Source organism: Micromonospora sp. NPDC049274, from assembly GCF_040678875.1.
In the GTDB taxonomy this organism is placed as follows: domain Bacteria; phylum Actinomycetota; class Actinomycetes; order Mycobacteriales; family Micromonosporaceae; genus Micromonospora.
Map to the genome: position 1 here is coordinate 1 of NZ_JBFAQS010000016.1, position 54,884 is coordinate 54,884.

Sequence of the window (54,884 nt, forward strand, 5' to 3'; positions counted from 1 at the left end):
GGCGGGGGGGGGGGGCCGCCCCCCCGGGGGGGCCTCCCGCCCCCGGGGGCCCGCCGGGGGGGGGTCCCCCCCCCCCCGCGGGGGGGGGGGGGGCCCCCCCCCCGGGGGGGCCCCCCCCCCACTTCCTGGATCGAGCACGATCAGGCACGGCGCCCGACAGTTCCTACTCCGCAGCGGCCGACGGGCCGATGTTCGTGCGGGAGGTCACCACGTCGAGGACGTGGGTGACCGCCTCGGCGATCGGCACCCCGTTGCGCTGGGAGCCGTCGCGGTAGCGGAAGGAGACGGTGCCGGCGGCCACGTCGTCGTCGCCGGCGATCACCATGAACGGGATCTTCTGCTGCTGGGCGGTACGGATCTTCTTCTGCATCCGGTCGTCACCCGCGTCCACCTGCGCCCGGATGCCCTCGGCGCGCAGCGCCGCGACGAAGCCGTGCAGGTAGTCGGTGTGGTCCTCGCGGATCGGGATGCCGACCACCTGCACCGGCGCCAGCCAGGCCGGGAACGCCCCCGCGTAGTGCTCGGTGAGCACCCCGAAGAACCGCTCGATCGACCCGAACAGCGCCCGGTGGATCATCACGGGCCGCTGCCGGCTGCCGTCGGCTGCCTGGTACTCCAGACCGAACCGCTCCGGCTGGTTGAAGTCGACCTGAAGGGTGGACAACTGCCACGTCCGGCCGATCGCGTCCCGCGCCTGCACGGAGATCTTCGGCCCGTAGAACGCCGCGCCGCCCGGGTCGGGCACCAGGTCCAGGCCGGAGGTCTCGGCGGCGGTCCGCAGCGCCTCGGTCGCCTCCTCCCAGTCCTCGTCCGCGCCGATGAACTTGGGCGAGTCGTCGCGGGTCGACAGCTCCAGGTAGAAGTCGTCCAGGCCGTAGTCGCGCAGCAGGTCGAGCACGAAGCTCAGCAGCGTGGTCAGCTCGCCGGCCATCTGCTCGCGGGTGCAGTAGATGTGCGAGTCGTCCTGGGTCAGGCCGCGCACCCGGGTCAGGCCGTGCACGACGCCGGACTTCTCGTACCGGTAGACGGTGCCGAACTCGAACATCCGCAGCGGCAGCTCCCGGTACGACCGCCCGCGCGCCCTGAAGATCAGGTTGTGCATCGGGCAGTTCATCGCCTTGAGGTAGTAGTCCGCGCCCTCCAGCTGCATGGGCGGGAACATGGTGTCCGCGTAGTACGGCAGGTGACCGGAGGTCTGGAACAGCTGCGCCTTGGTGATGTGCGGGGTGTTGACGAACTCGTACCCCGCCTCCTCGTGCCGACGCCGCGAGTAGTGCTCCATCTCCCGGCGGATGATGCCGCCCTTGGGGTGGAAGACCGCGAGGCCCGAGCCGATCTCGTCGGGGAAGCTGAACAGGTCCAGGTCCGCGCCGAGCTTGCGGTGGTCGCGCCGGGCGGCCTCCTCCAACAGCTTCAGGTACGCCTTGAGCTCGTCGCGGGTCGGCCACGCGGTGCCGTACACCCGCTGCAGTTGGGGGTTCTTCTCCGACCCGCGCCAGTACGCGGCGGCCGAGCGCATCAGCTTGAACGCGCCGATCAGTCGGGTGGTCGGCAGGTGCGGACCCCGACACAGGTCCGACCAGCAGACCTTGTCCTCCTTGGCGTCGAGGTTGTCGTAGATCGTGAGCTCGCCGCCGCCGACCTCCATCACCTCGTCGGTGTCCAGGCCCTCGCCCTTGACTTCGATCAGCTCCAGCTTGAACGGCTCGTCGGCCAGCTCGGCGCGCGCCTCGTCCAGGCTGCCGAAGCGGCGACGACGGAACCGCTGCCCGCTCTTGACGATCTCCTGCATGCGCTTCTCGATCTTGCTGAGGTCATCGGGCTGGAACGGCTTGGCGACGTCGAAGTCGTAGTAGAAGCCGTTCTCGATGGGCGGGCCGATGCCCAGCTTGGCCTCGGGGAAGACGTCCTGCACGGCCTGGGCGAGCACGTGCGCGGTGGAGTGGCGCAGCACGTTGAGCCCGTCCGGCGAGTCCAGGCTGACCGGCTCGACGACTGTCTCCTCGGCCGGCGCCCAGTCCAGGTCGCGCAGCTGGCCCTGCGGGTCGCGGACCACGACGATCGCCTTGGGGCCGTTCGCGGGCAGTCCGGCCGCGGCCACCGCGTCGGCCGCCGTCGTCCCGGCGGCGACGACGACGGGGTCGGCCACGGCGGGGGTACGGGGTGCGGACACGGTGACTCCTCCAAGCGGTACGAAACGGTGCCGATCCTCGGCTCTTGGCCGATGCTATCGGTCGCACCGTCGGCGCCTTCCAGACGGCTCGCGTTGAACCTTTCGCGCCTCGTTTCCGAACTACGTGGTGTGGCCGGAAACCGGTACCGGTCGCGTCGAGACGGATGGGGGCACGAGATGGCGAGCACGCACGGCGGAGGCCGCCCGCGGCGGATCGCGGCGGTGACCGCGCTGACCGCCGCGGGGCTGCTGCTCTGGCCCGGTACGGCGGCGCACGCCGCGGACGTGACGACCACCCCGACCGAGGCACGGCAGGGCGACGCCGTACGGCTGGAGTTCAGCGTGCCCGAGGAGCGGGCCGGCACGACCACCACCCGGATCGAGGTCCGGTTGCCTGCCGACGCCCCGGTGGCCGAGGTCTACCCGATGTCGGTCGACGGTTGGGCACCCACGATCAGCTCTCGCACGCTGGACACGCCGGTGGCCGGCATCCACTCCTCCGGGGTGAGTACCGTGACCACGGCGGTGACCTGGGTTCGGGTCGGCGCGGGCGCGTCCGGCCCGGCCCGCCTGGCCCTGTCCATGGGCCCGCTGCCGCAGGCGGAGCGGCTCACCTTCGAGGTCGTCCAGACGTACGCCGACGGCACTGTCGTCCGGTGGGCGGACGCCAGCGGCGCGCACCGTGCCCCGGTGCTGACGCTGCTGCCCGCTGCCGCGGGTGCGGCCGGCCCGGTCGGACACGGCGGGCACGGCGCTCCGGCGGCCGGCGCGGCGAACGATCCCGCGGCCGGCGCGCGGGACGCCGACGGCGGCGACGCATCGGTGAACGGGTCGGGTGGCTCCGGCGAGGAGTCCGGCAACGCCGACGCGATGCTCGCCGGCGGGCTGCTGGCCGGCCTGGGCGGCGGCGCCGCGATCGGCTGGCTGGTCAGCCGGTGGCGGCGACGCGACCCGGCCGAGGACGCGGCCCTGGCCGAGATCACCGGCGACCCAGCCGAGGCCACGGCGCCTGCCGAGGTGACCGGCGACCCGGCCGAGGACGCGAACCTCGCCGAGATCACCGGCCGCGCGGGCGACACCGCCGCGCCCGCCGACCGCCAGCACGCTGCTCCCGCAGCATCGCGGTGATCCACTCGGGTTCCCGGAAACCGCGGCATCCTGGCCGCCCGGACAGCCCGATTTAGCGGTGATCCACTCGGGTTCCTGCAAACCGCGGCATCGCAGCCGCCTGGACACCCCGATTTGCAGGATGCCGAGTTGATCATGACCAGGGCGGTCAGGGCGGCCAGGGGCCCGGATGGTCAGGGGAGCCAGGTGGGTAGCGGCTCGCGGGCGGTCAGCCACGCCTCGGGCACCCCGCCCGGAGTGCCGACACCCGTGTACGCGGCCACGATCGCCCCGACGATGGCGGCCGTGGTGTCCATGTCACCGCCCGCCCGGACACACCTCAGGATCGCCGTCGGATAGTCGTCGAGGTGGGTCGCGGCCACCCAGAGGGTGAATCCGACGGTGTCCTGCGCGGTCACCCGGGAGCCGTTGCCGAGTTCCGCCACCACCCGGTCCACCGGTCGGCCGAGCAGCCCCGCCGCCCGGCTCACGCTCCGGTGCACCTCGCTGCCCGGGTCCAGCGCGGCGGCGACCCCGGCGAGCAGGCGGCCCGGATCTGGCCGGTGCCCGTCGAGGCGGGCCCGGGCGGCGAGCGCGGCGGCGACGGCGACCGCCACCGCACCGGCGATCCCCTCGGGATGCGCGTGGGTCACCTCGGCCGAGGCGCGGGCCTGCGCGACGGCGCGGGCGGTGGAGTCGGCGAAGTACGCGCCCAGCGGACCCACCCGCATCGCCGCGCCGTTGCCGCAGGAGCCCTGGCCGTCGAAGGCGGACGCGGCGGCCACCGGCCACGGGGTGCCGGTGCGGATCAGCCGCAGGATCGCCATCGCGCCGGCCCCGTAGCCCCGGCGTGGAGCACACCGCTCGGCGAAGGCCAGGGCCAGCCGGTCGCGGTCGACGTCACCGGAGTGGGCCAGCTCGGCGAGGACCGAGCAGGCCATCTCGGTGTCGTCGGTCCACTCCCAGGGCGCGGGCGGCAGCGTCGCGTCGGTGAGCTCCTCCGGCGGGCCCGGCAGGAAGTACCGTGCGCCGAGCGCGTCGCCTGTGGAGAGGCCGGCGAGGCTGTCCCGGGCGAGCGCCAGTCGGGCGTCGGCGAACAGGGTGAAGGACATCGTCGTACCAGCTTGCCCGGTTCACACGTACGTCGCAACGCGATCAACTTGCCAGGCCAAGTACGGTCTTGTCGTGGCCTCCGTGCTCCTGGTCGAAGACGATCACGTCGTACGCGGCGCGATGCTGCGGTCCCTCGCTGACCGGGGGCATGCCGTGCACGCCGTGGGCACCGCCCTGGACGCGCTGCGCCGGGTCGCCGCGGAGACACCCGACCTGGTGGTGCTGGACCTCGGCCTGCCCGATCTGGACGGTTCCGACGCGCTGCGGATGCTGCGCGGCATCACCGACGTGCCGATCATCATCGCCACCGCCCGCGACGACGAGCAGTCGGTGGTCAAGCTGCTGCGCGCCGGGGCCGACGACTACATGGTCAAGCCGTTCACGGGCGCGCACCTGGACGCCCGCATCACCACTGTGCTGCGGCGGGCCGGGCGGGCCAGCCGGACGGTGCAGCCCGCGGTGCACACGGTCGGCGGATTGCGGGTGGACGTCGGTGAGCGCAGCGCCCAACTCGACGGGGAGCCGCTCGCGCTGACCCGTAAGGAATTCGACCTGCTGGCGTATCTCGCCGCACGACCCGGGCGGGTAGTGTCCCGCCGGGAACTCTTGGAGGAGGTATGGCGGCAGCCATCGGTCGGCGAGGATCAGACCATCGACGTACACCTGTACTGGCTCCGCCGAAAGATGGGCGAGTCCGCGGCGAAGCCGCGCTACCTGCGCACCGTGCGGGGGGTCGGGTTCCGGCTGGTGGCACCGGACTGAGGACGGCGCTGGCCCTGCTCACGGCCGGCATGTGCAGTCTCGTCGCGCTCGCGTTCCTGATCCCGCTCGGGTTGAGCCTGCGGGGGCAGACGCGGGAGGAGGCGATCGCCGACGCGGCCCGACGCAGTGCCCTGGTGACCGGTGCGCTGGCGGTGAGCACCGACCCGACGGTGGTGGAACGCGCCGTCGTGGCCAGTGGTGACGGCACGTCGTCCCGGCCGGTGGTGCACGGCCTGGGGTTGGACGAGTCCGCCGGCCGCGCCAGCGGCAGCGACCTGGACCGGGCCCGCGCCGAGCGGCGCTCCCTGGTCACCGACGTCGACGGCGGGGTGGTCCGGCTCGACCCGGTGGTCCTCGGCGACAAGACGGCAGTGGTCGAGGTGTTCGTGGCGGACTCGACGTTGGGCGAGGGCGCCGGCGGCACCTGGCTGCTGCTGTTCGGGGTGGGTGCGGCGATGGCCGGCGCGGCGGTGCTGGTGGTCGACCGGGTGGCCGCACGCGCGGTGGAGGCCACCCGCGGTCTGGTCCAGGCGGCCCTGTCGATCGGCGACGGCGACCTGGGCGTACGCGTGGAGCCGACGGGCCCTCGTGAGCTGACGGAGGCCGGGTACGCCTTCAACCGGATGGCCGACCGGCTGGACGCGGCGCGCACCGACGAGCGGGAGCTGGTGGCCGACCTGTCACACCGGCTGCGGACGCCGTTGACAGTGCTCCGGCTGGACGCGGAGGCGCTGGAGTCCGACGACACCAGCGTGGGCTCGTTCAGCCCGGCGGAGCTGGACCGGCTGCGGGGCATCCGGCGGATCCGGCAGGCGATCGTCACCCTCGAAGGTGAGATCGACGTGCTGATCAAGACCACCCGCAAGGCGGTGGCCCACGAGGCCGGCCCGGCGATGTGCGACGTCAGCGAGGTCGTCCGGGACCGGATGGTGTTCTGGGCGGCGCTCGCCGGCGACCAGAACCGGCCGCACCGGGTCAACGGCGCGCAGCTGCGCATCCCCGCGCCGGTGCCGCGCGCCGAGCTGGCCGCCGCGCTGGACGCGGTGATCGGCAACGTCTTCCGCTACACCCCGCAGGGCACGGCGTTCGAGGTGGCCGTGTCCCGCCGCGACGGGTACGTGGCGATCCGGATCGACGACGCGGGCCCGGGCATCGCCAACCCGGACCGGGCGCTGCGGCGGGGCACCAGCGACCAGGGCTCGACAGGCCTCGGTCTGGACATCGCCAAGCGGGTGGCGTTGCAGGCCAACGGCTCGGTCAGCATCGACCGGGCCCGGTTGGGCGGCGCCAGCGTGGTGATGCTGCTCGCCGACCCGGAGGCGACGCCCCGGCAGGTCAGCCGGTTCGGCCTCGTGGGTCGGATGGCACGCGACGCCCGGGACCAGAAGACGAGCGGCCGTCGCTGGCCCCGCCAGCGCCCCACCGACGACTGAGCCCTCCCCCACCGATCGGCTGACGGGGCGCTCCGATCGGCTGAGCGGGCCGGGGCTGTGCGGCGGCGCAAGTCTTCCTTAGATCGCGGTTAACGACGGCGGTCAGGCGCTCGCGGGCTGACAGGATCAGAGCACGAACCCACCAGTTCCACCGGCCAGCGCACCGCGCACCCACCGGCCGGTGGAGCCACGCGCGCGGCGGGAGTCTCAGGTCCCCCCACACCAACGCTCCCGCCGCGCGCCCCTTCACCCGACCCGCCCGACCGGCGTCAGCCGGCGGTGGCGAGGTACGCGTCGATCTCGGCGGCGATCCGCTGCTTGCCGGCCGGGTCGAGGAAGGACGCGGTGACCGCGTTGCGGGCCAGCGCGGCCAGCTCCTGCGGGCCCGCCCCGAGCAGCCGGGCCGCCACCGCGTACTCGTCGTTGAGGGTGGTGCCGAACATCGGCGGATCGTCGGAGTTGATGGTGACGAGCAGCCCGGCCTCCACCAGCCGGGGCAGCGGGTGCTCGTCGAGGCTGGCCACGGCCCGGGTGCGGACGTTCGACGTCGGGCAGATCTCCATCCCGATCTGCCGCTCGGCGAGGTACGTGAGCAGCTCCGGGTCCTGTGCGGCGGAGATGCCGTGGCCGATCCGCTCGGCGCTCAGCTCGTTGAGCGCGTCCCAGATCGTCTGCGGGCCGGTGGTCTCCCCGGCGTGCGGCACCGAGCGCAGCCCGGCCGCGCGGGCCCGGTCGAAGAAGGGCTTGAACTGCGGCCGGGGTACGCCGATCTCCGGGCCGCCGAGACCGAAGCTGATCAGGCCGTCGGGGCGCTCGTCGAGCGCGATGCGCAGCGTCTCCTCGGCCGCCGGCAGGCCGGCCTCGCCGGGGATGTCGAAGCACCAGCGCAGGTCGAGGCCGAAGTCGGCGGCGGCGCGCTTGCGGGCGTCCTCGATCGCCTCACAGAACGCCGGTGCGGGGATGCCCCGCCGCACGTGCGAGTACGGGGTGATGGTCAGCTCCGCGTACCGGACCTGTTGGCGGGCCAGTTCCCGGGCCACCTCGTGGGTGAGGAGCCAGACGTCCTCCGGGTCGCGGATGAGGTCGACGACGCTCAGGTAGACCTCGATGAAGTGCGCGAAGTCGCGGAACTCGAAGTAGTCGGCGAGGGCCGCCGGGTCGGCAGGCACCGGCGAGCGACCCTCGTGCCGGGCGGCCAGCTCGGCGACGATCCGGGGCGAGGCGGAGCCGACGTGGTGCACGTGCAGCTCCACCTTGGGCAGGTCGGCGATGAAGGTGGAAAGATCGGTCACGGGTTCTCCTGGGCATGGGCGCCGGTGCGGGCGACGACGAAGACGCGGCGGAACGGGAAGGGCACCTGACCGTGCCGCACCGGGTACGCGGCGGTGAGCCGTACGCCCAGCTCGGCCCGGAAGGCCGACCAGCCGGCGGCGTCCAGGGCGGCCCGGACGGGGCGCAGCGCGGTGCCCTCCATCCAGGCCAGCACCGGGTGGTCGGCGGCGGGTTCGGCCGGCAGCAGGTGCACGTAGGTAGTCTCCCAGGCGTCCACCGCGCAGCCGGCGGCGGTCAGCAGCTCCGCGTAGTCGGCCGGGTCGTCGACCGGGTCGGCGCGCAGCAGCGGAGCGAGCCGAGCACGCCAGGCCGGGCGGCCGGCGACCTCGCGCAGCGCCCGGTGCGACGGGGCGTCGAAGTTGCCGGGGACCTGCATGGCGAGCCAGGCGCCGGCGGGCAGCTCGGCGGCCCAGCGGCGCAGCAGCTCCTGGTGGCCGGGCACCCACTGCAGCGCCGCGTTGGTGACCACCACGTCCTCGTCGCCGGTCGGCCGCCACTCGCGCAGGTCGGCGACGGCGAACTCGACGGGGGTCGGCAGGTCGCGCGCCCGGTGGATCATCTCCGGCGCGGAGTCGAGGCCGAGGACCCGGGCGGCCGGCCAGCGCTCGGCGAGGGTGGCGGTGAGCTGGCCGGGGCCGCAGCCGAGGTCCACCACCGTGCGGGGCCGGTCGGCGGGGACCCGGGCCACCAGGTCGTGAAACGGTCGGGAGCGCTCGTCGCCGTAGCGCAGGTACGTCGTCGGATCCCACATCGTCGCCTCCAAACCGTACGTCCGTCTTGTTTACCGTACGGCTCGCGTGGCAGGCCGGCAACCCGATCACTAGGCTCGGGGCATGGAACAGCGCAGCTTCAACCGGCTCGGCCGGACCGTCGGAGTGGTCGGCCTGGGCGCCTGGCAGCTCGGCGCCGACTGGGGCACGGTCAGCGAGGCCGACGCCATGGCGGTGCTCACCGCCGCGGTGGACGCCGGAGTCACCTTTCTGGACACCGCCGACGTGTACGGCGACGGCCGCAGCGAGCAACTGATCGGCCGCTTCCTGCGCTCCCGGCCGGACGCCGGCCTGACCGTCGCCACCAAGATGGGCCGGCGCGTCGAGCAGCGCCCGGAGGCGTACACCCTGGCCCACTTCCGCGAGTGGACCGACCGGTCCCGGGCCAACCTCGGGATGGACACCCTGGACCTGGTCCAGCTGCACTGCCCGCCGAGCGCCGTCTTCGCCGACGACGCGGTGTTCGACGCCCTGGACACCCTCGTCGCCGAGAAGGCCATCGCGGGGTACGGGGTCAGCGTGGAGACCTGCGACCAGGCACTCACCGCCATCGCCCGGCCCGGTGTGGCAAGTGTCCAGATCATCCTCAACGCCGTCCGGCACAAGCCGCTGGAGCAGGTGCTGCCGGCGGCCGCGCAGGCCGGCGTCGGCATCATCGCCCGGGTGCCCCTGGCCAGCGGCCTGCTCTCCGGCCGCTACGACGAGCACACCGAGTTCCCCGCCGACGACCACCGCAACTACAACCGGCACGGCGAGGCGTTCGACGTGGGCGAGACGTTCTCCGGCGTCGACTACACGCAGGGCCTCGCGGCCGTCCGCCGCCTCGCCCCCCTTGTCGACTCCGACCGTACGATGGCGCAGTTCGCGCTGCGGTGGGTGCTGGACCAGGCCGGTGTCACGGTCGTCATCCCCGGCGCCCGCGACGCCGAGCAGGCCCGGCGCAACGCCGCCGCGGCCGACCTGCCGCCGCTCACGGCCGCGCAACAGACGGGTGTACGCGAGGTCTACGACGAGCTGATCCGTCCGCAGGTGCACGACCGGTGGTGAACCGCCCACCCCGGGTGCTCGCGTCAAGCCGTCACAACGGCGATGCTGGCACCCGGGGGCGGTGTGCCGCCGGATCCGGGAAGGAGGGCGCGCGGTGAGGGGTTGGCTGACGCTCACCCTCGGCCTGCTGGCCGTGGTGATCGGTGCGGTGTGGACGGTGCAGGGGCTCGGCTACGTCAGCGGCAGCGCGATGACCGACGAGCGGATCTGGGCGGTGATCGGCCCGATCGTGGCCCTGGTCGGCGTGGTCGTGCTCTGGCTGGGCCTGCGCTCGCGCCGCCGACTCTGACGGGTGACAGTGGGAAGCCCCGCATCCCGGAAGGGATACGGGGCTTTACTACAACGACCCCTGGCCGGGTCGTCCTCTGACCGACGAGGGCCAGCCACTCTGATCAGAGCGGACGGACCTGCTCGGCCTGCGGGCCCTTCTGACCCTGAGCGATCTCGAACTCCACCCGCTGGTTCTCCTCCAGCGAGCGGTAGCCGCTCGTCTGGATGGCCGAGAAGTGGACGAACACGTCAGCACCCCCGCCGTCGACGGTGATGAAGCCGAAGCCCTTGTCAGCGTTGAACCACTTCACGGTTCCCTGCGCCATGTGTATCTCCTTCTAAAACTGGTGGCCGTGCACGCCGTGCGGCCGATTGGCCGTTTCGAGCAGCGGCGCCTGAGGCGGCCCCCACGAAGGGAACTTCTCTCAACCCACGCCATCTCGCAGCAGCGTGGAACAGCAAATCACGGACCCGAAAACTCTGTCACGACCTCTCCCACGAATTTCTCCGACATGTGACCTGACGGATGTCTGAGATCGTCGGGCGGCGTGCCGAGCCGTGCGAAAGGCCCCCTCCCCGTCGATGCGGGAAGGGGGCCTGAGTCGATGCGTCGGTCAGTCCGGCCAGTGGCCGGTCATCCGGCGGACACCCACCGCTCCACCCCGGTCGACGGCGGCGCGGACCACCGCGAAGATGGCCCCCTGCAACGCCGCGGCGGCCAGGATCTCGCCCCAGCCGCGGTCCTCGTCGGTGGCGTTGGGCGCCTCGCCGTCGCCCGCCGTGACCTTCCAGACCTGCCGGAAGATCGCGCCGGCCACCGTGCCCGCGGCGATACCCAACAACACGCCGACCGGCCGGTACGCCACCTTGCCGATGCTCCTGCTCACCTACGCCTCCCCCGCACGATCATCAGCACGACCACGGTGGCCACCGCGCCGGCGGCGATCGCCGCCCACGGCACCGGGTTGCGTCGAACCAGCTCGCTCTTCTCGCGGACCAGGCCGCCCTTGTCGTTGGCCTGCGCGCGGGCCATTTCGGCGCCGCGCGCGGCCTGCCCGCGGACCCGGGCCACGGTCTGCGCCGCCTGCTCGCGCACCCGCTCCCGCGCCTGCTCGGCGGACTCCTTCAGGCGGGCCTTGACGTCCGCCTTGGCGGCCAGCGCCTCCATCGTCTCGCCCAGCTCGACCCGCGTGCGGCGGATCTCCTCCCGGAGCGCCTCGGTGTCGCCCGTCCCGTTGCCCGTCATGCCCGACCCCTGTCCTTCACCGCGGCGGCGACGGTGTCCACGTCAGCCCGGAGGCTGCGGACCGCTGCCGCCGGCATCGGCGGGACGGCACGGCTGACCTGCTTCTTGCCCACCAGCGCGAGAATGCCGGCCACCAGGAAGAGCGCCACCGCGACGATCAACGCGGCGGCCCAGGCGGGCAGCACCAGGTCGAGCAGCAGGATCGCCGTGACGACAAGCGCGCCAAGACCGTAGAACGCCAGCGCGCCGCCGCCGCCGAACAGGCCGATCCCGATTCCGGCGTGCTTGCCCTTCTGGGTCAACTCCGCCCGGGCCAGCGTCAGTTCGTCTCGTATCAGACGGGAGACCTGTTCGGTGGCCCGCTGCACCAGCTCGGCGGTGGAGGGCTCGCTCCCATTGCGGGATGTGCGGGCATTTGCCACGTCAGCCATGCTGTCCTCCTTTCCTCATCACCGCGCTGTATGCCCGGAGTTGCCGCCCGTCAATCCTAGAGCGCCACTGGTCGGTGACCGTTCCTGTTGTCCGATCGCCGCGCCGCGCACCCGGCGGCCGAACCCCGCAATCGCCGAAGAGACGCCCGGCAGCAGATCCCCCACCCAAGGCCGCCCAAACCTCTCACCCACCCCGCCGCTCACGAGCCCGCGCCCGACAGGGCACAGAGATCACCCCGAACACGGATCGAGTGGCCTCCCCGGCGGGCGGAGGCCACTCGATCCTGGAACACGCGTGGGATCACGCTCGGGTGACCGCGGTGGTGGCGTCAGGCGCGGGAGGGGGCGGTCTCCTCGGGGCCGACGAAGGCTTCGCTGCGCGCGTCGCCGTCGTCGCTGCCGCCGAAGACGCGCGCGTCGTCAGGGGCCTCGGTGGCGGCCGCACGGCGGGTCGGCCGCCGGGGCTGCACCCACTGCCAGGGCAGGTTGCTGTTGGCGTCGCCCAGCTCGGTACGAATCCGGGGCATCGCGGTGGGCCGGTTGTCCCGGATCCAGGCCACCAGGTGCTCGCGGACGAGGCAGCGCAGGTCCCACAGGCTGCCCGCGTCGGCGGCGCTGACCAGCGCGCGCACCCGTACCGTCCCGCCGGTGGCGTCGGTGATCTGCAGGACGCAGACGCGGCCGTCCCACAGCTCGGTGCCCTCGACGAGCCGGCGCAGTTCCTCCCGCATGGTCTGCACCGGTACGGCCCAGTCGACGTCGAACTCGGCGGTGCCGAGCACCGCCGCCTCGGTCCGCGTCCAGTTCTGGAAGGGCTTGCTGGTGAAGTACGAGGTGGGCAGGATCAGCCGCCGGTCGTCCCAGATCTGAACCACCACGTAGCTGAGGGTCAGCTCCTCGATCCGACCCCACTCCCCCTCGACGACCACCACGTCGTCGAGGCGGACGGCGTCGCTGAAGGCGAGTTGCAGCCCGGCGAAGACGTTGCCGAGCAGACTCTGGGCGGCCAGCGCGGCGACCACACCGACCACACCGGCGGAGGTCAGGACGCCGGCGCCGATTCCGCGCACGCTCGGAAACGTCATCAGCATCACGCCGACGGTCAGGATGACGATCACCGCGACGGTCAGCCGCCGCAGCATCACCACCTGGGTACGCACCCGCCGGGCGTGCCGGTTGTTGGGCACGTCGACGCGGAACCGGGCGAGCGCGGTGTCCTCCACGACGATCAGCAGCGCCGCCACCAGCCAGGCCGTGCTGGCGATCACGCAGAGCACCAGCAGGTGCAGCAGCAGCCGCCGCCAGCTCACACCGACGGCGTACCCGGTGCTGAAGCGGACGGCGAACTGCACCGCGAGGACCGTGGCGGCGACCTGGAACGGGCGGTGCGCGTGATCGGTCAACTCGGTCAGCAGCAGCGACCGGCGGCCGAACCGTCGGGTGAGCCGGTGCACGATTTCGACAAGGAAAAGGGCGACCGCCGCCGCGGCGAGCGCGGCGACGGCCGTTTCCAGATAGCTCTGCACGGGTGGGTCGCTTCCCTTCGACCGGGGGTCGGTACTTCGGGCAAAAGCCCAATAGTGCCCGACGTTCCCCGATATCGACCAGCGTCAGACCTTGCGGTACCGGGACTGGAGGAAGCAGTAGACGCCGAAGCAGGCGATGCCCAGGGCGACAAGGGTCAGCAGGAACGTGCCGTACGACTGCTCGCGCAGGGTGTGCAGCGCGGCGTCCAGACCACGGGCCTTCTTCGGGTCGTAGTTCACCGCCGCGATGATCACCAGCAGGCCGGCGATGCCGTACGCGACGCCCTTGGCGACGTACCCGGCGATGCCGAGCCGGCGGGCGAGCGTGCGGGTCTTCGGGCTCATCTCGCCGGTCTTGAGGTGCTTCTCGAACGTCTTCTTCAGCCCGTAGATCACCAGGCCGACACCGATCGCGGCGACCACCAGCCCGGCCAGACCGACCAGCCAGCGACCGCCGGTGGAGGTCATCAGCTTGCCGCTCAGCGCCTCCTGGTTGTCGGCGCTGTTGGAGCCGGCGTCGGAGAAGACCTTGAACGCGGTCCACGCGAAGTAGAGGTAGACGATGGTCCGGCCGGCCGAGGCCAGCCGCTCGGTGACGCGCTCCTTGCCGCGCTCGGCGCGGTGCCCGGCGGCCGCCTCCAGCCCCTGCCAGATCGCCATCGCGAGCAGACCGACAGCGACGGCGATGACCAGGAACTTACCGAGGGGCTGCGCGGAGAGCGTCCGCAGCGCGCCGGACTGGTCGCCGTCGTCGGACGACGTGCCGAACGCGATCTGCAGGGCCAGCCAGGCGAAGAGCAGGTGGACGATGCCGTAGCCGATGAAGCCGGCCCGGGCGAGGAGTTCCAGCCACCGGCTGTCCGCCGCTCGGGAGGCGGTGGCTTCGGCGCTACGGGTGAGTGACATGCCGTCACAATCTCCGATTTCGGAGATCCCCAAACGTCGGCCACCGCCGCCCGCCAGGTCAGTTGCCCGGGTTGCGGGAAACGCGGATCTTGACCTGCTGGTCGGTGACGCTGTCCAGCGTGACCGCGAAACCGCCGGCCTCGGTGGCCTGCTGGCCGGTGGTGAGGGTGAGCTGCTCGCCGGCGACCTCGACGGTCACCTGGTCGCCCTCGGCGCCGACCAGCTTGGCCTCGACGCCCAGGATGGTGGCGCTCGCGTCGACACCCCGCTCGAAGGTGACCGTGCAGGCGTCCAGCCCGCAGTCGGTGGAGGCGCCCTGGGAGCTGCAACCGGCGAGCACGGCGAGGCCGAGCGCCAGACCGGCGAACAGCCCGGCGGCGCGGCGAACGGGGGACAGGGGGATGGTGGCGGGTCGGTTCGTCACCTTTCCAAGGGTACGAGACGTCCGCGACGCCCAGGCGAGAGCGAGCGCCGAAGGCACCCCGGCTAGGGTCCCGGCATGGCCTTCGACATCGCCCGTACCCGGGCCGCCTATCCCGCCCTGACCGAGGGCTTCGTCCACCTCGACGGTGCCGGAGGGACCCAGACCGCGGCCGGTGTGATCGACGCGGTCACCGACGTGCTGCGCGCGGCCGTCGGCAACCGTAGCGCCGCGTTCACGCCGGGCCGCCGCTCGCTGGAGGTGGTGGCGGCAGCCCGCCAGGCGGTCGCCGACCTGCTCGGCGCCGAGCCGGACGGCGTGGTGCTCGGCCCGAGCGCCACCGCGCTGACGTACACCCTGGCCCGTACGCTCGGCGCGGGCTGGCGGCCGGGCGACGAGGTGGTGGTGTCCCGGCTCGACCACGACGCCAACGTGCGCCCGTGGGTGCAGGCCGCCGAGGTGGCCGGCGCGACGGTGCGCTGGGCCGAGTTCGACAGGCACACCGGTGAGCTGCCCACCGGCCAGTACGCCGACCTGATCGGTGAGCGGACCCGGCTGGTCGCGGTGACCGCCGGCAGCAACGCCATCGGCACCGTGCCGGACGTGCCGGCGATCGCCAAGGCCGCGCACGCCGTCGGCGCGCTGGTCTGCGTCGACGGGGTGCACTCGGTGCCGCACGGCCCGACCGACCTGGCCTCGCTCGGTGCCGACGTGCTGGTCACCAGCGCGTACAAGTGGTCCGGGCCGCACCTGGCCGCGATGGTGGCCGACCCGGCCCGGTGGGCGGAGCTGCGCCCGACGAAGCTGGTGCCGTCCTCCGACGCGGTCCCGGACCGCTTCGAGTACGGCACCCCGAGCTTCGCGCTGCTGGCCGGTGTGACCGCCGCGGTGGACCACCTGGCCGGGCTGGACCCGGATGCGGTAGGTGACCGTCGGGCGCGACTGCGGGCCGGCCTGGCCGCCGCGCAGGCGCACGAGGAGGCGCTGCTGGATCGGCTGCTCGCCGGGCTCGCCGCGCGGCCCGCCATCACCGTCTACGGCTCGCCGGCCCGGCGCTGCCCGACGGTCTCCTTCCGGGTCGCCGGGATGTCGCCGGCGGCGACCCAGCAGGCGCTGGGCGACGCCGGGTTCTGCCTGTCGTCCGGCGACTACTACGCCTACGAGTACTTCCAGACGATGGGGTTGCGCGACAGCGGCGGGGCGGTGCGGGCCAGCATCTACCACTACAACACGGCGGACGAGGTGGACCGGTTGCTGGCCGAACTCGACGCGGTGGCCGACCGGACGGGGACAATGGTCCGGTGAGCACCCTCGTCGAGGACAACCCCGCCAAGAACCGCTTCGAGATCCTGGTCGACGACGCGCTGGCCGGCTTCACCGCGTACGTGCCCCGGGGGGAGGTGCTGGTCTTCACCCACACCGAGGTGGACCGCGGCTTCCAGGGCAAGGGGGTCGGCAGCGTGTTGATCCGGGGCACCCTGGATCAGGTGCGCGCTCGCGGCGGCCGGGTGGTGCCGCAGTGCCCGTTCGTGGCCGCGTTCATCGACAAGCACCCCGAGTACGCCGACCTGGTCGCCGAACAGCCGTAGGGCCGGCCCGGCCAGGGGTCAGCCGGCCCGACCGGTGAGCACCTCGGCGGCGGCCTGCCCACTGGCCCGGGTGGCGCCGTGCGTGGCCAGGTGCACCGACCCGGTGACCAGCTCGGGCACGCCCAGCTCGACCACGACGGCGTCGGGCCGAGCGCTGAGCGCCGAGCGGACCGCCGCCCGCATCCACTCGTGCCGGTGCAGGTCACGGACCACCAGGACGAGGGGGCGGTCCCCGGCCCCGGCACCCGGATCGGCGGGCACGTCGGGCTCGCCGTGGCGGACCGTCGTGGTGCCGGGCAGCAGCTCGCCCAGCGGCTCGCCGAGACCCCACGGGGTTTCCGCGCCGATGGCGATGTTGCGCGGCGGCTCGAACTCGACCACGTACGCGGCGCGGGTCAGCGGCAGCGTGCGGGGCGCGGCCGGGCCGGTGGTGACCCGTACGGCACGGCGGGCGGCGACCAGCCCGACGTCGGCGGGCCCGGGCGCGGCGCCCGAGCGGCCGGCGCGGGCGGCCACCGTCCAGGCGGCGAGCTGGCCGACCCGCTTGGCGGCCTCGGCGAGGCGTTCCTCGGGCAGCTCACCGGCGATGACGGCCGCCACGATGGCGTCGCGCAGCTCCCGGGCCGCCCCCTCGTCGGCCCGTTCACCACCGACACAGATCGCGTCGGCCCCGGCGGCGAGCGCCCGCACCGCGGCGCCGGCGAAGCCGTACCGGTCGGCGACCGCGCGCATCTCCACCGCGTCGGTCACCACCACGCCGGAGAAACCCATCTCGTCGCGGAGCAGCCCGCCCAGGATGCGTTGACTCAGCGTGGCCGGCAGCCGCTCGTCGAGCGCGGGCACCAGGAGGTGGCCGGTCATCACCGCCTGCACGCCGGCCGCCACGGCGGAGCGGAACGGCGCCAGCTCGCAGGCGTCCAGGCGGGCCCGGTCGGCGGTGATCAGGGGCAGGTCGTGGTGGGAGTCGACGCGGGTGTCACCGTGCCCGGGGAAGTGCTTGGCGCAGGCGGCCACGCCGCCGCGCTGCAACCCGCGGATCCAGGCGGCGGTGTGCCGCGCGACGAGCGCCGGCTCGGCCCCGAACGATCGGACGCCGATCACCGGGTTGGCCGGGTTGGAGTTGACGTCGGCGTCCGGCGCGTAGTCGAGGGTCACCCCGGCCGCCGCCAGCTCGACGCCGAGGTCGTGGGCGACCGCCTCGGTCAGCGCCGGGTCGTCGACCGCGCCGAGGGCGAAGTTGCCCGGCCGGGAGCTGCCGCGGGCGGACTCGATGCGGGTGACGTCGCCGGCCTCCTCGTCGATCGCCACGATGACGTCCGGCCGCTCCGCGCGCAGCGTCGCGGTCAACGCCGCCACCTGGGTGCTGTCGACGACGTTGCGGGCGAAGAGCACCACCGAGCCGAGCCCCTCGCCGAGCCAGCGGCACACCCAGGGCGGCGGCGTGGTGCCGACGAACCCGGGCTGCAGGACGGCGGCGGCCAGCGCCGGAAGGTGCCCGGCGGGCGCGGTCACGCCGTCCCCGCGCAGCGGTAGGCGTCGGTCGCGGACATCGGCGCGTACCCGCCGACCCGCTGGTTGCGCTCGCTCATGCGGCCCCCGTACCCCATCTCTCGCACGCCCTCGGCGCACCGCCACCGGCGGGCGGTGCTGCCATGGTCACACCGAGCGATTCAATAGTCAATAAACCTTACAGTTGCCCGGCGGCACCGTTCCCGGGAGAGTGCGGGGATGGATCCCGCCCTGCTGGCCGATGCCACGAGCCCGGCCGACATCCCCGGCGTACGCCTGCTCGGCCTGGTGGTAGGCGCCCTGCTGCTGCTCGCCGCGATCCGGGCGATGTTCGGCAGGCGCTGAGCGCCTCCGGCCCGGCGAGCCGGGTGTGACCGACCGCGACCGGGGTACGGCTTCCTCATCAGCACGTCCGCGCGCCGAAGGGGAAGCGATGAAGATTGGTTACTTTCTGTCCAGTGAGGAGTACACGCCGGCCGAGTTGGTGGAGCAGGCGCGCGGTGCCGAACGCGCCGGCTTCGAGGCTCTGTGGATCTCCGACCACTACCACCCCTGGGTGGACGCGCAGGGGCAGAGCCCGTTCGTCTGGTCGATGATCGGCGCGCTCAGCCAGGTCTGCTCGCTGCCGGTGACCACGGCGGTGACCTGCCCGACCGTGCGGATCCACCCGGCCGTGATCGCGCAGGCGGCGGCGACAAGCGCGGTGCTGCACGGCGGGCGGTTCGTGCTCGGCGTCGGCACCGGCGAGGCGCTCAACGAGCACATCTTCGGCGACGCCTGGCCGCAGGCCGACGTCCGGCTGGAGATGCTGGAGGAGGCCGTCGAGGTACTGCGCGAGCTGTGGGGCGGCGGGTTCGTCAACCACCGCGGCACGCACTACACGGTGGAGAACGCCCGGATCTACACGCTGCCCGACACCCCGCCGTCGATCTACGTCTCCGGCTTCGGGCCGAAGGCCGTCGACCTGGCCGCCCGCATCGGCGACGGCTACGTGAGCACCATGCCCGACGGCGACCTGGTGCGGCGCTTCCGGGAGAACGGCGGCGGCGACAAGCCGTGCCAGGCCGGCTTCAAGGCGGCGTACGCGGCGAGCGAGGAGGAGGGCGCGCGGATCGCGTACGAGCGTTGGCCCAACGCCGGGGTGCCGGGCGAGCTCTCCCAGGTGCTGCCCTCGCCGCGCCACTTCGAGCAGGCCGCCGAGCTGGTCACGCCGGAGATGGTGCGGGACGCGTTCGTCTGCGGCAACAACGCCGACGCGCACCTGGAGATGATCGACAAGTACGCCAAGGCCGGCTTCGACGAGGTGTACGTGGCCAACACCGGCCCGCACTACCAGGGCCTGTTCGACCTCTACCAGCGCGAGGTACTCCCCCGCCTGCGCTGAGTCCCGGATCAGCCCGAGCCCATGATCGCCGGATGCGTTTCGGCGCTCGTGGGCTCGGGTACCTCCGGCCCTCGATGAAACTGTCCACGCACTCGATGACGTTGCGCCGCGCGGCGCGGAGCCTCTTCGGCTGGAAAGCGCTGCGGCCCAACCAGCTCGCCGCCATGCGCGCGGTGATGAAGCGACGCGACGCCCTGGTGGTGCTGCCCACCGGCGCCGGCAAGTCGGCGATCTACCAGATCCCGGCCAGCCTGATCCCCGGCCCGACCGTGGTGATCTCCCCACTGCTCGCTCTCCAGCAGGACCAGATCGCGGCGCTCAACGAGCGACAGCGTCCGGAGCTGCGGGCGGTGCGGATCAGCTCGAACGAGTCGGCCGCACAGCAGGCCGAGGCGATCGCCGAGATCCAGTCGGGCCGGGCGGAGTTCCTGTTCATCACACCGGAGCAGTTGAGCAACCCCGACCGGATGGCCGAGGTCGCCGCGCTGAAGCCGGCGCTGGTGGCGATCGACGAGGCGCACTGCATCTCTGCCTGGGGGCACGACTTCCGGCCCGACTACCTGGCGCTGGGTCACCTCATCGAGGGCATCGGCCGGCCGCCGGTGGTCGCGCTGACCGCCACCGCCTCCCCGCCGGTCCGCGACGACATCATCGCCCGTCTGCGGCTGCGCGACCCCGAGGTGGTCGTCTCCGGGCTGGACCGGCCCAACCTGTTCCTGGAGGTGGCGCACTGCCCCACCGAGGACTACCGGTGGCGGCGGCTGATCGCGTTGCTGCGCGACGACGAACGGCCGGGGATCATCTACGTGCCGACCCGCCGATCCGCCGAGGAGCTGGCCGCCCGGTTGACCGACGCGGGCTTCCCGGCGCAGTTCTACCACGGTGGGATGCCGGCCGGCGCGCGCAACGAACTGCACGAGGCGTTCCTCGCCGACCAGGTGCCGATCATGGTGGCCACCTCGGCGTTCGGCATGGGCATCGACAAGCCGAACATCGCCTGGGTGGTGCACATGGCGCTGCCCGACTCGCCGGACAGCTACTTCCAGGAGATCGGCCGGGCCGGACGCGACGGCCAGCCGGCCCGGGTGCTGTTGCTCTGGCAGGCCGAGGACGTGGGCCTGCAACGGTTCTTCAGCGGCGGCCTGCCGGACGCCGACGAGCTGCGGGACCTGGCCGCGCTGCTGCGTCGCAAGCCGGCCACCAAGACCGAGCTGCGCGAGACCACCGGCCTCGGCCCGCGCAAGCTGGGCCAGTACCTCTCGCTGCTGGAGCAGGTCGGCGCCGCCGAGCCGCGCGCCCGGCAGCGCGTCGGGGCGCCCCGCTACTCGCCCACGCCTACCGACGCGGCGGCGGCGGCGCTGGCCGAGGCGGAACGCCAGCAGACGGTGACCCGCTCCCGCACCGACATGATGCGAGCCTTCGCCGAGACCACCGCCTGTCGCGGGCAGACCCTACTGGCCTACTTCGGCGAGCAGATGACCGAGGTCTGCGCGCACTGCGACAACTGCCACCGGGGCACCAGCGTGGCCGACCAGGGCGCGGTCGGACCGTTTCCCGTGCACAGCCAGGTGCGCCACGCGGAGTGGGGCAACGGCCTGGTGCTCTCGTACGAGGACGACAAGATGACCGTCCTCTTCGATGAGGTCGGGTACAAGACGTTGTCGGTGCGCGTGGTGTCCGAGCAGGGGCTGCTGACCCTGGACTAGCCTGACCCGGGCACCGGTGCGGGGCCCGTGGATTGACCACACTGAGCAGGGCGGAAGGGGCATTGCCGTGATCGAGCAGCCGGCGTACACCGGTTTCGGTTTCTCCGACGGGGAGTGGGGGCTGCTTGTCGGCCTGCCGCAGTCGGTGCTGACCGCGGCGAGCGCCGCCGAGTCCGACGGCACCCGCCGGACCATGGCGGAGAACGCGGCCGGGCTGGAGACCATCGCCGCGGGCCGGGAGTCGGCCAGCCCGCTGGTCGCCGCCGTGGCCGGCGAGATCGTCGCGCGGGTCGGCGACCCGGACAGCGGCGAGGAGCTGCCGGTCATCGCGCCCGCCGACCCGGGCGCGATGATCGACGACGTGCTGGTGCGCGCCGGCGAGGCGAACGCGTTGCTGGCCGCCCGCGTCGACGAGGGTGAGGCCGGCGCGTACAAGCACTGGCTGGTCAAGATCGCCGAGCAGGTGGTCGGCGCCGCGTCCAGCGGCGGGCTGCTGGGCATCGGCGGCGAGTCGATCAGCGACTCGGAGCGGCGGTTCCGCGACCGTCTCGCGCACGTGCTCAACGACTGACCGACGACGCTTCCGACAGCGGCGTACCGCTGGGTTCGGTCGACTCGGCGGCCAGCGCCGCCGGGTCGGCCGGCCGGACGCCGCGCAGCGTCACCAGCGCGGTCACCGCGCCCAGAGCCATCGCCACCATGGCGGCGATCGCGGCGAGGTGCAGCCCGTCGGTGAAGGCGAACCGGGCGGCGTGCAGCACCGCGTCACCCAGCTCCGCCGGCAGTCCCCGGCTCACGGCCAGGGCGCCGCCGAGCGTCTCCCCGGCCGCGTCGCGGGCCTGGCCCGGCAGCCCGGCCGGCAGCTCGTCGAGGACCTCGCGGCGGTAGATCGCGGCCCCCACGCTGCCCAGGACGGCCATCCCCAGCGCGCCACCCAGCTCGCTGCTGGACTCGGTAAGCGCGGATGCGACACCTGCCTGCTCCGGCGGCGCCGCACCGAGGACCAGCTCGGTGACAAGCGACATCACCATCACCAGGCCGCCCGCGTACACGCTGGCGCCGAGCAACAGCAGCCAGAGCGGCGTCTCGGGCGTGACCCGGGTCAGTACCGCGAAGCCGAGCACGGCGATCGCGAAGCCGGCGCCGATCAGGTACGCCCGCTCGACGCGCTGGGCGAGCGCGGCGGCGGCCGGGGCGACGCCGCCCACGGCGAGGGACGGTACGAGGCTCCACAGTGCCGCCCGCAGCGGGCTCAGGCCGAGCACCAGTTGCAGGTGCTGGGTGGTGAAGATGGCGAACCCGACGAGGGCGAACATCGCCAGCAGGTTGACCGCGAGCGAGCCGGCGAAGCCGTGGCGGCGAAACAGCGCCAGATCGACCATCGGGTACGCCCGGGTCCGCTGCCGGTGCAGGAAGAGCGCCCCGACGAGCAGGCCGGCGACGACTGCCAGCACTCGCACCGCGCTGACGCCGTCGCGGGCCATCTCCTTGATGCCGTAGATCACCGACAGCAGCGCGCCGAGCGACAGGGCCGCGCTGACCAGGTCGAACCGCCCACGCACCGGGTTACGGAACTCGGGCACCAGGACCGGGGCGAGCAGGAGCAGCAACAGCATCGCCGGAATGTTGATCAGGAAGATCGAGCCCCACCAGAAGTGCTCCAGGAGGACGCCGCTGAGCACCGGGCCGATGGCGATGCCGCCGGTCAGCGTGGCGGTCCAGATGCCGATCGCGGTGCCCCGTTGCTTGGCGTCGTGGAACATGTTGCGCACCAGGGCGAGCGTGGACGGCATCAGGGTGGCCCCACCGACGCCGAGCACGGCGCGGGCGGCGATGAGCGTCGCGGCGCTGTCGGCGTACGCGGCCAGCAGGGACGCGGCGCCGAACGCGGTGGCGCCCAGCAGCAGGAGCCGACGCCGCCCGATCCGGTCGCCGAGTGCGCCCATGGTGATGAGCAGCCCGGCGAGCACGAAGCCGTAGATGTCGAAGATCCAGAGCTGCTGGGTGGCGCTGGGCCGCAGCTCCGCGCTGATGAACGGGACGGCGAAGTAGAGCACCGACACGTCCATCGAGACCAGGAGCAGCGGCAGCATCAGCACCGCGAACCCGATCCACTCCCGCCGGCCCGCGCGGGATGCCTGTGTGGTGGGGGAAGTCATGATCAGTTTCTCCTCTGCGTATGTCGTACGCTGTTATGCGTAGACCATACGCAGAACTAGGATGGCGAGGCAAGGAGGAAATGTGGCAGAGACGAAAGACGACAGCGGTCCGGCGCTCCCACCGGCCATCGAGAGCGCCTGGGGGCTGCGGGAGCGGCCACCGCGGGGCCCCCGCCCCGGCCTCAGCGTGTCCGGCATCGTCGACGCCGCCGTCCGGGTCGCCGACGCCGACGGGCTGACGGCCGTCTCGATGAGCCGGGTGGCCAAGGAGCTGGGCGCCGCCACCATGGCCCTCTACCGGCATGTCGGCTCGAAGGACGAGCTGCTCATGCTCATGGTGGACGTCGGGTACGGCCCCTCCCCCGGGCCGCCTCCACCCCAGGACGACTGGCGCGCCGGCCTCACCCGCTGGGCCTGGGCCGAGCACGAGGCTCTGCGGCAACGGTCCTGGCTGCTGCACGTGCCGATCACCGGCCCTCCGATCACGCCACAGCAGCTCGGCTGGATGGAGGACGGGCTTCGCTGCCTCGACGACACCGCGCTCGCCGAGGGCGAGAAGATGTCGGTGCTCCTGCTGATCACCGGGTACGTCCGCAACGAGGCCACCCTCACCAACCAGATCGCCGAGGGCAGCCGGGCAGCCGGCGTCGAACCGGACGAGATCATGCCGGCGTACGGTCGGCTGGTGGCCCGGCTCATCGACCCGGCCCGCTTCCCCGCGCTGCACCGCGTGCTGAGCGCTGGTGTGCTCAACCAGGACGACGACCCCGACGACGAGTTCACCTTCGGCCTGGACCGGATCCTCGACGGCGTCGAGGCGCTGATCCGACGCCGGGCGGGCTGAGCGAGGAGCCCCGATGCTGCCGAGAGACACCATCGACACCACAGTCCTGCCACCCGGCGAACGGTTCGGCATGTGGCTGGACCTGATCGCGCGCACCTCGGTGCCGGTGCGGATCCACTCCGGGCACAGTGACGACTTCGCCGCCCGCGCCGACTTCATCGGGCTCGGCCCCATCGAGCTGGTGCAGTACGAGTACCCGTCGCTGGACGTCAGCCGGACCCGGAAGCTGGTCCGTCAGTCCGACCGGGAGTTGTACATCCTCGCTCTCACCACCGGCGGCATCGGCGCGTCCAGCCAGGACGGTCGTCGCAGCGAGATCCTGACCGGCGAGTTCACCTTCTACGACGCGTCCCGGCCGCACGACGTGCGCCACCACGCGACCGAGCCGGAGCGGGATCAGGCCACCTCGATCATCACGATGATCCCGCACGCCGCGCTGCCGCTGCCACCGCAGCGGTTGGCCGCCCTCTACGGAGGCCGGATGTCCGGCAGCGAGGGCATCGGGGCGCTGCTGGCGCAGTTCCTGCTCCGGCTGACCGGGCACCCCGAGCAGTATCACGCCGCCGACGCCGGCCGGCTCGGCGCGGTCGGGCTCGACCTGGCCACCACCATGCTCGGCCGGCACCTCGCCGCCGAGGACGCCGTGCCGACCGAGGTCCGCCGCCGGGCGCTGCTCACCCAGGTGCAGGCGTACGTCCACCGGCACCTGGGTGACGCGACGCTCGGCCCACAGGTCGTCGCGGACGCCCACCACATCTCGCTGCGCACACTGCACCGCCTCTTCGAGGCCGAGAACTCCACTGTGGCGTCGTACATCCGGGACCTTCGCCTCGCCCGGTGCCGACGCGACCTGACCGACCCGACGATGCGGACGCAGCCCGTACAGGTCATCGCGGCGCGGTGGGGGTTCGGCGACAAGGCCCACTTCAGCCGGGCGTTCCGGGCGGCGTACGGGATGAGCCCGCAGGCGTGCCGCGACGGCGACGCGCTTGCGGCGCGGGCCGTCAACCACCTGGCGTCCAGAGTCAACTCGTCCGGGTCAGACTGACAATCGACGTGGCCGAGGCGGCGCCCCCGCACCGGGGCTCGACGGCGGTCACGAACGGGGGCCGTGGCGAGGCGCCCGCCGCGGGTTGCGGCGGGCGGCCGCCCGGTGCCACCCCGGGCCGAGACCCCGGTCCCGCCGCTTCCCCCCCAGGATCGTCGGCGGGGCCGGTCACGCCTTCTCCAGCAACTCCAACACGACCCGTTCGATCTCCTCGCGCGGCGCGTCCCGGTCGACGGGCGCCACCACTCCGTCGTGGTAGAGGTCGACGACCCGCGGGTCCACGTAGGACGTCCGTGCCACCGTCGCGGTGTTGCCCAGCAGATCGGCCACCGCCCGCATCACCGCCGCCACCGCCCTGCGCCGGGCGGTGACCGAGCGGGCCGGATCGGCCGCGGCCAACTCGACGGCGGCGAGCACCGTGGCGTGCCAGGTACGGAAATCCTTGGCGGTCATCTCGCCACCACAGGCGTCGCGGAGGTAGCCGTTGACCTCGTCGCTGCGGACGTCACGCCACTCCCGGCCGTCCCAGTAGCCGAACAGCCGGTCGGCCCACCGGCGACGGCGACGCAGGTTGAGAAGCACCTCGCACAGCTCCGGGTCCTCGATCCGGCGCACCTGCTCGATGCCACCCTTGGCGGGGAACTCGAAGACCACGCAGCCGCCGCGTCGGCGAGCGTGCTCCGGGCGCAGGGTGGACACCCCGAACGTGGGGTCGTCGCCGGCCGCGTACTGGTCGCTGCCGACCCGGAACATCCCCATGTCGAGCAGACGGGCCACGGTGGCCAGCACCCGGTCCCGACCCAGCCCGCGCCCGCCGAGGTCCTGCCCCACCCGTTCCCGCAGCGCCGGCAGCCGCCGGGCCACCTCCAGCATGCGGTCGAACTTCGCCGCGTCCTGCTTCTCCCGCCACACCGGGTGGTAGACGTACTGCTTGCGGCCGGCCGCGTCGATGCCTGTCGCCTGGATGTGCCCGTTCGCGTGCGGCGCGATCCACACGTCCTGCCAGGCCGGCGGGATCACCAGCTCCCGCAGCCGCGTCAGGGTCGCAGGATCCCGCACGACCGCACCGCTCGGATCGACGAACGTCCAGCCCTTACCGCGTCGGCGTCGCCCGTAACCGGGCCGACCCGGGTCGCTACGCCGCAACCGCACCGGAGACCCGCACCGCCCTCTCCACCTCGTCCACGGCGGCGAGCACCTCGTCGAGGCGCAGTGCCGTCAATGTCGGGTGGCTTCCTACCCCGTCCCACCTGCGCCAATCCCCCGCACCGGCCCAGAGCGCCCGGTGTCGGGGCCGGTCCGGCGGCGGCCCCCACGCGCTCGGAGGCACCGGCCCGAACAGCACCACCGACGCGGTCCCGTACGCGGTGGCCAGGTGGGCCACGCCGGTGTCCCCGCTGACCACCAGCCGGGCGTCGGCGACAAGCGCCGCCAGCGCGCCGAGGTCGGTCCGGCCGGCCAGCACAGCGGCGGGGGCCAGGCCGGCCGCGTCGGCGACCCGGGTGGCCAGCGCGCGCTCGTCGGCCGAGCCGGTGACCAGCACCCGGTGCCCCCGGTCGGTGAGCGCACGGGCCAGCGCGGCGAACCGTTCGGCGGGCCACCGCTTGGCGGGGACCTTGCTGCCCGGATGCAGCACTGTGGCGCCGGCCGGCCGGCCTGTCGAGTCGGGCCGGCGCAGCCCGAGGTCGCCACGGTCGGTCGGGATGTCGTACCAGGACAGCAGCCGGCACCAACGGTCCACCTCGTGCTCGTCGTCGACCCACCGCGGGCCGTCGCCGAACCCGGCGTCGGCGTTCGCGAAGGCGACCAGCCGCCCCGGGCGGGCGGCGGCCAGCAGCCGGTGCGACTGCGGGCCGCGCCCGTGCAGGTTCACCGCGACCTGCGGGGCGGGGCCGGGCCAGGACGGCCCGTCCAATCCGGCGGTGTCCACCAGCCTGTCGACGCCCCCCACCAGGTCGACAAGCGGGGCCAGGCCGGCGGGCGCGGCGAGCGCCAGCTCCCGAGAGGGGTACGCGGCCCGCAGCGCCCGCAGCGCGGGCACCGCGGTGACCAGGTCGCCGACGCCGAGGGCGCGCAGCACGAGGATCACGGGTACGACGTCTCCTGCTCGGCGCAGACCACCATTTCGCGCACCGCGCAGCCGGGCGGCTGGTTGAGCGCGAACATGACCGCCGCAGCCGTGTCGACGGGATCGTTGAGGATGGCGTCCGGCCCCGGCCGGTACTGCGGGTCGCGCTCGTCGAAGAACGCGGTACGCATCCCACCGGGAATGAGCAGGGTGACCCCGACCTGGCCGGCCAGCTCGGCGGCCAGGGCACGGGTGAACCCGACCACGCCGAACTTCGCCGCGCAGTACGCCGTGGCGTCGCTGACCGCCTTGACCCCGAGGGTCGAGGCGACCGTGACGATGCGGCCCCGAGAGGTCAGCAGGAACGGCAGCGCGGCCCGGATCACCGCGGCGGTGGCCAGCAGGTCGACGGCGACGATGCGATCCCAGGTCTCCCCCGGCACGTCGGCGAGCCGACCCGGCACGTCCATGCCGGCGGCCGTGACCACCGCGTCCAGCCCTCCGGCCTGCTCCGCGAGGTGCTGGGTGGCCACCTCGGCGGCACGGGTGTCGCCGAGGTCGCACTCGGTCCAGGACACCCCGTCGACGGGCGGCTGCCGGTCCAGCACGAGCGGACGGCCACCGGAGGCGGCCACCGCCGCGACCACCGCCGCGCCGAGCCCGCTGGAGCCGCCGGTGACCAGGACGGTGGGCCCGGCACCGGACCTCGTGGCGGTCATCGGGTGCGCTCCCGTGTCGTCGACACCGGCGCGACGAGCCCGACCGGCTGCTGCGGTCGCCCGCCCGCGCCGGTACCACGGCCGCCGGCGGACCGGGCGATCAGATCGCTCGTGGAACGGCCGTCCAGGTACGGCACCACCACCGTGTTCCCGCCCCAGCGGCGCAGGACCTCCGCCTCGGGAAGCCCGACAGCGTCCGGGCCGCCTGTCGCGTAGTCGCCGCCCTTGACCCACACGTCCGGGCGCAGCCAGGACAGCACCGCCTCCGGCGTCGGCTCGTCGAAGACGAGGACGGCGTCGACGCAGCTCAGCGCGGCCAGCAGCCGGGCCCGATCTCCCTCGGCCAGCACCGGCCGGCCCGGCCCCTTCAACCCGGTCACGCTGCTGTCGGAGTTCACGCAGACGATCAGGCAGTCGCCGAGCTGCCGGGCTGCCTGCAGGGTGGCCAGGTGCCCGGCGTGCAGCAGGTCGAAGCAGCCTCCGGTCGCCACCACCGTGCCGCCGGCGCCCCGCACCTCGGCCAGCAGCGTGGCGACCGCCGCGACGCCCACCCGCTCGCCACCCGGGCCGGCGACTCCGTACGCGCTCCCCGGCCGGCGGTTCGTTTCCGCCCGCCGGACGGGTGGAAACGACTGCTCCGGTGGTGGCAGTGCCGTGGCCACTCCCCCACCCGCCACGTACGCGGACGCCTCGGCGACCGCCACCTGCACGGCCTCCGAGACCAGCGCGCCCTGGGCCAGCGCGAGACTGGCGGCGGCGGCGAACCGGTCACCCGCCCCGCAGGTGTCACCCTCGGCGCTTCCCGGGGTGGGCACCACAAGCGGCGTCGACCCGGCGTGGCAGAGCAGCGCGCCGTCACCGCCCAACGTCACCGCGACGGCGCCCGCCCGCCACCGCCGACGCAGGCCCTGCGCTCCCCGGGACGCGGTGGCCAGCCGGGACGCGCCGGGCAGCGCGGGGACCAGCTCGCGTACCTCCGACTCGTTCGGCGTGGCCAGGTGTACGCCGGGCACCGCCGCCGGACCGCGCGGGTGCGGGTCCCACACGACGGGCGCGCGGGTGGCGGCCAGCGCGGCGCGCAGCGCGGGCTGCCGGGCCACTCCCCGGCCGTAGTCGCTGACCAGCACCGCCGACGCCGCGGCGAGCACCCGCAGCACCTCGTCGGAGGGCTGGCCCGGCTCACCGGAGGCGCCGCCCCGGTCGTGGCGCAGCAGCACCCGGCCCCGGGCCCGCAGCCGGATCTTCTCCGGCGTCGCGCCGGACAGGCTCAGCGGGTACACCTGCACGCCGGCGGCGGCGAGCAGCGCACTGAGCCGGGCGCCCCCGGCGTCGTCGGCGAGGGCGGTGACCAGCACCACGTCGGCGCCCTGCGCGGCCGCGAAGACCGCCGCGAGGCCGGCGCCGCCGGGCCGGTCGACGGCGGAGGTCTCGTCGAGCACCGGCACCGGGGAGTCCGGGCAGAGGCGGCTCACCACCCCTTCCACGTCCCGGTCGAGCAGGGTGTCCCCGACCACCACCACGGGTCCCCTCACGCTGTCCTCCTCATCCTCACGCGTCGACCTGCTGTCCGGCCCCACCGTCGAGCACGACCTCGACTCCGGTCCGCACCGGACCGGACGCGAGCCGACCGGCCGGCGTCGGCTCGGCGGGCACGCGTACGGCACCGGCGGCGGCCAGCGCGGCGGGCAGTTCCTGTTCCAGGTACTCGCAGATCAGGTGGCTGGTGACGAGATGCAGCTCCTGGACGACCTGGCTGTCGGCCGACGACACGGCGAGCGCCTCGTCGCAGGCGTCGGCGAGAGGGTTGGGGGCGGGCCCGGTGAGCGCCCACGTGGTGAGGCCGGCATCGCGCCCGGCGTGCGCGGCGGTGAGCAGGTTCGGGCTGGTGCCGCTGGTGCTGAGCAGCAACAGGACGTCGCCGGGCCGGCCGTGGGCGCGGACCTGACGGGCGTAGACGTCGGCGTAGCCGTAGTCGTTGGCGATGGCTGTCACGGCGCTGGTCTCGGCGTGCAGGGCGATGGCCGACAGGGGCTGACGGTCGTCGTGCAGCTTCCCCACCAGCTCGGCAGTGAGGTGCTGAGCCTCGGCGGCGCTACCGCCGTTGCCGGCCACGAGCAGGCGTCCGCCTCCGACCAGCCGGTGCGCCAGGTCCGCGCCCCAGCGCGCCACCTGCGGTTCACAGCGGCGGTAGGGCGTCAGTGCCGCGGCGAGGTTGGTCAGGTGCGCGTCGAGCGGGCTGCCCGCCGGCATCAGGCCACCACCCGCGTCGGCCGGCGCACCGCGGCGACCTCGCCGTAGACCTCGGCCAGGCGTTCGGCGGCGACCGCCCACGAGTAGCGCGACCGGGCCCGTTCACGCGCCGCCGTGGCGTACCGGAAGCGGCGGATCCGGTCGTCGAGCAGCCGCTGGATCGCGGTGGCGAGGGCCTGCGGATCCCGGGCCGGCACGAGATCGCCTGTCGTGCCGTCGACCACCGTGTCGCGGATGCCGCCCACGGCGGTGCCGACGACAGGCACGCCGCACGCCATCGCCTCCAGCGGGGTCAACCCGAACGGCTCGTACCAGGGGGCGGCGACCAGCAGGTCCGCCGAGCGGTACCAGCGGCCCATCTCCTCCCGGGGCACCGCACCGACCAGGTGCACCCGGTCGGCGACCCCGCACGACTCGGCCAGGGCGCGCAGCCTCCGGGCGTACGGGTCGGTCTCGAGCAGCCCTTCGGGCGGGCCGCCGACCACGACGCACTCGGCGTCGGGCACCAGCGCCATCGCGCGGACCACGGTCTGGAAACCCTTGCGCTCGACCAGCCGGCCCACGGTCAGGATCCGGGCTCGGCCCGGCTCGCGGTCGGCGACCGGCCCGAGCGGGGCGAACGAGGCGAGGTTGACCCCGGAGGGCACGACTGTCATCCGGGACCGGGGCACCCCCATCCGGACCAGCTCGCCGACCTCGTCGCGGCACTGGGCGACCACCCGGTCCACCGACCGGCCCAACTCCCGCTCGTAGGAGATGCGCCGGGCCGGGCTGGTGTCCTGCACGCCCTGGTAGCGGCGCTTGACAGTGCCCAGCGCGTGGTACGTCTGCACCACCGGCACCCCGGTCTGCCGACCGGCGGTCAGCGCGGCCAGGCCACTCATCCAGAAGTGCGCGTGGATCACCTCGGGCGTCCAGTCCCCGCCCCGCCACCGCTCGACCAACCACCGGCTGAACTCCCGCATGTGCGGCAGCAGCGCGTCCTTCGCGACCGGTTCGGCCGGACCGGCAGGCACGTGCACCACGTCGTACCCGTCCGGGGCGCGCACGGTCACCGGCAGGTCGAGCGCGTCACGGCGGGTGTAGACCCGCACCTCGTGCCCGGCCGCGACGAGCGCGGCGGACAGCTCGGCGACGTGCGTGTTCTGGCCGCCGGCGTCCTCGCCTCCGAGGATGGCGAGCGGGCTGGCGTGCTCCGAGATCATCGCGATCCGCATACTTCCTCCTCCAGCAGCCGGTCCCAGTCAGCGAGGAAACGGTCGAGGCCGTACCTGTCGCGCGCGGCGGCCCGTGCCGCCACCCCGGCCTGACGTGCGGCCGCCGGCTCGGCGATGAACCGGCGGGCGGCGTCGAGCAGGGTGTCCATCCGGGTGGCGAGGGCTCCCGCCTCCGGTGGCACCGCGGTCACCGCCTCGGTGGTGGCGAGCGCGACGACAGGCATACCGATCGCCATCGCCTCGATGAGGCTGAGCCCGAGGGAGGTCCAGCGGCACAGGTGCAGGTACGCGCGCCGGCGGGCCAACTCGGCGTGCATCCGGTCCTGGGGCACGTCGTCGTGACTGGTGAGCCGGTCGGCGGGCAGCCCGAGGTGGTCGGCGAGGCCCGCCACGCCCATCCCGAACACGTCCAGCGGCGCGATCTCGGCGAACTGCGGCAGCAGGTCCGTGCCGGTGACCCGGCCCCGTCGCACCGGTTCGTTGATCACCACGGCGAGCCGGTCCAGTTCACCGGTGTACGACACGGCCGGCGCGACGATGCCGTGGTCGATCACGCGGGTGCGGGTCGCGCCGGTGTCCCAGAAGATCTGGTTGAACCCGGTGACGTGGGCGACGAGCAGGTCACCACGGTCGGCCATCGGGTGGCGGGTGTTCGGCACGTCCCCCTTGGGGGTGTTGTGCTCGACGTAGATGGCGGGGATGTCGCGCCCGGGACGACGCCCCAGCCACTGCTCGGCCAGGTCGATCTCCTCGGGGCGTTGCAGGATGACCAGGTCGACGTCGCTGCCGGGCAGGTCGTCGGGGGCCACCTCGACGGCGCTGTCCGGCCACGGGTAGGTGCGGGCCCGGCCGAGGCCGTACGGGCCACGGTCGGATGTGGTGGGGACCAGGTAGCGGTGGTTGCCGTGCACGAAGGACGTGGTCCAGGAGCCGTGCACGTGCCAGAGCAGGATGTTCATCGGATGCCACCGCCGCTGGGCACGAGCGTGCGTACCGCCTCGACCACCTCGGCCGGGTCGACGCCGCTGAGGCAGGGGTGCCCCGGGACCGGGCAGCTTGCCGCCCGGGTGTCCCGGCAGGGCGCGGCCGCGTCGCCGAGCCGAACGGTGGGCACCCGGTAGGGCCCCCACTGCCCGAAGGGGACCGTCGGCGCGAACAGGCTCACCACCGGCACCCCGGCCGCCGCGGCCAGGTGCGCGGGCCCGGTGTTGCCGACCACCACGACGGTGGCGTCGGCGACGAGCGCGGCCAGCCCGGCCAGGTCCGTCCGGCCGCCCAGGTCGGTGCCGCCCGCCGCCGCGACCCGGGCGGTGGCCGTACGCTCGTCCGGCCCGCCGGTGACCAGCACCCGATGCCCGGCGGCGGTCAGCGCCGCGGCGATCCGTACCGCCAGCTCGGTCGGGCAGGCACGGCTCGACGCGGCCGACCCGGGGTGCAGCACCACGTAGCCGGGGTCACCGGCAGCGGCCGGGCGGGACGCCACGGCGTCGTCCCGGAGCTTGAGCACGGGTTCGTCGCCGGCCGGCAGCCCGTAGCCGGCGGCGGCGGCGAGGGAGAGCGCCCGCTCGGGTTCGGGAACGCCCACCGGCACCCGGTGGCGGATGTCCACCAGGGAGCCCGGGTAGTCGTCGCTGATCGCGGCGATCCGGGTGATCCCGGCCATCCGCAGCAGCAGCGCGAGCGGCAGGGCGGACTGGTGAAACGAGGTGAAGACGACCGCCTCGTCCGCGCCGACGGCGGCGAGGCGGGCCGTCAGGTCCCGCATGGCGTCCGGGTCGACAGGCCCCGGCGCGGGGTCGATCCACGGCAGCGGATGCTCGATGATCTCGTCGATGCCGGGCAGCAACTCGGCGGCAGCGCGTCCGCGCGGGCCGCACAGCAGCACCACCCGCTGGGCGCCGGCCGCGACGGCGCGGATCGCCGGCCCGGTGACGAGCACGTCCCCGGCCGAGTCCGAGCGCACCACCAACGCCGTACCCGCCGGGCCGGCGGCCCGCGCGGGTTGCACGGCCCGCTGGCGGCGCAGGATCTCGTCCACCGCCGAGGGCAGGTCCGTTGCCACCCAGCCGGCGGCGGCGACCTCCTCCGGTCGGGTCACCGGGGTGGGCACCAGCACCCCTGCCGCCCCGGCGGCCAACGCGGCGCCCACGTCGCGGCCGATGTCGCCCACCAGCACGCAGCGCGAGGCGCTCGTGCCCAGCTCACGGGCGGCGGCGTACACCAGACCGGGCGCGGGTTTGCGGCAGTCGCATCCGTCGGAGTCGTCGTGCGGGCAGACCAGCCACGCGTCGAAGCCGCCCAGCAGCTCCTCCACTCGGGCGTGCACCGCCCGCATCTGCTCGGCGCTGAAATAGCCCCGGGCCAGGCCCGACTGGTTCGTCACCACCGCCAGGCGCAGCCCGGCGGCCCGCAACCGGTCCAGCGCCGCCCGCGCCCCCGGGACCGGGCGTACCTTCTCCGGGTCGCCGTTGTACGGCACATCCTCGATCAGGGTGCCGTCGCGGTCGAGCAGGACCGCGTCGTACAGGACGCCCCCGGTGGGTTCGGCAGGCCCGTGACCAGCCCGGCCAACACCGGCGTACACCCGGGCTGACCTGCGCTGATACGGATCCTCCTGGTCCTGTCGCACAGCCGGCGGGTTCCCGGCGCCCCGAGGAGTAAACGTCTGCTGCGGCGCCGTGGGCCAACGCCGCCGGCGGTGCCCCGGGTCGGCCTTACCCGCCGCTTCCGAGAAGCTAACCCGCCGGCCCGTTAGCCTCCGTCGGGACGAGGGTATGGGAGCCCAGTGGCGATAGTGGAGAAAGTGATCGACGCTCCCCCGCAGCAGGTGTTCGACGTGCTGGCCGACGGGTGGACGTACAGCGACTGGGTGGTCGGGACGGCGCACGTGCGCGACGTGGACGACGCCTGGCCGCGGGTGGGCAGCCAACTGCATCACCGGGCCGGGCCGTGGCCGTTCTCGTTGCAGGACGCGTCGACGGTGCTGGTCTGCGAGCCGCCGCACCGGCTGGTGCTGCGCGCCGGCCTGTGGCCGGCCGGCGAGGCGATCGTGGCGTTCACCCTGGAACCGGTCGACGGCGGCGCCACCCGCGTCCGCCTCGGGGAGGACTTCGCCGCGGGCCCGCTGCGCTGGGTCCGCAACAAGGCCAACGACCTGGTGCTGCACCTGCGCAACCGGGAGACGCTGGACCGGCTCTCCGACATCGCCGTCCGACGGAAGGTCTCTCAGTGACGCAGACCGACCCGGCCACCTGGCGGGACGCCTCACCGCGACGGTTCGCCGGGCTGCGCTGAGCGCGCCACCCCCAGCAGTCGGCCCGAGCGACGGGGAGCCTTTCAAGCCGGATCGGGTAACTGGCTACCCTCTCAGGTAGCCCTGTCCGCAAACCGAGGATGTCCGACATGATCCAGCCCGTCCAGCTGCCGTCGCCGTGGCGAGACGCACACCTGACAGTCGTCGTGCCCACCTACAACGAGGCGGGCAACCTTCCGGCGCTTGTCGAGCGGCTGCTCGCACTGCCGCTGCCCGGGCTACGCATCCTCGTCGCCGACGACAACTCCCCCGACGGCACCGGCGAGGTGGCCGACAAGCTGGCCATCGAGTATCCGGAGCGGATCGAGGTGATGCACCGGGCCGGCAAGGAGGGCCTGGGCCGGGCGTACGTCGACGGGATGAGCAAGGCTCTCGAGGGCGGCGCCGAGTTCGTCGCGCAGATGGACGCCGACCTGTCGCACCCGCCGGAGGCGCTGCCGGGGATGCTGGGCGCGCTGCTCTCCACCCAGGCCGGTGTGGTGATCGGCTCCCGGTACGTGCCCGGTGGTGAGCTGGACGAGAACTGGCCGCTGTACCGGCGCGCGCTCAGCGGATGGGCGAACCTCTACGTACACACGCTGCTGCGGGTACGCATCCGTGACCTGACCGCCGGCTTCAAGATCTGGCAGGCCGACGCGCTGAAGGACATCGGCCTGAACCGGGTGCAGTCCAACGGCTACAGCTTCCAGGTCGAGATGCACTACCTGGCCACCAAGCTGGGGCACACGATCCTCGAGGTCCCGATCCGCTTCGAGGAGCGGCGCGACGGCGTCTCCAAGATGACCACCGCGACCAAGGTCGAGAGCGCCCTGATGCCGTTCCGCCTGCGCAGCAAACACCGCAACATCACCAAGTGACTCCTCCGCCACCCTGTTGACCAAGAGGTGTGCGTCACCGGCGAGCCGGAATCTGACGCACACCTCTTGATCACCGAGGTGGGTCGGGTCAGGCGGGGTAGATCGTCCTGTGTGCGGTGGAGATGACCTTCGCGTAGGCGGCGCCCGTCAGGGCTCGGTCGCGGGCCAGGGCCGCGCGGGCCGCGTTCGCGCCCGGGGCGCCGTGCACCCCACCGCCCGGATGCGCCGACGAACTGGCCAGGAAGAGCCGGTCCACCGGGGTGTCCGCCCGACCCAGGCCGGGAATCGGGCGCAGGAACAGCTGCTGGTACGCGGCGGCGGTCCCCCCGCCGAGCGCGCCCCCGACCAGGCTTGGATCGCCCTTCTCCAAATCGGCGGGCCCGGCCACGTGCCGGCCCACGATGAGCTGCCGGAAGCCCGGGGCGGCCGCCTCCAGCACGTCCTCCATGCGCTGTACGTGCCCGGCGATCTCCTCGGCCCGCCAGTCCTGGCGGAACGGCAGATGGGTGTACGACCAGAGCGACTCGGTGCCCGGCGGTGAGTGGCTGGGGTCAGCCACGGACATCTGCCCGACCAGCAGGAACGGGTCGCGGGGCAGTTCGCCACGGGCCAGCTCGCCGGCGTAGCGGGTCAGCCCGTCGAGGTCCGCGCCGAGATGCACCGTGCCGGCGCCGGCGACCTCCCGGTTGGTCCACGGCACCGGGGCGGAGAGCGCCCAGTCCACCTTCAGCGTCGAGCCGTCCCACCGGAAGTGCGCCAGATCTTCCACGAGCCGCGACGGCAGAGCCGCCGCGCCGACGAGGTCGAGGTAGAGGGCCGGGGCCGGCACGTCGGCGAGCACCGCCCGACGGGCCCGCCACAACGCGCCGCCCTCGGTGCGGACGCCCATCGCCCGGCCGCGCGCGGTGAGCACCCGGTCGACACGCGCGCCGTAGAGGATGCGGCCCCCGCGTTGCTCCAGACGGGCCACCAGCGCGTTGGTGATCTGCCGCGCGCCGCCGTCGGGCACCGGCCAGCCGACCTGCTGGCCGAGCATGGCCAGCAGCCAGCCGTACACGCCGGAGCCGGCCTCCTCCGGGGACAGGTCGGTGTGCAGGGCGCACCCGGCCAGCAGCGCCGGCCCGCCCGGGCCGTCGAAGAGCTCGTCGCCGAGCTTGCGCACCGGCACCACGAGTCGCCGGGCCAGCCGTAGCGCGCCCGCGATCCGCAGCCGGCGCAGCAGGCCCAGCCCGCCTCGTACCGGCGGGAACGGAGAGGTGATCGCGGTCAGCATCGGCTCGGCCACGTCGAGCCAGTCGGTGTACGCGTTCAGCCAGCGCTTGCCGTCGCCCGGGGCGAACTGCTCCAGCGAGGCTGCCGTGACGTCGGGGTCCCGGTTGATCACCGCGGCCCGACCGTCGGGCAGCAGGTGTGCCAGCACGTCCGGGGCGTGCCGCCAGGAGAGCCCGTACGCGCCCAGGTCGAGGCCGTCCAGCACCGGCGAGGCGTACCCCAGGGGGTAGAACGAGCTGTAGAGGTCGCTCAGGTAGCCAGGTGCCGTCACCTCGGCGGACTGGACCGCGCCACCGGGCACGGCTGTCGCCTCCAGCACCACCACGTCCCACCCGGCGTCGACCAGCAGGTTCGCCGCGACGAGGCCGTTGTGCCCGGCTCCGACGACGACGGCGTCCGCGCTCTGCGCGCCGGTGGTAGTCACCCGATCCGCCTACCCGGCGCGCAACCGGGCGAAACGCGTTTGTCTCGCCGGGGCCGGGGCATCCACCGCCGCATGTATACGGTTACGCAGCTGGTGGGCGGGGTGTGGGGCGCGGGCGGCGCCGGCGGCGAGCTGGTCGTCCACGATCCGGCGGACGGCGAACCGGTCAGCTCGGTGCCCATCGCGACGGCCGACGAGGTCGACAAGGCGACCCAGTCGGCCCGGAACGCGGCTGCGCAGTGGGCGGCGACCGCGCCGGCGGAGCGGGCGGCGATGCTGCACCGCGCCGCGGACGCGGTCGCGGCGATCACCGATGAACTGGCGGCGGCGGTCACCGCGGAGATGGGCAAGCCACTCGCGGACGCCCGCGGTGGCGTCGAGGCGGGCATCGGCACCCTGCGACAGTACGCGGAGCTGGCCCCCCTGCGCGGCGGACGGACGCTGAACGGCGCACTCGATGCGGTGGACTTCCTGACTCCGCAGCCGCGGGGCGTGGTCGCCGCTCTCACCCCGTGGAACGACCCGGTGGCGGTCTCCTGCGGGCTGCTCGGCGCGGCACTGGTCACCGGCAACGTGGTGCTCTACAAACCCAGCGAGCGAACGCCGGCGACGGGCTGGCTGCTGACGCGGGCCCTGGACGGGGCGCTGCCGGCCGGCGTGCTGTCCCTGCTCACCGGCGGCGCGGAGGTCGGCGCGGCGCTTGCCGCGCAGGACGTGGACGTGGTCGCGCACGTCGGTTCCACGGCCACCGGGCGGACGATCGCCGCCGCCGCGGCGCGTACCGGCGCGAAGGTGCTGCTGGAGAACGGCGGCAGCGACCCGCTTGTCGTCGACGCGGGTGTCGACCCGGACTGGGCGGCGGAGCAGGCCGCGCTCGGCGCGTTCGCGAACGCCGGGCAGATCTGCGTGGCGGTGGAGCGCATCTACGTCCACCGGACGGTGGCCGACGACTTCGTGGCGGCGCTGGTGCGACGCGCCGGCGCCCTACGGGTCGGGCCGGGTCGCGACCCGGGCACCGAGCTGGGGCCGCTCGTCGACAGGCGGCACCGCGACCACGTGCACGGGCAGGTGAGCGCGGCGGTGGCGGCCGGCGCGCGGGTGCGTAGCGGCGGAGAGGTGCCGGACGGACCCGGGGCGTACTACCCGGCGACTGTGGTCACCGACTGCCGGCACGACATGGTGCTGGTGCGGGAGGAGACGTTCGGGCCGGTCGCCCCGGTGGTGGTGGTCGACTCCTTCGACGAGGCGTTGACCTGCGCCGCGGACTCCCCGTACGGGCTCGCCGCCACGGTGCTGACCGCGTCGATGAGCCACGCGCAGCGGGCCTGGCGGGAGCTGCCGGTGGGCACCGTGAAAGTCAACTCGGTGTTCGGCGGGGCGCCCGGCGGCGCCGCGCATCCGCGCCGGGCCAGCGGGCAGGGCTTCGGGTACGGCCCGGAGCTGCTGGACGAGTTCACGGCCACGAAGGCGGTGCACATCGAGGCGCCCGGCGGCGGGCGCTGGTGAGCGGTACGGGCGGACGCAGGGGTGGCGCGTCCGCCCGTACCACGCTGTGTGTGGGTCAGTCGCCGCGAGCCTTGCGGGTGGCCCGGTCGTTGGCCTTCTCGATGGCCGTGACCAGCTCCGGCTTGGTCATGCTCGACCGGCCGGGTACGTCCAGCCTGCGGGCCACCGACATGAGGTGGTCCTTGCTGGCCCTGGCGTCCACCCCACCGGCGGTGGGTGCGCGCCGCTCCGGGCCGCCGCCGGCGGCCTGGCTGTCGCTCGGGCCCTTGCGGCCCTTCGGCTCCCAGTGGTCGCCCACCTTCTCGAACTGGTGCTTCACCGCCGCGAAGGCGGTGCGGTGCGACCGCTCGCCCTCGCCGTAGGTCTCCACCGCCGAGTCGTGTGTCTTCTCCCAGGTGCGCTGCGCCTTGTCCGGAGAGCGCCGCAGCGTGCTGGGCAGGTCTTCGCGCCCGGGCATCTCGTCCTCCTCCGTGTCGACAGGGTGACTGTGAGGATTCCCCGCGGGTGCGACGGCAAACCAGAGCATCCTGCGGGCGGGCCGGCACACCGCGGCGGCGTCGGCGCCGGTTTGTCGATGTCCCGCTGTGGGTACCGGCCGGGCCAGGCCCGACCGGATGACCGGTCATCCGGTGGCCGGGGCACAGGGAGCGGGCATGACGACCACGGAGCCCGGTACGACGCGCGCCGGCACGCCGGGCGAGCGGGTGCCCCGGCGGATGCGACAGCTGAGCTGGCGGACGTGGCGCGGAGTGCTGGTCCGCAGCGTGCAGAACTTCGTCAACGACAACTGCTCCGACTGGGCCGCCGCGCTCACCTACTACGGGGTGCTGGCGCTCTTTCCGTCCGCCATCGTGGTGGTGGCCCTGGTCGGTCTGGTCTCCGACGGCGAGCGGACCCTGGACACGGTGGTCGACCTCGCCCGGCAGGTCGGTGCCGGCTCGGTGGTGGCCGAGAAGGACGGCGGCATGATCGGGGTGATCCGGGCCGTGGTGGTGCAGCAGAGCAACGTCAAGGTGCTGCTGAGCTTCGGTCTGCTCGGCGCGCTGTGGTCCGCGTCGGGCTTCATCGGGGCGTTCACCCGCGCCTCCAACGCGATCTACGGGGTGACCGAGGGTCGGCCGGTCTGGAAGCTGCGGCCGGTGCAGATCGGTCTGGCCGCGGTGACGTTGGTGCTGCTCGCGGTGGTCGCCCTCGCGCTGATCGTCAGCGGCCCGGTCACCGACGCGGTCGGCGACCTGATCCACGCCGGTGGCCTGGCCCGGACGGTGTGGAGCGTGGCGAAGTGGCCGGTGCTCGCCCTGGTCATGATGGTGCTGCTGTCCCTGCTGTTCTGGATCGCCCCGAACGTACGCCAGCCCCGCTTCCGCTGGCTCACTCCCGGCGGCGCGGTCGCCCTGGTCTCCTGGGCGGCGGTGTCCTTCGGCTTCGGCCTCTACGTGACCACCTTCGCCTCGTACAACACGACCTACGGCAGCCTGGGCGCGGCCATCGCGTTCCTGGTCTGGCTCTACCTGTCCAACTCCGCCCTGATGCTGGGCGTGCAGATCAACGCCGAGGTGCAGCGCGGCCGGCAGTTGCAGGCCGGCGATCCCGACCCGGAGGAGCCGGTGCTGCCGCCACGGAAGCCGGCCGATTCCTGAACGCCTGATGTCCGCCCGGATGTCCGGCGTCGGGGCCGGTTCGTGACGCGGTGCCGGTTTAGCGGCCGGGGTGCCGGGTAGCGCAGAAGGCATGGAGCGTGGCAACAGCAAGCACGGACCGAGGATCGACGAGCAGATGAGCCAGGAGGTCAGCGGCCTCATTCAGGGGCCGGGGACCGGCGGCTCTCGGGTCGACGAGTCCCGGGTGCCGGAACCGGCCGGCGAGGACCAACCGGAGACCACCACGGCCCCGGCGGGCGACCTGCGCACCGGCACGCCGCAGGGGATGAGTTCCACAGACGTCGAGCAGCGCAGCCGGCTCGGCCGGTTCATCTCGATGAGCGCGCTGCCGGGCGACCGACTGGTGCTCATCGCCAGCGCCCGCGAGAACGAGGCGCCGGACGACATCGTGGCGGCGCTGGAGCGGCTGCCCGAGGGCACCGAGTACCAGACGGTCTCCGAGGTGTGGGCGGCGCTCGGCCACAAGAACGAGACAACCCGCTGGTGAGCGGGATCGTCCCCCGATCCCATCCCCACCCGCGACTGAAGGAGGGTTCCTGATGAGTGGCGTTACCGAACACGTCGAGGTAGCCGTACCCGTCCGCACCGCGTACGACCAGTGGACGCAGTTCGAGGAGTTCCCCCAGTTCATGGAGGGCGTGCAGGAGGTCCGGCAGCTCTCCGAGACGATGACCCACTGGACGGTGGACATCGCCGGTGTGAAGCGTGAGTTCGACGCCGAGATCACCGAGCAGTTGCCCGACGAGCGGGTCGCCTGGCGTTCCACGGGCGGCACCCAGCAGGCGGGCGTGGTGACCTTCCACCGCCTGGACGAGGCCAAGACCCGGGTCACCCTCCAGCTCGAGTTCGAGCCGCACGGGGTGGTCGAGCAGGCCGGCGACAAGCTCGGCATCGTCGACAGGCGGGCCAAGGGCGACCTGGAGCGGTTCAAGACGTTCATCGAGCGGCGCGGTCAGGAGACCGGCGGCTGGCGTGGCCAGGTGGATCGCCCGCAGCCGTGACCTCGCACCGAACGACGATGGCCGCCGGATTCTCCGGCGGCCATCGTGGCGTTTCGGGCCGGCCGGCGCCCGTTTGCGATCATCGCGCCCGGGTACGGCTGTAGTCATGACGGACGACAGGGTGTGGCGCGACGAGGAACGGCTTCCGCTGGAGGAGTTGGAGCGCGCCGTGGCGGGCTCCAGCATCGACGGGCAGGCCGACGACGTGACCGGCAACGACGCCGGTGAGGAGGCGGCCTTCGGGCACGGGCCCGCAGCGGCCGACCGCGACGGTCAGGCCGAGGGCACCGCACGGGAGCCGACCGACCCCCAGCGCGCCTACCGCCCGTCGACGACCGGCCGGACCGGGCCGGACAACGGATAGTCCGCGTCGGACGCGGCGCTCCGGGCCTGGGCCGGCGCCTCGGCCGCCCCGGATCCGGTCCGCTCCGGCCCGGCGCCGGTCCGCCCCGGCCCACTGCTGGCCGCGTCGGTCTGCTCCGGCCCACTGCCGGCAGCGTCGGTCTGCTCCGGCCCACTGCCGGCCGCGTCGGTCCGCTCCGGCCCGCTTCCGGCGGCAGGCCGGCGGGCGCCCAGCTCGTAGAGCAGGATCAGCGCCAGCGCCAGCACCACCAGGGCCGGGCCGAGCACCTGCACGGACAGGTTGCTGATCAGCACGCCGAGCCCGCCGGGGACGAGCGCCGCGCCCAGACCGGAGGCGCCGATCTGGAGCCCAATGGCCCGGTCGGCGTGCGCTGCGCCGACCCGGTCGGCGGTGGTGAGGGTGAGCAAGGGAAACACCGGCGCGGCGGCGAAGCCGACCACGACCAGGCCGAGCACGGCCAGCGCGGCCGACCCGGGCACCGCGATCAGCGCCGCGCCGGCGGCCATGCCGCCCAGGCTGACCCGCAACACCAACCGCGGCCCCAGCCGCTCGGCCACCACGCCCTGCACCACCCGGCCGGCGAAGAGGCTGCCCCAGTACGCGGAGACACAGCCGCCCGCCACGGCACCGCTCAGACCGCGTCCCTGGGTGAGCAGCAGGAACGCCCAGAGCCCGGCGGACACCTCGATGGCCACGTACAGGGCGAAGGCCAGCGCCCCGGACCAGACCGCCGGCAGCCGCAGCGTGGCGAGAACGGGCACCCGGACCGCCGGAACGGCCCCGGTCGTCCCCGCGCCCGGCTCGGGAGCGCGGCGCTGCCAGGCGCGTACGGTGAGCGCGAACGCGCTGGCGAGGGCGAGTTGGGCGCCCGCCACGATGCCGTACCCCCACCGCCAGGCCAGCCCGGCGCTGAGCGCCGCCGTCATGATCAGTGGACCGATCGCCACGCCGAGGCCGAAGAAGGCGTGCAGCCAGTTCATGTGTCGCGGGCCGAAGGCACCGGCGGCGTACGCGTTGAGCCCGGAATCGACCGCGCCGGAGCCCAGCCCGAGCAGCAGCGCACAGCCCACGAGTACGGCCAGTCCGGGGCTCACGGCGTAACCGGTCAGCGCCAGGCTGGCCAGCAGGGTGCTGCCGGCGAGCAGCGCGCCCACGCCGACGCGGGCCAGCGTGAACCCGGCCAGCACGCTGGAGGCCAGATAGCCGACGGTGCCCGCGGTGAGCAGCAACCCGACCGTCTCGGTGGGTACGCCGAAGTCCGCCCGGATCGACGGCCAGCCGACGCCGAGCAGCCCGTCGGGCAGGCCGAGGCTGACGAACGCGAGATAGGCCAGCAGGAGCAGCGTGGCGCGGGGAGGCGCGGGCGGGGTCGACACGGGAAACCATCCTGCCGCAGCGCACTCTACCGGAGGTCGGTGCCGCACGTGCGTCGCGACAAGAACTGGTGTCCGGACGGTCGAAAAAGCGGACAGCTCAGCCAGAATCGGCCGATCGGGTGACGGCAATCGAGCCCGTTCGCGTAAGAATTTCGGGATGCATCAAGGCTCCGGAATCCTCTCCACGCGTCAGCGCCGCCTCGCCTGGCTCGGCTTCCTGCTCGCCGCGCTGCAGGCGCCCGTGTCGGCCTGGCTCGTCTCCGACGACTCCTGGCTGTTCAGCCTCTGCGTCGCGCTCATGGTGGCAACCGTGATCATCGCCGACGACGCCGCTCGGCGCCGGCCGGCCAACGCGACAGGGGACTAGCCGGCGCCGGCTGGCCGGGCCTCGTGTCCCGGCTGGCCCCGGGTACGGCGGCGCTCCTTCATCTCCGCCTCGTACAGGTGACGCCGCCCGCCCACCAACTCCTCGCGGGCCTGCCGGTCCAGCTCGCGGAACAACGCGTGGTAACCGTCGTCGAAGTCCTCGACGATCTGGAACGTCCAGCGGCCGGCGATCACGTTGCGGCCGAGCAGTTCGGTGTCGATCCGGTCGGCGAGGTGCGGATGTCCGGCGGCGCGGAACTGCTCCACGGCGTCGTCGAGCATCAGGTCGGCGTGCCCGATCAGCTGGTGCAGCGAGTACAGGTGCCCACGGGCCCGTTCCACGCACTCCAGCGCCTCGCTGAGCTTGCCCAGCGCCGCGACCGTCTCGTCGCTGACCCCCGCCGGCCGCCGGTGCCGCTCGTCCGGGCCGTCCGTCCGCTCCCCCATCATCACCCTCCGTGCTGGTATGCCGTCCCACCGGCGGCGCCCGTGCTCTGTGCCGCGCCGCACCGTTGCTCTCCTGCTGCCCCGTCTGTGCCGGATCAACCCTCGCGGCCAGCCCCGACTCGTCCAGTGGCCCAAGCGACACCCGCCGAGCGGCCGAGGTCGACCCGGTCACCTGTCGGTTAGCCTCGGTCACCATGCGTGTGCCGTACCACCTGGCCGCCAGCGGGACCGCCGTCGAGTCGGCGCGCTCCTCCCTGGCCGCCCTCACCGTCTCCGTGGGCACCGCCGGCCTCGCCGCCGCCGCCGCCCGTCCCGGGCTGCTGGCGCTCGTCGACCAGCACGCCGCCGCCGTCCGGGACAGCCTGGACGGCGACCGGCGGCCGTTGACCGCCGCGACGCTCGCCGGCTACGCCGAGGGGGTACGCGCGGCCGCCCTGGAGCACGGGTGGACGCCGCCGCGGGGCCCGGTGGACTGGAGCGAGCCGGAGTGGCCGCTCGCCCGGCTCGTCGCCGTCTGCGCGCTGGCCCGTTCGCTCGACCGCTCCTGACGGGCCGGTTACCCCGTACCACTCGCGACGCGGGGAGGGCGCCCGCGTAACGCGGACGCCCCCTCACGATCGTGCCGTGCGCCCCGCTACGGGCGGTACTGCTGGCTCTCGTCGGCCGCACCGGACTGGTACGTGCCGCGCCCACCGGACATCGTCGACTGCTCGTCGACCCGGGGCATGGCCTGGGTCCGGTCGCCGCCACGGTCGGCCATCTGCCGCTCCATGTCGCCGCGCCCGGCAGCGTTGGCGCGCCGGTGCTCCTGCACCGCCCGGGCTTCCTGGGCGGCCCGGTCGAGCCAACCGTCCCAGCGGTTCTGCATCGGCTTCACCAGACCACCGCCGACGCCGACGATCAGGATGCCGGCGACCGTGGCGAGCACCGCGATCAGCACCGGAGTGGTGACCGTGGTGGCGATACCCACCTGGTTCAGCGCGGCGATCACGCCGAGCGCGATGATGAAGATCGCCGTCAGGTCGGCCAGGACCTTGCCGTACGAGAGCCCGCCCAGCGCCCCGGTGACCAGATCCCGGGCTGCGTTGGCGATCGCGGCAGCGACCACCACGATGACGATCGCGATGAACGCACGCGGCAGCCAGGCCACCACACCGCTGATCAGGTCACTGATCGCGTTGGGCCCCCAGACTCCGAAGGCGAACTGCAGGGTGAACAGCAGGACGGCGTAGTACGCCAGCCTGGCCAGGATGTCGCTGGCGTCGTACTTCGTTCTCTCCAGTGCCCGTTTGATGCCTCCGCGTTCGACCGCCTGGTCGAAGCGCACCCGTTCCAGCACCGCATCCACGATCTTGAGGACCGCTCTGGCGATGAGCCAGCCGACCACGAGGATGACGATGAAGGCCACTGCCTTCGGGATGAAGAGCAGCACCGACCTCCAGGTGTCGGCGATGGCATCGCCGATGTCGGCCTGCCGAACCGCGAGGGTTTTCAGCATGATGTCCCTCCTGTCGCATGGACTGCGCCGGGCGCATACCCGGCCACCGGTACGGCAGTCCGCGCGGCTCGCTGCCATTTTTCCGACAAGTCGACCAACAGGGGCCTTGACCTGCCCGAACAGTCACCGCGCCGGGGTCGGCCGCGACCCGTGCACGCGATCGGATGCGGCTGACCGGCGGCCGGCTAGGCTGCGAACATGCCAGGAACGGTCGGGCGAGTCCCCACGCCAGCAATTCCGGTCCCCGGCGCATCCACCGGGCCCGGTGCGGCCGCCGCGCTCGCCCACGACTGGTCCGCCACCGCACTCGGCCCGCGCGAGAGGTGGGATCCGGCGGTCCGGGCCGTGGTCGAGCTGATCCTCGCCTCGCCGATGCCGATGGCCCTGGCGTACGGCGACGACCTCGTCCTGCTCTACAACGACGGCTATGCCGAGTTGCTGGGGAGCAAACATCCGGCAGCCCTGGGCCGACCGGCCGCCGAGGTGTACGCCGAGGTCTGGGCGCTGCCCGGCTTCGGTGACGTGATCGAGCGCGCCTACCGGGAGGGTGTGCCGTTCCTGGAGAGGGAGTCCACGCTCCCCCTGATCCGGGACAGCTCCGGGGTGGTCGAGCCTGTCGTCTTCACCCGCGGGCACTCCGCCGTCCGGGACAGCACCGGGCGGATCGTGGGGATCCTGACGGTGGCCGCCGAGACCACCCACGTGACGGAGCAGTTGCAGAGTCTCAGCGAGGTCGCCGCCGCGCTCGCCGGCACCCTCACCCTCGACGACGTGGCTCGGGTGGCGCTGCGCCACACCATCACCACGTTCGACGCCGACCGGGTCGCCTTCGTGGTCGACGAGGGTGGCGGCGGCTGGCGGATGGTGCGCCGGGTCCGTGGCGAGCTGATGGACGAGGCCGACGAACGCTTGCCGCCGCTGTGGCGGCGGGCCCCGGCGGACTGGTCGAGCCCGGTCGCGCTCGCGGCCCGCTCGGGCGAGCCGTCGTTCACCCGCGACGGGCAGCCGCTGCGCGAGACGGCAGTGGACCGCCACGACCAGAAGATCCGGTCGATGGCCGTGTTGCCGCTGGGCACGTCGGTTGTCCGGGGTGGGTTGACTGTCGGTTACCAGGCGCCGCACTCCTGGTCGGCCGCCGATCGGGCACTGCTGGCCGCCTCGGCGGAGCTGATCGGTCAGGCGGCGGAACGGGCCCGGCGGTTCGAGACCCAGCACGGCACCGCCCAACTGCTGCAACGCAGCATGCTGCCGGAACACCTCCCCGACCTGCCCCGGCTGCGCATCGCGGCCCGCTACGACCCGGGTGTGGACGGCAACGCGGCGGGCGGCGACTTCTACGACGCGTTCCTGCTGCCCACCGGCGCGCTGGGCGTGGTGTTGGGTGACGTCGCCGGGCACGACGTGCAGGCCGCCGCGCGGATGGGGCAGGTGCGGGCGGCACTGCGGGCGCTGGCCCTGGCCGACCCCGCGCCGGACGCGGTGCTGGCCGGGCTGGACCGGCTGGTGACCAGCCTCGGCGCGGAGGCCGGCACCCTCGAACTGTTCGCCACCGTGGCGTTCGGGGTCATCGACGCCGAACGGCGGGAGTTGACCTTGGCCAGCGCCGGTCATCCCGCCCCGCTGATCCGCCGCAGCGCCCCGGACGGCCGGTCGCACGCCGAGTACGTGGACCTGCCGGCCGGTCCCCCGCTGGGGCTGGGTGGGCGCCCGACCACCGTCACCGTCGCGTTCCCGCCCGGCGACACCCTGCTGTTGTTCAGCGACGGGGTGGTGGAGCGCCGGCGGCAGAGCCTCACCGCAGGCCTGGACACCCTCGGCGACGCGGTCGCCAAGGCCGGCACCAGTGATCCCCGTGCCCTCTGCGCCGTGGCCACCGCCGCGGTGTCCGGCGGCACCGAGGACGACGTGGCCGTGCTGGCGGTCGAGCACGCGCTCAAGCCGAGCCGGTCGACGGCGATGGAGGTGCCTGCCGAGCCGACCGCGCCCAGCCGGGTCCGGCACTGGATGACCGGCCAGCTCACCGAGTGGCAGGTGCCCGAGTCGGTGATCGGCGCGGCGGTGCTGTGCACGAGCGAGCTGACCACAAACGCGCTGCTGCACGCCGGCACGGCCGCCCGCGTGGAGATCGACCTCAGCCCGGAGCGGCTGCTGGTCTCGGTCGCCGACTCCGGCACCCGGGGCACCGTGACCCGGACGCGCACCGACACGTTGAGCAGTCGCGGGCGCGGGTTGGGCCTGATCGAGGAGCTGAGCGACGCGTGGGGCACCGACCCGTCGGTGCGCGGGTCCACGGTCTGGTTCGAGATTCTCGTTCCGCGGTCCGAGCCCGGCTGAGGTCGTCCGGCCTCGGCGAGCGCGGACGAATCAGCCGGCCGCAGACCGGGTAGGAGTGCGCTCATGGCCACCGAACAACCCCATGGGGTCCTCTTCGACATCGACGGAACGCTCGTCGACACCACCTACCTGCACACGGTGAGCTGGTGGGAGGCGCTACGCCAGGCCGACCACCGGGTGCCGATGGCGACCGTGCACCGCTCGATCGGGATGGGCTCGGACAAGCTGCTGGACCACCTGCTCGGCCCGGAACGCGACCGCGATGACGACCCGAAGCTGCGCGAGGCGCACGACACCCTCTACACCGAGTACTGGGAACGGCTGACTCCGCTGCCCGGGGCGCGGGACCTGCTGCGCGCGTGCGCCGAGCGGGGGCTGCGGGTGGTGCTCGCCACCTCCGCAGCCGAGCACGAGGTGGGCGCGCTGCGTCGGGCCCTGAACGCCGACGACGTGGTGGACACCGTCACGTCGTCGGCGGACGCGCGGGAGAGCAAGCCGGCACCGGACATTCTCGAAGCGGCGCTGGAGCAGTCCGGGCTGGCCGCCGAGCGTGTCGTCTTCGTCGGCGACTCGGTCTGGGACGTCGCCGCGGCTGGCAAGCTGAACATCCCCTGCGTCGGGTTGACCTGCGGCGGCACCAGCCGGGGGGAACTCGCCGGCGCCGGCGCGGTGGCGGTCTACGACGACCCGGCCGCGCTCCTGGCCGAGCTGGCGGATTCCCCGCTCGCCCGGCCGAGGTGAGGCTCACTCCGGTTCACCACGCCGCGCACGCATAGCCGGAAGTCTTCCGGGGCATGGTCTGTGGCCACCTGCCCGCATCGCGCGGGTGCGGCGAGAGGTGGTGTTCGTGGAGCCGGTAGACGTCGCGTTCGCGCTGGTGGGAGTGGGCGCTCTGCTCGCGGGCATCCTGCCCCGGGTGTTGGAGCACCGTCCGCTGTCCATGCCGATCGCGTTCCTCGCCCTCGGCATGCTGGTCTTCCTCCTGCCGATCGGGCTGCCGACACCGGACCCGCTGGCTCATCCCGAGCTGACCACCCACCTGACCGAGATCGGGGTGATCGTCGCCCTGATGGGCGCCGGGTTGAAGATCGACAGGCCGTTGAGCTGGGCCCGGTGGTCGTCCACCTGGCGACTGCTGGCCATCGCGATGCCACTGTGCATCGCGGCGGTGGCGCTGCTCGGGTGGTGGTGGGCCGGTCTGGTGCCGGCCGCGGCGCTGCTGTTGGGTGCCGCGCTGGCACCGACCGATCCGGTTCTCGCCGCCGACGTGCAGGTCGGCGAGCCGACCGACGTGGAGGATTCCGAGGACGAGGTCCGCTTCGCCCTGACCTCGGAGGCGGGCCTCAACGACGGGCTGGCGTTCCCGTTCGTCTACGCGGCCGTCGCGATCGCCTCGACCAGCCTCGCCCCGCACGCGTGGCTGGCGGAGTGGTTCACCGTCGACGTGCTCTGGAAGGTGGGCGTCGGTGTGGGCGGCGGCCTGCTCATCGGCTGGCTGCTCGGCAAGCTGTTCTTCCGGGCACCCAGCGAGCTCCGGCTGGCCCGGCACGCCGAGGGTTTCCTGGCGCTGGCCGCCACCTTCCTGGCCTACGGGCTGGTGGAGGTGGCCGGCGGGTACGGCTTCCTGGCGGTGTTCGTGGCCGCGCGGGCCATCCGGGCCGCCGAACGGACCCACGAGTTCCACTCGGTGCTGCACGACTTCGCCGAGCAGGTCGAGCGGCTGCTCACCCTGGTGCTGTTGCTGCTGCTCGGTGGCGCGATCGTGGGCGGCCTGCTCGGCCCGCTGACCTGGCCGGCGGCGGCCGTCGGGCTGGCGCTGGTCTTCCTGGTCCGCCCGGCCTTCGGCTGGTTGTCGCTGCGCGGTGCGCCCGGCCGTCCGGCCGAACACTGGGTGATCTCGCTGTTCGGCATCCGCGGCGTGGGCTCGTTCTACTACCTGGCGTACGCCACCACGAAGGCGGACTTTCCGCAGGCGGAGCTGCTGTGGGCCACCGTCGGGCTGGTGGTGCTCGTCTCCGTGGTGGTGCACGGCGTGGCGGCGACCCCGGTCATGCAGTTGCTGGACCGGGAGGGTGAGCGGACCGAGGACCCGTCCGAACGGGAGGCCCAGCCGGTCGCCGCCGGTGGGCGCTCCTGAGGAGTGGGCAGCGGCGGTCAGCCGAGGCGGGCCGCCAGAGCCCGGCCGAGGTCGCGACCGGAGCGCCAGGCGCTCTGCACGCGGGGCTTGCCGAACGCGTCGCCGGCCAGGCCGATCCCGTCGGCGTCGAGGTGGTGGGTGTTCCCGGTGACGTCACCGGCCGGCGTGGCGTACGTCCAACGGTGCACGTGCACGTCGGTGGCCTCCTCGGTGAGCCCCAGCAGGTCCCGGACGGCCTGCTCGATCGCCGGTCCGGCGCCGGAGGGCTGGGCCAGATGCCCGGCGGCGAACTCCGGCAGGGTGTGCGCCACCAGCACCGGCGCGTCGTCACCGCGCCGATCGCCGTCGTCGCAGACCAGCTTGAGCACCGGGTGGTCGTTGACGAACGCCCCGCGGAAACGCGGCCAGCGACGGGACGGGAAACGCAGCACCGCGGCCAGGGCCGGTGACCAGGTCTGCGCCTGTACGACACGGGTGGCGTCGGCCAGGGCGGGATCGAGCAGCAGGGCGGCCTGCGGCCCCGGCATGGCCAGCGCGACCGCCGCGCACGGCTCGCCGTCGACGGCCGGGCCGGGCTCCACGGCGAGCACCAACCGGTCGACTGTCACCGGCACCGCCCCGGCCAGGTGCTCGACAAGCGACCGCAGCCCGCGGGGCGCGGCGTAGCGCATCGGGCCGGGCACGTCGTGGCGGCCGTTCGTGTCGTACGACCAGAAGGTGTCGGTCCACTCCCGGACCAGGTCGGCGGCACGCCACTCGTCGACCACGGCGGCGAAGTCCGGGTCGCTGACGGTGAAGTACGCGGCGCCGGTGTCGGCGGGGCGGCCGTCGAAGCGTTTGCTGGCCATCCGGCCGCCGCAGACGTGCCCGCGTTCGCGGACCTGCACCGGCACCCCGGCCCGGACCAGCTCCACCGCGCAGGCCACCCCGGCGATGCCCGCCCCGACCACCACCACGCCCGAGGAGTTCACGCTCATCCGGTGATCGTAGGTGCCGACAGTCGCTGCGGACGGGCATGAACCGGTGGTGATCGGGGTACTGGCACACCTGTTCGAAGAAAGGGTGATGATGATGACGGACCGCAACAACGACCAGGCCGACCCGCGTGGCGCGATCAAGGACCCGGACGAGTGGGTCACCGGCGACGAGCCGCCGACGGCGGCCCAGGAGTCGTACCTGGCCACGTTGGCCCGCGAGGCGGACGCGACGCTGCCGGACGATCTGACCAAGGCCGAGGCGTCCAAGCGGATCGACGAGCTCCAGGCCGAGACGGGCCGCGGCCAGTAGCTCGGCGGCTCAGGGACGCGGCAGGGTGTGCAGCCGGACGCGCGTCAGGCGGCCCCCGGTTGTCTCGGCCTCCAGGTAGGTGGCGTGTGGCTGGGAGCGGCGGTCGGTGGGTGACCCGGGGTTGAGCAGACGTAGTCCACCGGGCGCCACGCTGTCCCAGGGGATGTGCGAGTGCCCGAAGACCAGCAGGTCGACGTCGGGAAACCGGGCCGCGCACCGCTGCTCCCGGCCGGTGCGCGGGCCCGTCTCGTGCACCACGGCCACCCGCAGCCCGTCGAGGTCGACGCGGGCCACCTCCGGCAGCCGGGCGCGCAGCGCCGGGCCGTCGTTGTTGCCGTACACGCCGATGAGCCGCCGCGCGCGGGCGGTCATCGCGTCCAGCAACGGCTCGTCGACCCAGTCGCCGGCGTGCAGCACCACGTCCGCCGCCTCGATCGCCGTCCACAGCGGCCCCGGGAGATCCCGGGCCCGCTTGGGGAGATGCGTGTCCGCCGTGAGCACCAGCCTCATGCCGGCATCATCCCCCGAGCCGGGCCCGTCCACCCGGGGACGCTCGTGGGACGGTCAGCGCGACATCGGGGTGAAGTACGCCGGCGGCATGCCGAGGTCGCGCAGCGCCGGGTTCTGCTCCACGTCGCTGAGCACGCCGGCGGCGTTGATCAGGCCGATGTGCGAGAACGCCTGGGGAAAGTTGCCCAGCTGCTCCCCGGTCAGCGGGTCGATCTGCTCGGCGAACAGGCCGAGGTCGTTGAGCCTCCCGGCCAGCGCGTCGAACAACTCGTGCGCCCGGTCCCGCTCACCGGCCAGCGCCAGGCAGCACACCAGCCAGAACGAGCAGATGACGAACCCCGCCGGGTCGTCGTCCCAGCGCCGCAGCAGGCCGTCGTGCGACAGCCGCTCCTCCACGGCACGCATCGTCGAGCGCATCCGCGGGTCGTCGGCCGGCAGGAACCCCACCAGCGGCATGATCAGCACCGAAGCGTCCAGGTCCTCGGACTCGAAACTACCTGTGTACGCCCCGAGCCGGTCGCTCCACCCCCGGTCCAGCACCTCAGCACGCACCTCGTCGCGGGCGGCCGCCCAGCGGGCCACGTCCGACGGCCCACCCAGCCGTTCGCCGAAGCGGACCGCCCGGTCCAGGGCCACCCAGCACTGCACCTTCGAGGACACGTGGTGGCGTTGGATCCCGCGTTCCTCCCACATCCCCGCGTCCGGCAGCTTCCAGTCCCGTTCCGCCTTGTCGACGAGCGCCCGGAGCAGGTGATAGACGTCCAGCTCCAACGGCTCCAGCCGGTCGCGCATCAGCCAGGCGGCGTCCAACGCCTCACCGTAGATGTCGGTCTGTCGCTGCCGCCACGCGTCGTTGCCGATCATCACCGGCGGACTGTCGCGGTAACCGGCGAGCTGGTCCAGGCGGTGCTCGGTGAGGTCCCGCTCCCCCAGCACCCCGTACATGATCGGCACCGGCTCCTCGTCGATCCGGCCCATCGCCCGCCCCAACCAGGTGAACTGCCGCTGCACCTCGTCATAACAGGCGGTACGCCACAGCGCCCGCAGGGTCAGGGTGAAGTCGCGCACCCAGACGTAGCGGTAGTCGTAGTTCCGGTCCCCGCCGAGCTTCTCAGGCAGCGACGTGGTCACCGAAGCCACCACCGCGCCGCTGGGTCGGTACGTCATGCCCTGCACCACAAGTGCGCTGCGCCGCACCTGCTCGGCGTAGACCCCGTGGTACCCGTGCTGCCGGACCCAGGAGCGCCATCCCTCGGCCGTGTCGGCGATCGTCTGGTCGGCCTCGGGCACCTGTGGCGGCTGCGCGTCGTAGGTCGGGGCGTACCCGAGGGCGAAGTTGTTCCTCGTGCCGGCACGGACGGTGAACGTCCCGGTGGCCTCGCCGTCGCCGCAGGTAAGCGGCACAGCGGTGGCGAGCGTGAGCCGGCTGGCCCCGCCGACGGCCTCCAGGGCCCCGCCCCGCTCGACGAGGAACGGTGTGGTGCGCCCGTACTCGAAGCGGGGTCGGTAGTGCACCCGCATCGGCACCTCGCCGGCCAGGCCCCGCACGCTGCGAACCAGCACCTGGGGTGAGCGCATTCCGATTTCGTGCTCGCGCGCGCCGGGCTCCAGGGCGAGCGCGTCGGTCAATTCCACCTCGCCCTGGGCGGTGCGGAAGACGGTCCGCAGCACCAGCGTGCCGTCGAGGTAGCAGCGTTCGATTGTGAAGTCCCCCTCCGGGCAGATGGACCAGTGTCCGGCGTCCTCACCGATCAGCCGCGCGAACACCGACGGGGCGTCGAACCGGCCCGGGCACCACCAGTTCACCGAGCCCGCGCGGTCCACCAACGCCGCCGTGCGGCCGTCGGCGAGGAAACCGTGGTCGCTGATCTGTCCGCTCTGCACCCGCCTGCCTACCCGGCCCGTTCCCGCACATGCCTCGCCCGGTGCCGCCGCCCGGTGCCGCCGACGGTCGCCGGTCGGGCCGGGGCCGGGTCCGGCAGCCGCCCGGCACCGGGCGTTACCGCTCGGCACTGGCGGGAACGCGGTCGGCTGACGAGGGAGGATGCTCATGACCTCAGCTTCGGGGCCGGCCGCCGCGTGGCGGCCCGGCACACAGAGTGGCGACGTACTTCCATCCGGTCCGGCAGGCCGCCTGTCGACGCCGGCCGGGGACGGACACGGGCCGCAGGGCGGCCCGGCAACCGTGACGATCGGCTCGTATCCGGACTATCCGTCCGCGCAGAAGGTTGTCGACTACTTGGCCGACAACCGCTTCCCGGTGGAGCACAGCGCCATCGTCGGCACGAACCTCACTCTCGTGGAGACGGTGCTCGGGCGGATGACCACCGGCCGCGCGGCCCTGCTCGGCGCCGGCACCGGCGCCTGGTTCGGGCTCTTCATCGGCCTGCTGTTCGGCATCTTCACCGTGGGCAACTGGCTGGCGGTGATCCTGGTCGGCCTGGTCATCGGCGCGATCTGGGGCGCCGTGTTCGGCGCGGTCGCGCACGCGATGACCGGCGGACAACGCGACTTCACCTCGGCCAGCTCGCTGCGCGCCGGCCAGTACGCGGTGACCGTCGACGCGCAGCTCGCCGACCAGGCCCGGCAACTGCTGGGCCGGATGCAGGTGCCCGGCTCGACGCCGGCGAACGCCCGCTGAGCCACCGACCCGACCGGCCGTCCCGGCAGTGCCGAGCCACCGCCCCGACCGGCCGTCCCGGCAGCGTGCCGGGGCGGCCGGTCAGCCGTGGTACGCCAGCTCGCCGGCGGCCAACGGCACGTCGACCCGGTTCTCCGGCGGCGCGAGGGGGCAGGCCCAGCGGTCGTCGTACGCGCAGCTCGGGTTGTAGAGGTAGTTGGCGTCCAGCCGAACCCGGTCGCCGGGCAGCAGCTCGACGCCCCGGCCGAAGGTGCCCTTCACCGTGTCGGTGAGGTACCGCCCCCCGCCGTATGTCTCCCGCCCGCAGGTGCCGTCGCGCAGCGGCACGAACAGCCCTCCCCCGTACGCCTCGATCCACCACAGCGTCAGCGGCCCCCACGGCGTCTCGGCCACCGCGACCCGCCGGTACGCGACGACTCCGTCCGGGCCTCCGGTGTCCACCCGCAGCTCACCGCTGGCCGGCCGCAGCGGCGCCTCGACCACCGCCTCGGGGTTGGGCGGAAAATACCGCACTCCGGGAAAGCCGGGTCGCTCGGCCGGCGGGATCGGGCTCTGCGGGTGGGTGGCGAAGAGTTCGTCGCGGCCGGCGCGGAAGCCGGCCAGGTCGACGTCGGACAGGTACAGCCGGGCCACCCGCTCCCGCCAGTCGGCCAACTCCAGATCGGTCAGCATCCGTCGGACTCCTGATCGAGCGACAACTCTCCGGACCGGAGGGGCCTGCCGCACGCCTGGCAACGGACTTCCGCCACGAACACGTCACCGCAGACATCGTGGATGAAGTCGACAGTGGGCACGTCCGCATCGCTGTAGGTGTCACCCCAGCGTTTGAGCACGAGGATGACCTGCCCGAGATCCCGGCC

The 54,884-nt window shown here is 73.4% G+C and carries 58 protein-coding genes (1 of these 58 running past the window's edge); 27 read left to right on the forward strand and 31 right to left on the reverse strand.

From position 1 onward, the window contains the following. Positions 1-163 precede the first annotated feature (163 nt). Positions 164-2,173 carry a threonine--tRNA ligase gene (gene thrS / locus AB0K10_RS25480; protein WP_363687420.1) on the reverse strand — a complete coding sequence of 670 codons (2,010 nt, stop codon included), beginning with the start codon at positions 2,171-2,173 and terminating at the stop codon, positions 164-166. 177 nt (positions 2,174-2,350) lie between these two features. On the opposite strand from thrS, the gene AB0K10_RS25485 reads away from it, so the two are divergent. Continuing rightward, positions 2,351-3,301: a DUF1775 domain-containing protein gene (locus AB0K10_RS25485; protein ID WP_363687422.1), complete on the forward strand. Its 951-nt coding sequence runs from the start codon at positions 2,351-2,353 to the stop codon at positions 3,299-3,301. A gap of 173 nt (positions 3,302-3,474) precedes the next feature. On the opposite strand, the gene AB0K10_RS25490 is transcribed toward AB0K10_RS25485, so the two are convergent. Next, positions 3,475-4,392 carry an ADP-ribosylglycohydrolase family protein gene (locus tag AB0K10_RS25490; protein WP_363687424.1) on the reverse strand — a complete coding sequence of 306 codons (918 nt, stop codon included), beginning with the start codon at positions 4,390-4,392 and terminating at the stop codon, positions 3,475-3,477. Between the two features lie 73 nt (positions 4,393-4,465). On the opposite strand from AB0K10_RS25490, the gene AB0K10_RS25495 reads away from it, so the two are divergent. Further along, positions 4,466-5,155, forward strand: coding sequence for a response regulator transcription factor (locus tag AB0K10_RS25495; protein WP_007458139.1), 690 nt, complete (start codon positions 4,466-4,468; stop codon positions 5,153-5,155). A 29-nt stretch (positions 5,156-5,184) separates the two neighbouring features. Then, positions 5,185-6,588 carry a HAMP domain-containing sensor histidine kinase gene (locus AB0K10_RS25500; RefSeq protein WP_363687426.1) on the forward strand — a complete coding sequence of 468 codons (1,404 nt, stop codon included), beginning with the start codon at positions 5,185-5,187 and terminating at the stop codon, positions 6,586-6,588. 269 nt (positions 6,589-6,857) lie between these two features. Here the strand turns inward: AB0K10_RS25500 and AB0K10_RS25505 are convergent, their stop codons facing one another. Then, the gene (locus AB0K10_RS25505; protein WP_363687428.1) at positions 6,858-7,880 is read right to left on the reverse strand and encodes an adenosine deaminase; all 1,023 of its coding nucleotides are present in this window, start codon (positions 7,878-7,880) and stop codon (positions 6,858-6,860) included. Next, positions 7,877-8,671 carry a trans-aconitate 2-methyltransferase gene (locus tag AB0K10_RS25510; protein ID WP_363687430.1) on the reverse strand — a complete coding sequence of 265 codons (795 nt, stop codon included), beginning with the start codon at positions 8,669-8,671 and terminating at the stop codon, positions 7,877-7,879. The genes AB0K10_RS25505 and AB0K10_RS25510 overlap by 4 nt, the downstream gene beginning before the upstream one ends. An 82-nt stretch (positions 8,672-8,753) precedes the next feature. On the opposite strand from AB0K10_RS25510, the gene AB0K10_RS25515 reads away from it, so the two are divergent. Together AB0K10_RS25515 and AB0K10_RS25520 are read left to right on the forward strand one after the other, a co-directional pair. Further along, positions 8,754-9,737 (forward strand): aldo/keto reductase, encoded by a 984-nt coding sequence (locus AB0K10_RS25515; protein ID WP_363687432.1) that lies wholly within the window; start codon positions 8,754-8,756, stop codon positions 9,735-9,737. 94 nt (positions 9,738-9,831) lie between these two features. Then, positions 9,832-10,026 carry a hypothetical protein gene (locus tag AB0K10_RS25520; protein WP_363687434.1) on the forward strand — a complete coding sequence of 65 codons (195 nt, stop codon included), beginning with the start codon at positions 9,832-9,834 and terminating at the stop codon, positions 10,024-10,026. Between the two features lie 103 nt (positions 10,027-10,129). Here AB0K10_RS25520 and AB0K10_RS25525 read toward each other — a convergent pair whose 3' ends face one another. From AB0K10_RS25525 to AB0K10_RS25555, 7 genes are all read right to left on the reverse strand, one after another. Then, positions 10,130-10,333, reverse strand: coding sequence for a cold-shock protein (locus AB0K10_RS25525; protein WP_007458127.1), 204 nt, complete (start codon positions 10,331-10,333; stop codon positions 10,130-10,132). Positions 10,334-10,621: 288 nt separating this feature from the next. Beyond that, positions 10,622-10,894, reverse strand: a complete 273-nt coding sequence (locus AB0K10_RS25530) for a DUF4235 domain-containing protein (protein ID WP_007458126.1) — start codon at positions 10,892-10,894, stop codon at positions 10,622-10,624. Then, on the reverse strand, positions 10,891-11,253 hold the full coding sequence (locus AB0K10_RS25535) for a DUF3618 domain-containing protein (RefSeq protein ID WP_363687436.1): 363 nt from the start codon (positions 11,251-11,253) through the stop codon (positions 10,891-10,893). Before AB0K10_RS25535 ends, AB0K10_RS25530 begins: the two co-directional genes overlap by 4 nt. Further along, positions 11,250-11,684 carry a phage holin family protein gene (locus AB0K10_RS25540; RefSeq protein WP_363687438.1) on the reverse strand — a complete coding sequence of 145 codons (435 nt, stop codon included), beginning with the start codon at positions 11,682-11,684 and terminating at the stop codon, positions 11,250-11,252. The genes AB0K10_RS25535 and AB0K10_RS25540 overlap by 4 nt, the downstream gene beginning before the upstream one ends. Positions 11,685-12,013: 329 nt before the next feature. Then, complete coding sequence (locus tag AB0K10_RS25545) at positions 12,014-13,210, reverse strand: mechanosensitive ion channel domain-containing protein (protein ID WP_363687439.1); 1,197 nt, start codon at positions 13,208-13,210, stop codon at positions 12,014-12,016. Positions 13,211-13,294: 84 nt separating this feature from the next. Then, positions 13,295-14,116, reverse strand: coding sequence for a DUF1206 domain-containing protein (locus tag AB0K10_RS25550; protein ID WP_363687440.1), 822 nt, complete (start codon positions 14,114-14,116; stop codon positions 13,295-13,297). 58 nt (positions 14,117-14,174) lie between these two features. Next, positions 14,175-14,540, reverse strand: coding sequence for a hypothetical protein (locus tag AB0K10_RS25555; RefSeq protein ID WP_363687441.1), 366 nt, complete (start codon positions 14,538-14,540; stop codon positions 14,175-14,177). A 75-nt stretch (positions 14,541-14,615) separates the two neighbouring features. Here AB0K10_RS25555 and AB0K10_RS25560 point away from each other — a divergent pair, with 75 nt between their 5' ends. Both AB0K10_RS25560 and AB0K10_RS25565 read left to right on the forward strand, forming a co-directional pair. Beyond that, on the forward strand, positions 14,616-15,842 hold the full coding sequence (locus tag AB0K10_RS25560) for a cysteine desulfurase-like protein (RefSeq protein ID WP_363687442.1): 1,227 nt from the start codon (positions 14,616-14,618) through the stop codon (positions 15,840-15,842). Continuing rightward, the gene (locus AB0K10_RS25565; protein WP_363687444.1) at positions 15,839-16,126 is read left to right on the forward strand and encodes a GNAT family N-acetyltransferase; all 288 of its coding nucleotides are present in this window, start codon (positions 15,839-15,841) and stop codon (positions 16,124-16,126) included. Before AB0K10_RS25560 ends, AB0K10_RS25565 begins: the two co-directional genes overlap by 4 nt. Positions 16,127-16,144: 18 nt before the next feature. On the opposite strand, the gene AB0K10_RS25570 is transcribed toward AB0K10_RS25565, so the two are convergent. Further along, entirely contained in the window at positions 16,145-17,638 is a 1,494-nt protein-coding gene (locus AB0K10_RS25570; protein WP_363687445.1) for a glycoside hydrolase family 3 N-terminal domain-containing protein, read from the reverse strand. Positions 17,639-17,854: 216 nt separating this feature from the next. Between AB0K10_RS25570 and AB0K10_RS25575 the strand changes: the two genes are divergently transcribed. From AB0K10_RS25575 to AB0K10_RS25590, 4 genes are all read left to right on the forward strand, one after another. Continuing rightward, on the forward strand, positions 17,855-17,980 hold the full coding sequence (locus AB0K10_RS25575) for a hypothetical protein (protein ID WP_255421242.1): 126 nt from the start codon (positions 17,855-17,857) through the stop codon (positions 17,978-17,980). Positions 17,981-18,068: 88 nt separating this feature from the next. Next, on the forward strand, positions 18,069-19,019 hold the full coding sequence (locus AB0K10_RS25580) for a TIGR03557 family F420-dependent LLM class oxidoreductase (protein ID WP_363687447.1): 951 nt from the start codon (positions 18,069-18,071) through the stop codon (positions 19,017-19,019). Between the two features lie 74 nt (positions 19,020-19,093). Beyond that, positions 19,094-20,725 carry an ATP-dependent DNA helicase RecQ gene (locus tag AB0K10_RS25585; protein WP_363687673.1) on the forward strand — a complete coding sequence of 544 codons (1,632 nt, stop codon included), beginning with the start codon at positions 19,094-19,096 and terminating at the stop codon, positions 20,723-20,725. Between the two features lie 67 nt (positions 20,726-20,792). After that, positions 20,793-21,296 carry a hypothetical protein gene (locus AB0K10_RS25590; protein ID WP_363687449.1) on the forward strand — a complete coding sequence of 168 codons (504 nt, stop codon included), beginning with the start codon at positions 20,793-20,795 and terminating at the stop codon, positions 21,294-21,296. Here AB0K10_RS25590 and AB0K10_RS25595 read toward each other — a convergent pair. Beyond that, positions 21,286-22,884 (reverse strand): MFS transporter, encoded by a 1,599-nt coding sequence (locus AB0K10_RS25595; RefSeq protein WP_363687451.1) that lies wholly within the window; start codon positions 22,882-22,884, stop codon positions 21,286-21,288. The two genes, AB0K10_RS25590 and AB0K10_RS25595, sit on opposite strands and share 11 nt — an antisense overlap. 82 nt (positions 22,885-22,966) lie before the next feature. Between AB0K10_RS25595 and AB0K10_RS25600 the strand changes: the two genes are divergently transcribed. Beyond that, on the forward strand, positions 22,967-23,728 hold the full coding sequence (locus AB0K10_RS25600) for a TetR/AcrR family transcriptional regulator (RefSeq protein WP_363687453.1): 762 nt from the start codon (positions 22,967-22,969) through the stop codon (positions 23,726-23,728). Between the two features lie 13 nt (positions 23,729-23,741). Next, positions 23,742-24,776 carry a helix-turn-helix domain-containing protein gene (locus AB0K10_RS25605; RefSeq protein ID WP_363687455.1) on the forward strand — a complete coding sequence of 345 codons (1,035 nt, stop codon included), beginning with the start codon at positions 23,742-23,744 and terminating at the stop codon, positions 24,774-24,776. Between the two features lie 168 nt (positions 24,777-24,944). Here AB0K10_RS25605 and AB0K10_RS25610 read toward each other — a convergent pair whose 3' ends face one another. Genes AB0K10_RS25610 through AB0K10_RS25645 form a run of 8 tightly spaced genes read right to left on the reverse strand, consistent with a single transcriptional unit; the run spans position 24,945 to position 33,614 of the window. Continuing rightward, on the reverse strand, positions 24,945-25,928 hold the full coding sequence (locus AB0K10_RS25610) for a DNA topoisomerase IB (RefSeq protein WP_363687457.1): 984 nt from the start codon (positions 25,926-25,928) through the stop codon (positions 24,945-24,947). Beyond that, complete coding sequence (locus AB0K10_RS25615; protein ID WP_363687459.1) at positions 25,912-26,865, reverse strand: glycosyltransferase family 9 protein; 954 nt, start codon at positions 26,863-26,865, stop codon at positions 25,912-25,914. Before AB0K10_RS25615 ends, AB0K10_RS25610 begins: the two co-directional genes overlap by 17 nt. Further along, positions 26,862-27,563: an SDR family oxidoreductase gene (locus AB0K10_RS25620; protein ID WP_363687461.1), complete on the reverse strand. Its 702-nt coding sequence runs from the start codon at positions 27,561-27,563 to the stop codon at positions 26,862-26,864. Before AB0K10_RS25620 ends, AB0K10_RS25615 begins: the two co-directional genes overlap by 4 nt. Continuing rightward, complete coding sequence (locus AB0K10_RS25625; RefSeq protein ID WP_363687463.1) at positions 27,560-29,095, reverse strand: PfkB family carbohydrate kinase; 1,536 nt, start codon at positions 29,093-29,095, stop codon at positions 27,560-27,562. Before AB0K10_RS25625 ends, AB0K10_RS25620 begins: the two co-directional genes overlap by 4 nt. A 16-nt stretch (positions 29,096-29,111) precedes the next feature. Further along, positions 29,112-29,816 (reverse strand): SIS domain-containing protein, encoded by a 705-nt coding sequence (locus AB0K10_RS25630; protein ID WP_363687675.1) that lies wholly within the window; start codon positions 29,814-29,816, stop codon positions 29,112-29,114. Continuing rightward, complete coding sequence (locus AB0K10_RS25635; RefSeq protein WP_363687465.1) at positions 29,813-31,030, reverse strand: glycosyltransferase; 1,218 nt, start codon at positions 31,028-31,030, stop codon at positions 29,813-29,815. The genes AB0K10_RS25630 and AB0K10_RS25635 overlap by 4 nt, the downstream gene beginning before the upstream one ends. Continuing rightward, positions 31,015-31,989, reverse strand: a complete 975-nt coding sequence (locus AB0K10_RS25640) for a glycosyltransferase (protein ID WP_363687467.1) — start codon at positions 31,987-31,989, stop codon at positions 31,015-31,017. Before AB0K10_RS25640 ends, AB0K10_RS25635 begins: the two co-directional genes overlap by 16 nt. Continuing rightward, a complete protein-coding gene (locus AB0K10_RS25645; RefSeq protein ID WP_363687469.1) occupies positions 31,986-33,614 on the reverse strand; it encodes an HAD-IIIA family hydrolase in 1,629 nt (542 codons plus the stop codon). The genes AB0K10_RS25640 and AB0K10_RS25645 overlap by 4 nt, the downstream gene beginning before the upstream one ends. A gap of 201 nt (positions 33,615-33,815) precedes the next feature. On the opposite strand from AB0K10_RS25645, the gene AB0K10_RS25650 reads away from it, so the two are divergent. Beyond that, entirely contained in the window at positions 33,816-34,262 is a 447-nt protein-coding gene (locus AB0K10_RS25650) for an SRPBCC family protein (RefSeq protein WP_363687471.1), read from the forward strand. A gap of 170 nt (positions 34,263-34,432) precedes the next feature. Next, the gene (locus AB0K10_RS25655; protein WP_363687473.1) at positions 34,433-35,200 is read left to right on the forward strand and encodes a polyprenol monophosphomannose synthase; all 768 of its coding nucleotides are present in this window, start codon (positions 34,433-34,435) and stop codon (positions 35,198-35,200) included. Between the two features lie 88 nt (positions 35,201-35,288). Here the strand turns inward: AB0K10_RS25655 and AB0K10_RS25660 are convergent, their stop codons facing one another. Next, positions 35,289-36,896 carry an NAD(P)/FAD-dependent oxidoreductase gene (locus tag AB0K10_RS25660; protein ID WP_363687475.1) on the reverse strand — a complete coding sequence of 536 codons (1,608 nt, stop codon included), beginning with the start codon at positions 36,894-36,896 and terminating at the stop codon, positions 35,289-35,291. A 72-nt stretch (positions 36,897-36,968) separates the two neighbouring features. Here AB0K10_RS25660 and AB0K10_RS25665 point away from each other — a divergent pair, with 72 nt between their 5' ends. Beyond that, entirely contained in the window at positions 36,969-38,402 is a 1,434-nt protein-coding gene (locus tag AB0K10_RS25665; protein WP_363687477.1) for an aldehyde dehydrogenase family protein, read from the forward strand. Positions 38,403-38,457: 55 nt separating this feature from the next. On the opposite strand, the gene AB0K10_RS25670 is transcribed toward AB0K10_RS25665, so the two are convergent. Next, positions 38,458-38,859 (reverse strand): ChaB family protein, encoded by a 402-nt coding sequence (locus AB0K10_RS25670; protein ID WP_363687479.1) that lies wholly within the window; start codon positions 38,857-38,859, stop codon positions 38,458-38,460. A 196-nt stretch (positions 38,860-39,055) separates the two neighbouring features. Between AB0K10_RS25670 and AB0K10_RS25675 the strand changes: the two genes are divergently transcribed. From AB0K10_RS25675 to AB0K10_RS25690, 4 genes are all read left to right on the forward strand, one after another. Then, positions 39,056-40,042: a YihY/virulence factor BrkB family protein gene (locus AB0K10_RS25675; protein ID WP_363687481.1), complete on the forward strand. Its 987-nt coding sequence runs from the start codon at positions 39,056-39,058 to the stop codon at positions 40,040-40,042. A 91-nt stretch (positions 40,043-40,133) separates the two neighbouring features. Next, positions 40,134-40,550, forward strand: a complete 417-nt coding sequence (locus AB0K10_RS25680) for a DUF2795 domain-containing protein (RefSeq protein ID WP_363687483.1) — start codon at positions 40,134-40,136, stop codon at positions 40,548-40,550. A gap of 52 nt (positions 40,551-40,602) precedes the next feature. Next, positions 40,603-41,064, forward strand: coding sequence for an SRPBCC family protein (locus AB0K10_RS25685; protein ID WP_363687485.1), 462 nt, complete (start codon positions 40,603-40,605; stop codon positions 41,062-41,064). A gap of 106 nt (positions 41,065-41,170) precedes the next feature. Next, positions 41,171-41,428, forward strand: a complete 258-nt coding sequence (locus AB0K10_RS25690; RefSeq protein WP_363687487.1) for a hypothetical protein — start codon at positions 41,171-41,173, stop codon at positions 41,426-41,428. Here AB0K10_RS25690 and AB0K10_RS25695 read toward each other — a convergent pair. Next, a complete protein-coding gene (locus tag AB0K10_RS25695) occupies positions 41,383-42,804 on the reverse strand; it encodes an MFS transporter (protein WP_363687489.1) in 1,422 nt (473 codons plus the stop codon). The two genes, AB0K10_RS25690 and AB0K10_RS25695, sit on opposite strands and share 46 nt — an antisense overlap. Positions 42,805-42,961: 157 nt before the next feature. Between AB0K10_RS25695 and AB0K10_RS25700 the strand changes: the two genes are divergently transcribed. Next, positions 42,962-43,171: a hypothetical protein gene (locus AB0K10_RS25700; RefSeq protein WP_039905880.1), complete on the forward strand. Its 210-nt coding sequence runs from the start codon at positions 42,962-42,964 to the stop codon at positions 43,169-43,171. Here the strand turns inward: AB0K10_RS25700 and AB0K10_RS25705 are convergent. Then, the gene (locus AB0K10_RS25705; RefSeq protein WP_363687491.1) at positions 43,168-43,617 is read right to left on the reverse strand and encodes a hypothetical protein; all 450 of its coding nucleotides are present in this window, start codon (positions 43,615-43,617) and stop codon (positions 43,168-43,170) included. The two genes, AB0K10_RS25700 and AB0K10_RS25705, sit on opposite strands and share 4 nt — an antisense overlap. Positions 43,618-43,811: 194 nt before the next feature. Here AB0K10_RS25705 and AB0K10_RS25710 point away from each other — a divergent pair, with 194 nt between their 5' ends. Beyond that, positions 43,812-44,165: a DUF6401 family natural product biosynthesis protein gene (locus AB0K10_RS25710; protein WP_363687493.1), complete on the forward strand. Its 354-nt coding sequence runs from the start codon at positions 43,812-43,814 to the stop codon at positions 44,163-44,165. 86 nt (positions 44,166-44,251) lie between these two features. Here the strand turns inward: AB0K10_RS25710 and AB0K10_RS25715 are convergent, their stop codons facing one another. Further along, positions 44,252-45,115: a hypothetical protein gene (locus AB0K10_RS25715; RefSeq protein ID WP_363687495.1), complete on the reverse strand. Its 864-nt coding sequence runs from the start codon at positions 45,113-45,115 to the stop codon at positions 44,252-44,254. A gap of 198 nt (positions 45,116-45,313) precedes the next feature. Here AB0K10_RS25715 and AB0K10_RS25720 point away from each other — a divergent pair, with 198 nt between their 5' ends. The 3 genes from AB0K10_RS25720 to AB0K10_RS25730 all read left to right on the forward strand — a co-directional run bounded on the left by AB0K10_RS25720 (position 45,314) and on the right by AB0K10_RS25730 (position 49,586). Next, positions 45,314-47,449, forward strand: a complete 2,136-nt coding sequence (locus AB0K10_RS25720; RefSeq protein ID WP_363687497.1) for a SpoIIE family protein phosphatase — start codon at positions 45,314-45,316, stop codon at positions 47,447-47,449. Positions 47,450-47,512: 63 nt separating this feature from the next. Continuing rightward, positions 47,513-48,190 (forward strand): HAD family hydrolase, encoded by a 678-nt coding sequence (locus AB0K10_RS25725; protein WP_363687499.1) that lies wholly within the window; start codon positions 47,513-47,515, stop codon positions 48,188-48,190. 106 nt (positions 48,191-48,296) lie between these two features. Next, positions 48,297-49,586: a cation:proton antiporter gene (locus AB0K10_RS25730; RefSeq protein ID WP_363687501.1), complete on the forward strand. Its 1,290-nt coding sequence runs from the start codon at positions 48,297-48,299 to the stop codon at positions 49,584-49,586. A gap of 17 nt (positions 49,587-49,603) precedes the next feature. Here the strand turns inward: AB0K10_RS25730 and AB0K10_RS25735 are convergent, their stop codons facing one another. Next, positions 49,604-50,563, reverse strand: coding sequence for an FAD-dependent oxidoreductase (locus AB0K10_RS25735; protein ID WP_363687503.1), 960 nt, complete (start codon positions 50,561-50,563; stop codon positions 49,604-49,606). 91 nt (positions 50,564-50,654) lie between these two features. Between AB0K10_RS25735 and AB0K10_RS25740 the strand changes: the two genes are divergently transcribed. Next, positions 50,655-50,873, forward strand: a complete 219-nt coding sequence (locus AB0K10_RS25740) for a DUF3072 domain-containing protein (protein ID WP_363687677.1) — start codon at positions 50,655-50,657, stop codon at positions 50,871-50,873. A 9-nt stretch (positions 50,874-50,882) separates the two neighbouring features. On the opposite strand, the gene AB0K10_RS25745 is transcribed toward AB0K10_RS25740, so the two are convergent. Next, entirely contained in the window at positions 50,883-51,383 is a 501-nt protein-coding gene (locus tag AB0K10_RS25745) for a metallophosphoesterase (protein WP_363687505.1), read from the reverse strand. 54 nt (positions 51,384-51,437) lie between these two features. Beyond that, positions 51,438-53,267, reverse strand: a complete 1,830-nt coding sequence (locus tag AB0K10_RS25750; RefSeq protein ID WP_363687507.1) for a glycoside hydrolase family 15 protein — start codon at positions 53,265-53,267, stop codon at positions 51,438-51,440. 166 nt (positions 53,268-53,433) lie between these two features. Here AB0K10_RS25750 and AB0K10_RS25755 point away from each other — a divergent pair, with 166 nt between their 5' ends. Further along, positions 53,434-54,024: a general stress protein gene (locus AB0K10_RS25755; protein ID WP_363687509.1), complete on the forward strand. Its 591-nt coding sequence runs from the start codon at positions 53,434-53,436 to the stop codon at positions 54,022-54,024. A gap of 81 nt (positions 54,025-54,105) precedes the next feature. Here AB0K10_RS25755 and AB0K10_RS25760 read toward each other — a convergent pair whose 3' ends face one another. Then, positions 54,106-54,693 (reverse strand): DUF1684 domain-containing protein, encoded by a 588-nt coding sequence (locus AB0K10_RS25760; RefSeq protein ID WP_363687679.1) that lies wholly within the window; start codon positions 54,691-54,693, stop codon positions 54,106-54,108. Next, positions 54,690-54,884: the 3' end of a helix-turn-helix domain-containing protein gene (locus AB0K10_RS25765; protein WP_363687511.1), read on the reverse strand. Its footprint extends 210 nt past the window's final position; 195 of the gene's 405 nt are visible here — the last part of the coding sequence; the start codon falls outside the window, past its right edge; its stop codon occupies positions 54,690-54,692. Before AB0K10_RS25765 ends, AB0K10_RS25760 begins: the two co-directional genes overlap by 4 nt.

Bases quoted from the DNA above. Each gene is read 5' to 3' on its own strand.
- AB0K10_RS25485 (WP_363687422.1), top strand. From the start codon at position 2,351: ATGGCGAGCACGCACGGCGGAGGCCGCCCGCGGCGGATCGCGGCGGTG.
- AB0K10_RS25490 (WP_363687424.1), bottom strand. From the start codon at position 4,392: ATGTCCTTCACCCTGTTCGCCGACGCCCGACTGGCGCTCGCCCGGGAC.
- AB0K10_RS25500 (WP_363687426.1), top strand. From the start codon at position 5,185: ATGTGCAGTCTCGTCGCGCTCGCGTTCCTGATCCCGCTCGGGTTGAGC.
- AB0K10_RS25510 (WP_363687430.1), bottom strand. From the start codon at position 8,671: ATGTGGGATCCGACGACGTACCTGCGCTACGGCGACGAGCGCTCCCGA.
- AB0K10_RS25515 (WP_363687432.1), top strand. From the start codon at position 8,754: ATGGAACAGCGCAGCTTCAACCGGCTCGGCCGGACCGTCGGAGTGGTC.
- AB0K10_RS25525 (WP_007458127.1), bottom strand. From the start codon at position 10,333: ATGGCGCAGGGAACCGTGAAGTGGTTCAACGCTGACAAGGGCTTCGGC.
- AB0K10_RS25535 (WP_363687436.1), bottom strand. From the start codon at position 11,253: ATGACGGGCAACGGGACGGGCGACACCGAGGCGCTCCGGGAGGAGATC.
- AB0K10_RS25540 (WP_363687438.1), bottom strand. From the start codon at position 11,684: ATGGCTGACGTGGCAAATGCCCGCACATCCCGCAATGGGAGCGAGCCC.
- AB0K10_RS25550 (WP_363687440.1), bottom strand. From the start codon at position 14,116: ATGTCACTCACCCGTAGCGCCGAAGCCACCGCCTCCCGAGCGGCGGAC.
- AB0K10_RS25560 (WP_363687442.1), top strand. From the start codon at position 14,616: ATGGCCTTCGACATCGCCCGTACCCGGGCCGCCTATCCCGCCCTGACC.
- AB0K10_RS25575 (WP_255421242.1), top strand. From the start codon at position 17,855: ATGGATCCCGCCCTGCTGGCCGATGCCACGAGCCCGGCCGACATCCCC.
- AB0K10_RS25580 (WP_363687447.1), top strand. From the start codon at position 18,069: ATGAAGATTGGTTACTTTCTGTCCAGTGAGGAGTACACGCCGGCCGAG.
- AB0K10_RS25585 (WP_363687673.1), top strand. From the start codon at position 19,094: ATGAAACTGTCCACGCACTCGATGACGTTGCGCCGCGCGGCGCGGAGC.
- AB0K10_RS25595 (WP_363687451.1), bottom strand. From the start codon at position 22,884: ATGACTTCCCCCACCACACAGGCATCCCGCGCGGGCCGGCGGGAGTGG.
- AB0K10_RS25605 (WP_363687455.1), top strand. From the start codon at position 23,742: ATGCTGCCGAGAGACACCATCGACACCACAGTCCTGCCACCCGGCGAA.
- AB0K10_RS25620 (WP_363687461.1), bottom strand. From the start codon at position 27,563: ATGACCGCCACGAGGTCCGGTGCCGGGCCCACCGTCCTGGTCACCGGC.
- AB0K10_RS25635 (WP_363687465.1), bottom strand. From the start codon at position 31,030: ATGCGGATCGCGATGATCTCGGAGCACGCCAGCCCGCTCGCCATCCTC.
- AB0K10_RS25640 (WP_363687467.1), bottom strand. From the start codon at position 31,989: ATGAACATCCTGCTCTGGCACGTGCACGGCTCCTGGACCACGTCCTTC.
- AB0K10_RS25655 (WP_363687473.1), top strand. From the start codon at position 34,433: ATGATCCAGCCCGTCCAGCTGCCGTCGCCGTGGCGAGACGCACACCTG.
- AB0K10_RS25665 (WP_363687477.1), top strand. From the start codon at position 36,969: ATGTATACGGTTACGCAGCTGGTGGGCGGGGTGTGGGGCGCGGGCGGC.
- AB0K10_RS25670 (WP_363687479.1), bottom strand. From the start codon at position 38,859: ATGCCCGGGCGCGAAGACCTGCCCAGCACGCTGCGGCGCTCTCCGGAC.
- AB0K10_RS25675 (WP_363687481.1), top strand. From the start codon at position 39,056: ATGACGACCACGGAGCCCGGTACGACGCGCGCCGGCACGCCGGGCGAG.
- AB0K10_RS25680 (WP_363687483.1), top strand. From the start codon at position 40,134: ATGGAGCGTGGCAACAGCAAGCACGGACCGAGGATCGACGAGCAGATG.
- AB0K10_RS25685 (WP_363687485.1), top strand. From the start codon at position 40,603: ATGAGTGGCGTTACCGAACACGTCGAGGTAGCCGTACCCGTCCGCACC.
- AB0K10_RS25690 (WP_363687487.1), top strand. From the start codon at position 41,171: ATGACGGACGACAGGGTGTGGCGCGACGAGGAACGGCTTCCGCTGGAG.
- AB0K10_RS25700 (WP_039905880.1), top strand. From the start codon at position 42,962: ATGCATCAAGGCTCCGGAATCCTCTCCACGCGTCAGCGCCGCCTCGCC.
- AB0K10_RS25705 (WP_363687491.1), bottom strand. From the start codon at position 43,617: ATGGGGGAGCGGACGGACGGCCCGGACGAGCGGCACCGGCGGCCGGCG.
- AB0K10_RS25710 (WP_363687493.1), top strand. From the start codon at position 43,812: ATGCGTGTGCCGTACCACCTGGCCGCCAGCGGGACCGCCGTCGAGTCG.
- AB0K10_RS25715 (WP_363687495.1), bottom strand. From the start codon at position 45,115: ATGCTGAAAACCCTCGCGGTTCGGCAGGCCGACATCGGCGATGCCATC.
- AB0K10_RS25720 (WP_363687497.1), top strand. From the start codon at position 45,314: ATGCCAGGAACGGTCGGGCGAGTCCCCACGCCAGCAATTCCGGTCCCC.
- AB0K10_RS25725 (WP_363687499.1), top strand. From the start codon at position 47,513: ATGGCCACCGAACAACCCCATGGGGTCCTCTTCGACATCGACGGAACG.
- AB0K10_RS25735 (WP_363687503.1), bottom strand. From the start codon at position 50,563: ATGAGCGTGAACTCCTCGGGCGTGGTGGTGGTCGGGGCGGGCATCGCC.
- AB0K10_RS25740 (WP_363687677.1), top strand. From the start codon at position 50,655: ATGATGACGGACCGCAACAACGACCAGGCCGACCCGCGTGGCGCGATC.
- AB0K10_RS25745 (WP_363687505.1), bottom strand. From the start codon at position 51,383: ATGAGGCTGGTGCTCACGGCGGACACGCATCTCCCCAAGCGGGCCCGG.
- AB0K10_RS25755 (WP_363687509.1), top strand. From the start codon at position 53,434: ATGACCTCAGCTTCGGGGCCGGCCGCCGCGTGGCGGCCCGGCACACAG.